This is a genomic window from Azospirillum doebereinerae (assembly GCF_003989665.1).
Classification (GTDB): Bacteria; Pseudomonadota; Alphaproteobacteria; order Azospirillales; family Azospirillaceae; genus Azospirillum; species Azospirillum doebereinerae.
This window is the reverse complement of record NZ_RZIJ01000001.1, coordinates 616,307-669,671: the sequence shown is the minus strand read 5'-3', so window position 1 is coordinate 669,671 and position 53,365 is coordinate 616,307. Positions and strand designations below refer to the sequence as shown.

Genomic DNA, 53,365 nt, shown 5'->3' with positions numbered 1-53,365 from the left:
GGCGGAGGTCGCCCGCGCCGTCGCCACGCGCAGCGGGGGGCGACAACTGCCCTGGCTCCAGGACCGGCTGGGCGGCGATCTGGTGCTGGTCCCGGCGGTGGTCGCGGCGGTCAAGCCGGTGCCGAAGGAACCGCCAAAGGAACCTCCGGCCAAGGAAGCGTCCCCTGCGCCGCCCAACGTCCCCGCCGCCCTGTCGCCCGGCCGCTACGAGGCGGTGCGCGGCGGCATGCTGTTCGAGCGCCCGGCGGTCGGGGCGCGCGGCGTGGCGCCGCTGGCGCGCGGCGACGCGGTGACGGTGATCGAGGCGGTGCCGCAGGGAAGCTGGGTGCGTGTCCGCGACGCCGCCGGCCGGATCGGCTACGTCACCGCCGGCACCCTGTCGGAGCGTTGGGGCGAGCCGCCGCCCCCGGTGGCGGCGTTGCCGCGCGGCGCGGTCGAGGCCGGGCCGTCCTCCGAACCGTCCATGGCTCCGGACGGCGTCGCCACGCTGCCGCCCTCCGGCGCTTCGGATCCGCAAGGAGCCGACGGACCGGCCGGGACGGCGGAACAGCGGGCGATGCAGGCGGTGGGCAGCGCACGGACGGCGGCGGAGCGGGCGCGCGGCGGGCGCGGCGGCCATTGGAGCTACCAGTTTCCCAACGGCGACCGTTACGAGGGGGCGTGGTCGCAGAGCGAGGGGAACGGCGGGCTCGGCCGTCCCAGCCGCGAGGGGTTCGGCGTCTACCGCTTCGCCAACGGTCAGACCTACGAGGGGGAATGGTCGCGCGACCTGATGTCGGGTTACGGCGTCATGACCTTCCTGGACGGCAGCCGCTTCGCCGGGCGGTTCCGCGACGGCCAGCCGGACGGCCCGGGGGTCTTCCGATTCGGCGACGGCAGCCGGAGCGCCGGGCTGTGGCGCGGGCCGGTCAAGCTGGACGACTGATCCACACCTCCGGAGCGGCGCCCCTTCCAAGGCTGGAAGGCGCGGCGCTCCGGCTCATCAGAATGTCTCAGCGGGGCTTCAGCGCCTCGACCACCTGGACATGGCCTTGCAGCGCGCCCAGCGTCAGGGCCGAGTTGCCGTTGGTGTCCATGCGGTACGGGTTGGCGCCACGTTCCAGCAGCAGCGCCGCCGCCCGGTCATGCCCGTTGTTGGCGGCGTACATCAGCGCCGACCAGCCGTTCGCCGTCGTCCGGTCCACCGCCACCCCACGGTGGAGCAGGGCGTTCGCCACGCCGGTGTGCCCGCGCGCCGCCGCCGCCATCAGCGCCGTCTTGCCGTCGTCGTTGGTGGCGTCGAGGTCGGCGCCGCCGTCGGCCAGCGCGGTGACCACGCTCTCGTAGCCGCCCCAGGCCGCGTACATCACGGCGGTGGCGCCGTCCGACGTGCGCAGGTCGGTTCGGGCCTTGCGGTCCAGCAGGATGCGGGTGGCGTCGGTCAGACCCTGTTCGGCGGCGACCATCAGCAGGGTCTTGCCGTTGTCCAGCCTTGTGTCGGGGGCGGTGCCGGATTGCAGGGCGCGGGTCAGCTCGGTCGGGTTGCGCAGCAGGGCCAGCACCGATTCGCGGCTGTGCAGGCCGGGCGTCGCCGTCGCCGGGGCGGAGAGCGCCGGATTGGCCAGCGAGGGCGCGGGGCCGAGGCTGCGGCGCTCGCCCGCCGCCTTGATCCGCTCGGGCAGATCGGGACTGTCGGGAGAGACCATCAGGGCGCGCTCGTAGAAGCGTCTGGCCTCGTTCCAGTCGGCGTCGCGCTCGGCCAGGGCCGCCCAGCGCCGGTAGGTGTCGGCCATCGTCGCGGTCAACTCCGCGGCTTCCGGCGCGGACGGCGCGGTCTGGCGGAGGCGCTGGACCGTCTCGTAGGCGTTGTCGCCCGGCGGTGTGGTCAGGCGTTTTCCGGCAATCTGGCGGCGGGCCTGATCGACCAGGGCGCGGGCGCGCTGCGCCAGCCCGGCGTCGCCGTCGAAGCCGAGCGGAGCCGCGAGCGGGGAGACGTGGGCCGGCTCCTCCAGCGGCGGCAGCGCCGCCGTGCCGGGGGCCGCCTCGCTGTTCGCCGGAGCTGCCGGCGGCGCGGAGGACGGCGCCGGGGGCATGGCGGGTTGCTCGGGCGCCATCGGGGCAACGGAGGTCGGGAGGGCGGCGGCCGGTGCGGCCGGCGGCAACGCGGCGGTCTGGATCGGCGCCGTCTGGGTGTGAGGGGCTTGGGCTTGCGGGCCCGGCGGCTGGACCGGTTGGGTAATGGTGGCGTGCGGCTCGACCGGCTGGGCTGGCGGCAGCACCAAAGGCGGCTGGAAGCCGCGGGTATCCGCATGGGCCGTGCGCGGGGTGCCCAGCGCCAGGGCTTCGCCGTCGTGCTCGCCGCCCAGCAGGCCGCGCAGGTTGCGCTCCACGAAGGAGCGCGTGTCGCTCCAGCCGCGCTCCACCGTCGCCGTGGCCGTCGCCGTGGCCGTCGTCAGGGCGTTGGGCGGCAGCACGCCCGGAACGCTCGTCACCACGGCGGCCCCGGCGGCGGCGAGCAGCACCAGCGTCGTCAAGGCGGCCCCGGCATAGAGCGCGGCGCGGCGCGGCGGGCGCTGCAGGGTGGGATCGGGTGCCTGCATCCCGGAGTCGCCGGGCGGACCGGGCATCACCATGGCGCCGGTCCGGACGCCCCGGTCGATCCCGTTGCCCCGGTCGATGCCGCTGTCCTGGCCCGGCCATTCGGCGTCGCCGGTCCAATCGTTGGCCGGCTGGCGGATGCGGCGCGGCGGTTCCGGCGGGGCCGGCTCGGGGGCGGCCAGGAGGGGAGCGGGCTTGACGGAGGCCGGCTTGGCGATCTGGTTGGGTTTGGGTGTCTTGGCCGGCGGCTGCTTGGCTGTCGCGGCTTCCACCGCCAGCGCCATCGGCGTGTTGGAGGGGGCGGCGCCGGGCGCCATCCGGTAGATGACCCCCAGTTCGCGCAACGCGTCGGACAGCCCGGCGCGGGCCAGCGACCGCTCCAGGTCAGGGGTGCCACACAACAGAACCTGAAGGAAGCGTCCCGCCGCCGTCTCCGACCGGGTCAGTTCGACAAGGTCGGCCAGCACCGGCGGAGCCAGCGCCCCGGCGTTCTCCACCGCCAGCAGCCCGGTGCCGGCCAGATCCAGCCGTTCCTCCAGCGCGCCGATCAGCGCGTCGAAGTCCGCCTCCGCATCCTCCTCGCCGATCCGGACGCCAGCGGCGGCCTCCAGGATCAGATCCTCGATCTCGATGCCGGGGTTTGCCGTGACCGGCAGAACCATGGCGCCGTCCGACGCGATGTGCTCGACCAGTTGCCGGTAGACGGCGGCATGTCCCGACCCGGCTTCGCCCACCAGCACCAGCAGGCGTTTGCGCGCGAGCAGGGCCAGGACGAGTCCGTCGTGGATCTCCGACGCCTGATGGTCCGGGAGGGACACGGCCGGTTGCGGAGTGTGTTTCGGGGCTGGACGGTCCATGGGCATCGCACACGCCGATCAATGAGAGGGGACGCACCCTTGACTCTAGTGACGCCGGTTCTGGGATCGGACGGTGCAAAGGGCGGTGGGGGCTTCTCTTCCGGGGTGGAGCACCTCCACCGGGTAGCGCGTTCGGGGGATGGTCGGCCGGACGGGTGGCGGTATAGGGTTGCCCCGAAGGAAGCAGTCGGACGGCCAAGACCCCATGCGAAGCGCACTCAGGCGAGTCGGACCCACGCGGGTCGGAATAGACCTCGGCGGCACCAAGATCGCCGCCATTGCGCTCGACGCCAGCGGCGCCGAGCGCGCACGCCACCGCCTGCCCACGCCGCGCGGCTACGACGAGACGCTCGCCGCGCTGGCGGCGGCGGTGGCGGCGGTCGATCCGGACGGGGAGGGCGGCGTCGGCGTCAGCCTGCCGGGCATCGTCGATCCGGCGGGGGGGCGTGTGCGGGCGGTCAATCTGCCGTGGCTCGACGGGCGGCCCTTCGCCGGGGACGCGGCGCGGGTTCTCGGACGGCCGGTGCGGATCGCCAACGACGGCAACTGCTTCGCCCTGTCCGAGGCGGTGGACGGGGCGGCGGCCGGTGCCGGGGTGGTGTTCGGCATCATTCTGGGAACGGGGGCCGGCGGCGGGATCGTGGTCGACGGCCGCATCTTGCCCGGCGCCAACGCCATGGCCGGGGAATGGGGCCACAGCCCGCTGCCGTGGCGGAGCGAGGCGGACGGCCCGCCCGTCTTCTGCGGTTGCGGCCGGATCGGCTGCGCCGAAACGCTGCTGTGCGGTGCCGGGTTGGAGCGGCTGCACGCGTGGCGGACGGGGGAGAGGGTGGCTCCCCCTATCCTTGCGGCGCGCGCGCTGGCCGGCGATCCGGCGGCGCTGGCCACGTTGGCGCGGCACGCCGACGCGCTGGCCCGCGCGTTGGCGCCGGTGCTGAACCTGCTCGACCCCGACGCCGTCGTCGTCGGCGGGGGGCTGTCCGCCCTGCCGGGGCTGTGCGAGGCGGTGCGGGAGCGCTGGGGCCGGTGGACGCTGGCCTCCGAACCGCGCACGCGGCTGGCGGTGGCGCGCCACGGGGGGGAAAGCGGCATGCGCGGGGCCGCGTGGCTGTGGCCGGTGTAAGCCTCCGGGCTTCCGTTTTCCTGGCACAAGTCTTGCCATTCCTGTCGGCGGATCGAACGGGGGCAAGCCCATGATGCGGAAGAAACAGGGAGTGCGCGGCATGGCGATCGAAGCGTCTTTGCATTTTGCAAACCGGAACGCGACGAAAGCCGGCAAAGCCGACGCTTGTTTGCATTTTGCAAACGCTCCGGAGACCGGACGCCACTTGGAGCAGGCCTGTGCCAGCCTTCAGGACGCGGCGGAGGAGTTGGAGGCTGTCTTGTCGCGGCTTCCCGGTTCGAACGGAAAAGCCGATCTCCACGAGGCCATCGGCTCCATCATGGAAACCTTGCAGTTGATCGCCTCGGCGCACGCCCGGCTTGGCCCGAGCGCCGCCATCGACTGACGGCCTTCGACGGAAGGACGGCGTCTTCCCAAAACGCGAAAGGGCGGCCCGAGGCTCGGGGCCGCCCTTTCGCGTTTCACGATCCCGGTCGGGACCGGAAGCGTGTCAGTCGGTGATGGTCTGCCAGAAGAAGAACAGGGCGGCCAGAACCATGATGGCGATGTCCATGGAAAAACTCCTGATTAGGATGGAGGCTTGACCGCTTCTATACGACAGTTCGCGCAGCGGGGGCAGGGGGTTCCGTGCGCGTCGGGTCCTTTTTTCGAGCTGTACGGGCCGGATGGAACCGTTCACGTAAATTTTTTTACGGTTCGATCCGCGTAAAATCTCGGGCGTGTGAGGACGGTCGTCAGACGCATGCTTCGCACAGCATCCGGTCGTTCCGTTGATGGGCTTCAAAAAAATGTCAGTGTAACAATGGTTTGCCGTTCGACCAAGCCCCCGTTGGCTCCGCTTTGGGACCAGGACCGGCCTGAAAGGCTGGGAGGCGGTCGGACAACCTGCACCGTTCGGGGGGCGGACAGGAAGCCGCTATGACTTTTGTCAGGGGTTGCCTTTCCCCTGGGCTTTCTGGCAGAAAAAAGGCCGCTGAACACAGCGGCCTTGAGTTTAGGGAGGAAACGCCCAAGAAGGGCGAAGCAGCAATCGCTTGCTGCACTGCAAAAATAACAAAAAGACGGGGACCCGCAACCCCCAAAGCAACGGCCCCTCCGCGGGGCCGAAGTTTTTGGAGGATCTCTGTTGCCGATCCGCCACAGCCATGGATGGCGGATGTCCGGGGAAGATGGTGCGACCGCTCCTTTCGTGACCGGCCGATGGACCTTTCGGTCGTTCCAGGCGTTTCGCAGATGCGGCATTCTCTGCCCGCCGCACGGCCCGCCTTTCCGGCAACGGCACGAGGACGATCCTTTGTACGCTTCCACGCCTTCCGCGCCCCCCTCCGCCCTGGCGGATTTCGATGCTCTCGCCGCGACGATGGGCGATCGCCGACCGGCCCTGTTCCTCGATTACGACGGCACCCTGGCGCCCATTGCGGCAAGCCCCGAGCTGGCCGTGCTGGACGAGTCCGCGCGCGCGGCGGTGCGTCGGCTGGCGGCGCTGTGCACGGTCGCCTTCGTCAGCGGGCGCGACCTGGACGACCTCACCGCGATGGTCGGGCTGGAAGGCCTGATCTACGCCGGCAGCCATGGGTTCGACATGCGCGGCCCCGGCCTGCGCACCCAGATCGGGCTGGAGTATCTGTCCGATCTGGAGATGGCCGACGGAGACCTGCGCACCCAGTTGGCCGATCTGGGCGGCGCGGCGCGGGGCGTTCTGGTGGAGCGCAAGCGCTTCGCCATCGCCATCCACACCCGACAGGCCTCCCCCGCGATCAAGCCGGCGGTGACCGACATGGTGCGGGCGCTGGCCGCCAGCCAGCCACGTCTGCGCGCCACCGGCGGCAAGGAATTGCTGGAGCTGCGCCCCAACATGCCCTGGGACAAGGGGCAAGCGGTCCTGGCTCTGCTCGACGCGCTGGGCCTGGACGAGGCCGGCACGCTGCCCTTCTATCTCGGCGACGACGAGACCGACGAGGACGCCTTCCAGGCGCTGGTCGGGCGCGGGATCGGGATTCGCGTGATGGAGCGCCCCGAACCCACCGCCGCGACCTGGAGACTGCGCGATCCGGCGGAGGCGGTTGTCTTCCTGAACCGGCTCGCCGATTGGCTGGCGGATCGCTGAGCCCGCCCGGACGATCCGGTCTTCAGGAAGAATTCACGAAGGCGGCGTAGGCTTGGGCCACGCTTCCGCCCCGAAAGCCGATCCAACACCGATCTTAGGGGCCGATCTTAGGAAACGCCGCCATGGCCATCGGTTCCGCAACCTCCTCCTCGCTCTACGCGCCGCAGGCGACCGCGCTCGATGGCTTGCAGAACGCGCAAGGGAGGGTGGCGGACGCGTCGGAGCAGCTGGCGGCGGGCAACCTCGACCCGGCGGTGATCGTCGACGTGACCTCGGCGCAGATCGATTTCGCGGCCAACGCCAAGGTCCTGGAAGCTTCTCAGGAAAACACCAAGCGCCTGCTCGACATGTTTGCCTGAGTCGGTCCGAAGCTCCGCCTTCACAGAGCCAGATAAGCCCGCCGCGCCGCCTCGTCGGCCATCAGATCGGCCATGGCGCCGGTCCAGCGGACTTGGCCCTTCTCGATGACGCTCGCGCGGTCGGCGACGACGGCGGCGAAGGACAGGTTCTGCTCCGACACCAGCACCGACAGCCCTTCCGCCTTCAGGCGCCGCACGGCGTCGGCCATCTGGCGCACGATGATCGGGGCCAGCCCCTCCGACGGCTCGTCGAGCAACAGCAGCGACGGGTTGCCCATCAGCGTGCGCGCCAGCGTCAGCATCTGCTGCTCGCCGCCGCTCATCCGGGTGCCGCGCCGGCCGCGCATTTCCGCCAGATTGGGAAACAGCGCGAACAACTTTTCCGGCGTCCAGGCCGGCGCGCCGGGGCGGGGCGGCTGGCGGCCGACCTCCAGATTCTCCTCGACCGTCAGGTCGGCGAAGATGCGCCGGTCCTCCGGGACGTAGCCGACGCCGAGCCGGGCCATCCTGTGCGGGGGCAGGGAAGAGACGTCGCGGCTGTCCAGCGCGACCCGGCCGCGCCGGGATTCGACCAGACCCATGATCGCCTTCAAGGTGGTCGTCTTGCCGGCGCCGTTGCGGCCCATCAGCGCGACGACCTCGCCCCGGCCGACGGTCAGGTCGACGCCGGTCAGGATGTGGGCGCGGCCGTACCACGCCTCCAGCGATTGGACGGAGAGAAGGGGGGCTGCGGTCACGCGTCGCCTCCGAGATAGACGGACTGCACGCGGGCGTCGGCGCGCACCGCCTCGGGGGGGCCCTCGGCGATCGTCCGGCCGCGGTCGAGCACCAGCACGCGGGTGGCGTGGCCGAACACCACGTCCATGTCATGCTCGGTGAACAGCACGGCGAGGCCGCGCTCGCGGACCAGCGCGGCGGTCAGCGCCATCAGCTCCAGCCGTTCGGTGGGGGCCATGCCGGCGGTCGGCTCGTCCATCAGCAGGATCTTCGGGTCGCTCGCCAGCGCCATCGCCAATTCCACCCGCTTCAGGTCGCCATAGGCCAGCACGCCGCAGGGGCGCTCGGCCTGGGAGGCCATGCCGACGCGGTCGAGCAGGGCCAGCGCCTCCTCCCGGAAGCACGCCGCCGCCGGACGCCACAGGCCGAACAGGCGGCGCGCCCGCGACAGGAAGACCATCTGCACGTTCTCCGCCACCGTCATCGAGGCGAAGGTCGCGGTGATCTGGAAGGTGCGGCCGACACCCAGCGCCCAGACGCGGCGCGGCGGCAGCCCGACCAGCTCGGCGCCGTCGAGGCGGACCGATCCCCGGTCGGGGCGGAGCTGGCCGTTCAGCAGGTTGAAGCAGGTGCTCTTCCCGGCGCCGTTGGGGCCGATCAGGGCCAGCAGGTCGCCGGACTCCAGCGTGAAGGACACGCCGCGCACCGCCTGCACCCCGCCGAAGGCGCGGTGCAGGTCGCGGACTTCCAGGCGGCTCCCGGGGCGGCTCATCCCCGCCTCCGCAGATCTGCGAGAAACCCGACGATGCCCTTGGGGAACAGCAGCACCAGCGCGACGATGACGAGGCCCAGCGCCAGCCGCCACCAGTCGGTGACCCGCATCACCTCGGCCTCCAGCAGATGGAACGCCGCCGCCCCGGCCAGCGGGCCGGACACGGTCTGGAGGCCGCCCATCAGCACCATCACCAGCGCGTCGACCGAGGCCGGCACCGCCATCAGGGTGGGGAATACGCTGCCCTTGGAAAAGGCGTAGAGGCCGCCGGCCAACCCCGCCGCCGAACCGGCCAGCGCGAAGGCGAACCATTGGTGGCGCCGCACGTCGATGCCCACCGACTCGGCGCGCAGGGCCGAATCGCGCCCGGCCCGCAGGGCGTAGCCGAAGGGCGCGAAGGCGGCGCGGCGCAGCAGGGCGAGCGCCCCGGCGCAGAGCGCCAGCGTCAGCCAGTAATAGACCGCTTTCCCGGCGGCCCAGGGCGGCGGCCAAACCCCGACGATGCCGTTGTCGCCCCCGGTGAAACCGTACCATTGGAAGGTCACCGACCAGACGATCTGCGCGAAGGCCAGGGTCAGCATGGCGAAATACAGCCCCGACCGCCGCACGCAGAACCAGCCGGCGACCAGCGCGCCCACCCCCGCGACCAGCGGCGCCGCCGCCAGCGCCAGCGGCATCGGCGCGCCCAGATGCTTGACCAGCAGCGCCGCGCCATAGGCGCCCAGCCCGAACCACGCCGCGTGGCCGAAGGAGACCAGCCCGCCCAGCCCGATCAGCAGATGCAGGCTCGCTGCCATCAGGGCGAGAATGATCATCTCGGTCAGCACGATCAGCGCGTAGTCGCCAGCCGCCAGCGGCGCCAGCGCCAACCCGGCCAGCAGCAGCGCCGCCCAAAGCCCGACGCCGGCCCCGGCGCTCAGCGGCGGCGCCAGCGAGGCCGCGGTGGTCGGCGGAATCTCCTCCGCCCGTCCCATCAGGCCGTGCGGGCGCAGCACCAGCACCACCGCCATGAACAGGAAGACCAGCACCAGCGTGATCTGTGGGAAGATCAGGATGCCGAAGGCCTGCAACTGCCCGATCAGCAGCGAGGCGAGGAACGCCCCGGTCAGGCTGCCCATGCCGCCGACCACGACGACGACGAAGGCCTCGACCACGATGGCCATGTCCATGTGCAGGTTGACCGCCTCGCGCGGGACCTGGAGCGCGCCGCCCAGCCCGGCCAGCGCCGATCCCAGGAACAGCACCCCGGTGAACAGCCGCGCCGGATCGACGCCCAGCGCCGCCGTCATGCCCCGGTCCTGGGTGGCGGCGCGGACCAGCGTGCCCCAGCGCGTGCGGTTGAACAGCAGCCAGAGCATCCCCAGCACCAGCGGCCCCAGCCCGATCAGCATCAGGTCGTAGAGCGGGAAGGGCTGTCCCAGGATGTCCACCGAGCCCTTCAGCCCCGGCGCCCGCCGGCCCAGCAGATCCTCCGCTCCCCAGATCCAGGAGGTCACGTCCTGGAGGACCAGCACGACGCCGAAGGTGCCCAGCAGTTGGAACAGCTCCGGCGAGCGGTAGAGCCGGCGCAGCAGCCCGGCCTCCATCGCCGCGCCCAGCGCGCCGGCCCCCAGCGCGGCCGCCGCGACGCTTCCCCAGAACCCGGCGGGGGTCGTCCCGAACCGCTCGATCAGCGACCAGCCGAGATAGGCGCCGAGCATGTAGAAGGACCCGTGCGCGAAGTTGACGATCCGCGTCACGCCGAAGACGATGGTCAGCCCCGACGACACCAGGAACAGGGTCGCCGCCGTGGCGAGGCCGCTCAGGGCCTGGACGAGCAGGAAGGACATGAGGGCTCGCTGGGGGTCTCGCTGGGGGCCGCGCCGGGATGGCCCGCCGGTCAGTTCGCCGGTCGCAGCGCGCGCACCGCCTCGTCGCTCGGCAGATAGGCGGCGCCGTCGGCGTAGCGCCAGTCCTTCATCGCGCCGCGCCCGTCCTTCACCGTGGTGGTGCCGACATAGGCGCCCATCGTCGCCTGATGGTCGGAGGCGCGGAAGACGACCGGCCCGAAGGGGCTGGAAATCGACAGGCCGCTCAGCGCTTCCACCAGCTTTTCCGGATCGGTCGAGCCGGCCTTCTCCACGGCGGCGGCGATGGCGGTCAGCGTGGCGTAGCCGACCACCGAGCCCTGGCGCGGCGCCTCCTTGAAGCGCGCGGTGTAGGCGTCGCGGAACGCCTTGTGCTCGGGGGTGTCGATCTGCTCCTGCGGGTAGCCGGTGACGATCCAGCCCTCCGGCGCCTCGTCCTTCATCGGGTCGAGGTATTCCGGTTCGCCGGTCAGCAGGCTGACCACGCTGCGGTTCTTGAACAACCCGCGCCCCTCGCCCTCGCGCACCAGCTTGGCGAGGTCGGCGCCGAAGGTGACGTTGAAGATCGCGTCGGGGCTGGACGCCGCCAGCGCCTGCACGGTCGGCCCGGCCTCCAGCTTGCCCTGCGCCGGCCATTGCTCGGCGACGAACTCCACGTCGGGACGCTTTTCCTTGAGCAGCTGCTTGAACCACGTCACCGCCGACTGGCCGTATTCGTAGTTGGGGGACACCGTCGCCCAGCGCTTGGCCGGCAGCTTCGCCGCCTCCTCCACCAGCATCGACGCCTGCATGTAGGTGCTGGGGCGCAGGCGGAAGGTGTAGCGGTTGCCCTTGGACCAGGTGATGGCGTCGGTCAGCGGCTCGGCGGCGACGAAGGGGATCTTGTTGCGCGCGGCGAAATCGGCCACCGCCAGCCCGATGTGCGAGAAGTAGGTGCCCGCCAGCAGCTCGACCTTCTCGTTGCTCAACAGTTCCTGCGCGACGCGCACGGCGTCGTCGGGCTTGCCGGCGTCGTCGCGCGAGATCACCTCCAGCTTGCGCCCGCCGAGCAATCCGCCCTTGGCGTTGACCTGCTCGACCGCGAGCTGCCAGCCCTGGCGGTAGGGGATCGTGAAGGCGGGCAGGCCGGTGTAGCTGTTGATCTCGCCGACGCGGATCGGGCCGGTTTGCGCCGGAGCGGTTTGGGCCAGAGCAGGCACGGCTGCGGCCAGCGGGGCGGCGAGCGCGGCGGCGCCCAGCAGCGAAAGGGTCTGACGGCGGTTCATCATGCTGCGGGCGTTCCGGCGTTGGGGGTGGACAGAACTGGACGGCGCGTCCGTCCGTTTCCGTCCGTCCGCCCCGCGTTCATAGCAAACCCCGCGCAAAAGTCATCGCTCCAAAGGCGCCGGCCGCCGGAAAGCCGCCCGAAAGCCCTGCGCGCCCGTCCTCACATCAGCTTGGCGAGCAGCCCCAGGAAGACCGTCCGCTCGTCCATCGACAGGGGTTCGAGCGTGCGGTCGTGAACGGCGGCGGCGTCGTGGATCCGGTCGACGACCATGGCTTGCCCGACGCGGGTCAGCCGCACGCTGGTGCGCCGCCGGTCCTGCGGATCGGGCTGGCGTTCCACCAGACCGCGCTCCACCAGCCGCAGGATGACGCCCTGGGTGGTCGCCGGGTCCATGTAGGTCAGGCGGCCGAGCTGGTTCTGCGACAGCGGGCCCTCACCGTGCAGGGTGGCGAGCGCCGCCCATTGGGTGGGGGTCAGCTGGGTGTCGCCGATGGTGTCGAGGAAGATGGCCGACGCGCGCTGGTGGGCGCGGCGAAGGCGGTGATGCACCTGGACGGCCAGCTGGTAGTCGTCGGGAGGCGGTCGGCCGAAGTCGTCCATGGGGCACACGCGAGTCGGTTCACGCCCGCCTTCGATCCGGGCGAAGGCGGTGCGGGTCCGGAGCGCGGCTCCCGGCGGCGAAGACGCGGGGTCTTCTAAGCGAACCCGTCGCGTCGTTCAGTGCGTTCCGTGGAGTCGGAGGTTAGGAAGGCAACAATCGCGGAGCAACCTTCGCGGATGCGGCATAGGGACACAGTCGCGGCGCCTACTCCTTTCGATAACCGAAAGAAAACCGAGGCGGGAAAATGTTCGCGCGGACGGTGCCGCCGGCCCCGGACATCTTCGGCGGGGCAACGGCGGGCCGGCTGGTCAGGGCTTCTGTTTGGGCGGATAGGTGTCGGGCGGCGCGGTCCCTTCGGCGGGGGTGGGCGGGGCTTCGCCTTCGGGCGGGGGAACGGCGCCCGGCGTGTAGCCCGGCATCTGGTCGTCCGCTGGACGCTGGGGTGACTTGGGCGGCGGCGGGGTGTCGAGTCGTTGGGGCATGACGGCGGCTCCGGTGATCGAGGGGGTGTCCGATCAACGGCGGCCGGTCCCGCCGGGTTCCAAGTCCATCTCCGACTCGGCACTCCGTCTCGATTGGTTTTCGTATGTCTTTGGTCTTAGCGCGCCGTAGCCTTTCCCTGCCCAAATTCCGATGAAGGCGCGTGGTTTCTTTCGAACCGAGTCGTCTCTTGTTGCGCCGACACCACAGGTCGCCCCAAAAACAGCCACGCCCCGGCTTCACTGTTGCGCTGGAAGCACGCAGTGTTGTGTCTTGTTGGGGCGACGTCGCATCCACGAGGACGCGGCGCCCGCCACGAGAGCCGGCCCTCCGCCCGGCGCCCCCGTGATCCTCGCGGATCGCCGGGCGACCGCCGACGGAGCAGGCGGGCCGTTTCGAGCCGACCGATTCCAGCCAAGCGCGGTGACTCCATGAAGATCAGCACCCTGTCCGTTCTCGCCCTGGCGCTCGCCTCGACCGGGTTGACCTCGCTTCCCGCCGTCGCCCAGGACGATCTCCAGCGTGGCGAGACCGTGCTGGAGCGCCGCCGCCCGGAGTTGGAGCAGCTTGGCATCCGTGCCGGGTCGTTCCGCTTCCTGCCGCGCCTGGAAGCCGGCGCGATCTATGACACCAACGTCTTCGCGTCCGACGCCAACAAGCAGGACGACATCATCTGGACGGTGCAGCCGCGACTCGACATCCGGTCCGACTTCTCCGCCCATGCCCTGAACTTCTCGGCCTCGGCCAACGCCGGCCGGTACCAGGATTACTCCAGCGAGAACTACACCGACTACGCGTTCCAGGCCGACGGCCGCTACGACGTGAGCAAGAGCGGGGCGGCCGACGCCACGCTCTACCACCGCCGCAACCATGAGGGACGCGGCGACATCGACAGCTTGTCGGGCTACGTCGAGCCGGTGACCTACACCCAGAGCGGCGGCGAGGTCGGCTACACCCAGCGCTTCAACCGTCTGCGCGCCCGCCTGTCCGGCACGGCGCAGTATTCCGAATACGACGATGTCGGGATACGCAGCGGCGGCATCGCCCGTCAAGGCGACCGCGACCGCTGGGAATACGCCGGCACCGGCCGCGTCGGCTACGAGTTCATCGAGGGCTACGAGACCTTCGTCCAAGGCACTTATTCCTGGACGCGCCACCGCCGCGACCGCGACTTCAACAACGTCAACCGCGACTCGGACGGCTACGAGATCGTCGGCGGCGTGACCGGCGAGCTGACCGGGCTGATCACCGGCGAGCTTTATGCCGGCTATCTCGCCCGCAACTACGAAGATTCGCGGTTGAAGGATTTCGGCGGCTTGGCGCTCGGCGGCCGGGTGAACTGGTCGGTGACGCAGCTGACCACCATCACCGGCTCGCTCAGCCGGCAGATCCGCGAGACGAGCAGCAGCCTGGGCCTCGGCACGGCGTCGAGCTACGAGCGCACGATCGTCGCGGTCGGCGTCGACCACGAGCTTCTGCGCACCCTGCTACTGAACGCCCGCGCCCAGTACCGCCGCGACGATTTCAACGGCAACAGCCGCAAGGACGACATCTACACGGCCGGCGCAGGCGCGACCTACCAGTTCAGCCGCAACCTGTTCCTGACCGGCGGCTACACCTACGAGAAGCGCAATTCCGACGTCACCAACATCGGCTACACCGACAACCTCGTGTATCTGCGCCTCGGCGCGCAGATGTAGGCCTGAGCTTTACCTGGGCTCGGCCTTAGGGCCATTTCGGCGAAAGGGCGTCCGTCTTACGACGGGCGCCTTTTTGCGTGGGGGATTACCCCTAAGGAGCCGCGGATTTTGGCCCGAAGGCGGTAATTCCTCTCCACTTTTTCCCAAGCGCTTGCGAGTTGATAGGCTGATCACGAGTTCAGGAGAGCGTGACCATAGGACGCCGGACCGTGCCCACCGAAAGCGGAGGGACCGTTCCCGGCCTCCGCGAGCCAGGGAAGGGGTTTAGGGATGAATCGACGTCATGTGTTCCGCGTGCTCGGTCGGGGTGTGGGGTTGGCCGCGCTTGCCGTTGCCATGGCGGGCTGTGCCGGCATGGACGCCCCGATGGAGACGGCCAGCGCCGCCCAGGTGACGGACTACCGTCTGGGATCGGGCGACGCGCTGCGGGTGATCGTGTTCGGCGAGGAGCAGCTGTCCGGCGAATTCCGCGTCGACGGCGCCGGCAAGGTCGCCATGCCGCTGATCGGCGACGTGGCGGCCAAGGACCGCACCACGCGCGAGGTGGAGAAGGAGATCGCCACCAAGCTGTCTCAGGGCTACGTGCGGGACGCCAAGGTCAACGTCGAGGTGATGAACCACCGCCCGTTCTTCATCCTGGGCGAGGTGCGCAACCCCGGCCAGTACCAGTTCCAGAACGGCATGACCGCCCTGTCGGCGGTCGCCATGGCCGGCGGCTACACCTACCGCGCCAAGGAGGACTACATCTTCATCACGCGCGGCAGCGACCCGAAGAAGGAGCTTCGCAAGGCGCCGATCACCACCACGGTGATGCCCGACGACGTGGTCCGCGTGCCGGAGCGTTACTTCTGATCGGCAGGACGACCGGCGCGGCGTTTCGCCGCGCCCGCAGATCTCGCCCTCAGGTCTCGAACGTGTTTCCGCCCTTCTTCTGACCCGGCGGGGTGCGCTGGTCCTCCGGGACCACCGCGTCCCGCGCGTCGAAGAGGGGCGGCGTCGTTCCGGCCGCCTCGTCGTCGGTCCCCAGCGGCGCCGCCGCCGGATCGGAGGCCGGCACCTTGTCGCCGGTCAGCCCGCGGTCGATCGCGTCGCGCAGGCGGTTCGTTTCGGCGGTGGAAGGGGCAGGGGGAGAGTGCTTGGAATCGGTCATCGGTGTTCAACCTCGCGTCGGCATGGATCGGACGGCACGGCCATGTCGAGACCGCTTACGTCCAACCGTCAGGGAAGTGTTGGGTTCCCCGATTCGCGAGGCTTTGCCTGAAGATGCCCTACCGAAGGCGAGGGGGAGCTGGTGCCGGATACAGGATTTGAACCCGTGACCTTCGGTTTACAAAACCGCTGCACTACCGCTGTGCTAATCCGGCCCGCTCGTCGCCGGCCCGTTGATGGCCGGCGGGCGCCACAGTAGCGTCCCGCCGCCTCCGGAACAAGCCTTACACGCGCAGGCGCGCCACCTCGTACAGCGCCACCGCCGCCGCGTTGGAGACGTTCAGGCTGCCGACCGGGCCGCCGGTCGGCAGTCGGGCGATCCCGTCGCAGCGCTCCATCGTCAGCCGCCGCAGCCCGCTGCCTTCGGCGCCCATCACCAGCGCCGTCTTGCCGGTCAGGTCGAACTGGGCCAGCGTGCCCTTCCCCGATTCGGCCAGCCCGACGCTCCAGAAGCCCGCCTGTTGCAGCTCCTCCAGCGCGCGGGCGAGGTTGGTCACCCGCACCAGCGGAACCACCTCCAGCGCGCCGGACGCGCTCTTGGCGAGCACGCCGGTGGTCTCCGGGGCGTGGCGTTCGGTGACCACCACCGCCTTGGCGCCGAAGGCGGCGGCCGAGCGCAGGATGGCGCCGACGTTGTGCGGGTCGGTGACCTGGTCGAGCACGACGATGACGGCGTGCGACTCGGCGGCCAGCTCGTTGCAGAGGTCGTCGATGCCGACCTCGGGCAGGGGGGCGGCGTCCACCGCCACGCCTTGGTGCACGGCGCCGGCCGGCATCATGCGGTCGAGCTCCGCCTTCTCCACCACCATGACGCCCGGCCGGGTCAGGCCGGCGGCGCGCCCCTGCGTCAGCACGCCGTCGAGCGACGCGCGGCCGGCTTCCGTGACGACCAGCCGATGGATGCGCCGCTCCGGGTTGGTCCAGGCGGCGGCGACCGGGTGCAGGCCGTAGAGCCAGACGCCCTGCGCGCCCTTGGACGCGGAGAGCTTGGCGGCCCCGGCCTGGGGCTTGGCCGTGGGGCGGCCGGCGTGCGAAGCGGGGGAGGGGGATTTGGAACGTGTCATGCTACCCGCAAGGAGGAGGGAGGAGGCGCCGGAACGGCGTATCGAATTTTTTCTGGTGTGGACTGCTTAAGCCTTGTTGACAAGGCCCGAAAAATGGGGATAGTGCCGAACTCCGCGACGGGCCCAGCCTGGAGCGGAACGGAAGGGTGGCCGAGTGGTTAAAGGCAGCAGACTGTAAATCTGCCCGCGTAAGCGTACACTGGTTCAAATCCAGTCCCTTCCACCATTTACTTTCCACGGCTTGTCCGTGATCGAGTTGCCCCGGACGGTCGCGCCGGCGGGATGGCGTGGCGGGTGTAGCTCAATGGTAGAGCAGAAGCCTTCCAAGCTTACGACGGGGGTTCGATTCCCCTCACCCGCTCCAACCCGCGCGCGCCACGGATGACCGATCCCGGCCGGGCCATGTTGTGCGTCCGGAACGTCGGGAACGAAAGACCAAAGCGATGGCGAAGGCAAAGTTTGAGCGGAACAAGCCGCACTGCAACGTTGGCACGATCGGCCACGTCGACCACGGCAAGACGTCGCTGACGGCGGCGATCACGAAGGTGCTGGCGGAGTCGGGCGGGGCGACGTTCACCGCCTACGACCAGATCGACAAGGCGCCGGAGGAGAAGGCGCGCGGCATCACGATCTCGACGGCCCACGTCGAGTACGAGACGGCCAACCGTCACTACGCCCACGTCGACTGCCCCGGCCACGCCGATTATGTGAAGAACATGATCACCGGCGCCGCGCAGATGGACGGCGCGATCCTGGTCGTGTCGGCCGCCGACGGCCCGATGCCGCAGACCCGCGAGCACATCCTGCTGGCCCGCCAGGTCGGCGTGCCGGCGCTGGTGGTGTTCATGAACAAGGTCGACATGGTCGACGACGAGGAGCTGCTGGAGCTGGTCGAGCTGGAAGTGCGCGAGCTGCTCTCGTCCTACCAGTTCCCGGGCGACGACATTCCGATCACCAAGGGTTCGGCGCTGTGCGCGCTGGAGGACCGTTCGCCGGAGATCGGCCGTGACGCCGTTCTCGCCCTGATGAAGACGGTGGACGAGTACATCCCGCAGCCGGAGCGCCCGGTCGACCGTCCGTTCCTGATGCCGATCGAGGACGTGTTCTCGATCTCGGGCCGTGGCACGGTGGTGACCGGCCGCGTCGAGCGTGGCATCGTGAAGGTCGGCGAGGAAGTCGAGATCGTCGGCCTGAAGGCGACGGTGAAGACGACGGTGACCGGCGTCGAGATGTTCCGCAAGCTGCTGGACTCCGGGCAAGCCGGCGACAACATCGGCGCGCTGCTGCGCGGCACGAAGCGTGAGGACGTGGAGCGCGGCCAGGTTCTGGCCAAGCCCGGCTCGATCACGCCGCACACCAAGTTCAAGGCCGAGGCGTACATCCTGACGAAGGAAGAGGGTGGCCGTCACACGCCGTTCTTCACCAACTATCGTCCGCAGTTCTACTTCCGCACGACCGACGTGACGGGCATGGTCTCGCTGCCGGAAGGCGTGGAGATGGTGATGCCGGGCGACAACGTGGCGATGGACGTCGAGCTGATCGCCCCGATCGCTATGGACGAGGGTCTGCGTTTCGCCATCCGCGAAGGCGGTCGCACCGTCGGCGCCGGCGTTGTTGCCAAGATCGTTCAGTGATGCTATAAGCCTGCCTCCCCCGCCGGACGGAAGCCCGGCGGGGGTCGGTTCAAAGGGCAGGTTGTTGCGTTAGCGCTTCCGGTACAAAGCCTTGGCTCCCTCGGGAGCTTCGGCCGGACGGCGATAGGAGTGTAGCTCAATTGGTAGAGCACCGGTCTCCAAAACCGGGGGTTGCGGGTTCGAGCCCCTCCACTCCTGCCATCCCGTCTTGATAATGAATTGGGTAGAAGCGGCGCCCTTCCAGTCGCTCCGGAGCTCGCACGGTTCGCACGATGGCTAAAGTCAATCCCGCAGAATTCGCGCGCGAGGTCCGCCGCGAGGTTGCCAGGGTCACCTGGCCGACCCGCAAGGAAACCGGCATCACCACCGCCATGGTCTTCGTCATGGTCGTGCTGGCCGCCCTGTTCTTCCTCGTCGTCGATCAGGTGCTGGCGGTTGCCGTTCGCTTGATCCTTGGACTGGGGGCTTAAGACATGGCTGCGCGCTGGTACGTGGTGCACGTGTATTCGGGTTTCGAGAAGAAGGTCTCCCAGGCGATCCGCGAAAAGGCGGCGCAGAAGGGCCTTGAGGACAAGTTCGAGGAAATCCTGGTCCCGACCGAGGAAGTGGTCGAAGTGCGCCGGGGTTCCAAGATCAACACCGAACGCAAGTTCTTCCCCGGCTACGTCCTCGTCAAGATGGACCTGACCGACGAATCCTGGTCGCTGGTGAAGAACACGCCGAAGGTCACGGACTTCCTGGGCGGTGGCGGCAAGCCGCAGCCGATTTCCCAGCGCGAGGCCGAACGGATCATCCATCAGGTGCAGGAAGGCTTTGAGCGCCCCAAGCCCTCGATCACCTTCGAGGTGGGCGAGCAGGTGCGTGTGAGCGACGGCCCCTTCACCTCCTTCAACGGCACCGTCGAGGAAGTCGACGAAGAGAAGTCCCGCCTCAAGGTGGCGGTGTCGATCTTCGGCCGCTCCACGCCGGTCGAACTGGAATACACCCAGGTCGAAAAGGTCTGAGTGTAAGGTTTCCATGTGTTTTCCCGAAGCTGCCGACGCCTTTCGCGTCGGTGGCTTCTTCTGCTGCGGAAGGCTTGCCATAGCCGGACCGCGGAACCCCGCGACGCCAAGCAGTCTGGCGCGGCGTCGTCTTTGGAGGTTGTGACATGGCAAAGAAGATCGTCGGTTACATCAAGCTGCAGGTCCCGGCCGGCAAGGCGAATCCGTCGCCGCCCATCGGCCCGGCGCTCGGTCAGCGCGGCCTGAACATCATGGAGTTCTGCAAGGCGTTCAACGCCAAGACGGCGGACCTGGAAGTCGGCATGCCGATTCCCGTGGTCATCACCGCCTTCGGCGACCGCACCTTCACCTTCGTGACCAAGACCCCGCCCGTCAGCTACTTCCTCAAGAAGGCGTCGGGCAAGGACAAGGGTTCGACGACCCCCGGCAAGGGCGGTTTCGTCGGCTCGGTCACGACCTCGCAGATCCGCGAGATCGCCCAGAAGAAGATGGTCGATCTGAACGCGCACGACGTCGACGCCGCCGCGACCATGATCGCCGGCTCCGCCCGCTCGATGGGCCTCGAAGTGGTGGAGGGCTGATCCATGGCCAAGCTGGGCAAGCGTCTGACCGACGCCTACAAGAACGTCAACCGTGACAGCTTCTACGACCTGACGGCCGCCGTCGGTCTGCTGAAGAGCGGGTCGAAGACCAAGTTCGACGAGACCATCGAGATCGCGATGAACCTCGGCATCGATCCGCGCCACGCCGACCAGATGGTCCGCGGCGTCGTGAACCTGCCGAACGGCACCGGCAAGACCGTGCGCGTCGCCGTCTTCGCCCGCGGCCCCAAGGTGGACGAGGCTCTGGCCGCCGGCGCCGACGTGGTCGGCGGCGACGATCTGGCCGAGAAGATCCTGGCCGGCAACATCGACTTCGACCGCTGCATCGCGTCCCCGGACATGATGGGCGTCGTCGGCAAGCTCGGTAAGGTTCTGGGCCCGCGCGGCCTGATGCCGAACCCGAAGCTGGGCACGGTGACCATGGACGTGGCCGGCGCCGTCAAGGCCGCCAAGGCCGGCGCCGTCGAGTTCCGCGCCGAGAAGACCGGCATCGTGCACGCCGGCGTGGGCAAGGCCAGCTTCTCGGAAGAGGCGCTGGTCCAGAACATCCGCGCCTTCGTCGACGCGATCACCCGCGCCAAGCCGACCGGCGCCAAGGGCCAGTACATCGAGAAGGTCTCGCTGTCCTCGACCATGGGCCCCGGCCTGAAGCTGGACCTCGCCACCGTGTCGGCCCCGGCCGGCGCCTCGGCGTAAGGTTTTCGAATTTCGCGCCTGGCCCCTCGGGGCCGGGCGCGATCGGGTGGTTCGCCTCCGGGCGGCCGCCCACCCTGTCCGAGACCGCAGGTGCCCGACCGTCCGCAAGGCATGGGAAGGCTTAAAATTCACCGGCGCAGACAGGAGTTGAACCGTTGACCATTCCGGCTTTCCAGGCGACTGGGCGAATCGGAGCAGGAACGGCTTGAACTTCTGGGACAGGTTCGCCGGAGCCAAGACCCCCTCGGGGGTTCCGGCTCCATGTACACCTCTGTGCAAGGAGGCGATCCGTGGATCGTACACAAAAAGAAGCGACGATCGCGGCTCTGCAATCGAAGCTCCAGGACACGGGCCTGGTGGTGGTCACCCACCATCTGGGCCTGACGGTGAAGGAAGTCACCGACCTGCGTGCGAAGGTTCGGGCTGCTGGCGCCGGCTTCAAAGTGACGAAGAACCGGCTCGCCCGTCGCTCCCTTCAGGGCACGCAGTTCGAAGGTCTGGACGGTCTCTTCAAGGGACCGACGGCGATCGCCTACTCGAAGGATCCCGTTGCGGCCGCCAAGGTGGTGGCCGACTACGCGAAGACCAACGAGAAGCTGAAGATCGTCGGCGCCAGCCTCGGCACCCAGATTCTGGACGCGGAGGGGGTCAAGGCCCTCGCCTCGCTCCCGTCGCTGGACGAACTGCGCGGCCGTCTCGTGGGCATGATCCAGACCCCGGCGACTCGCATCGCTGGTGTCCTCCAGGCTCCGGGTGGCCAGGTCGCCCGCGTGCTGGCGGCCTACGCGAAGAAGGACGACGAGGCGGCGGCCTAAGCCGGCCCTCAAAGCCAGCTTTCGTCACTCGTTTTTTACATCCCCAGAACTCAAGTCGTTTGGAGTAGTAACATGGCTGATCTGCAGAAGCTCGTCGACGATCTGTCGGCCCTGACCGTCCTGGAAGCCGCCGAGCTCTCGAAGCTCCTCGAAGAGAAGTGGGGCGTCTCCGCCGCCGCTCCGGTGGCCGTCGCCGCCGCCGGCCCGGCCGCTGCCGCCGCCCCGGTCGAAGAGCAGACCGAGTTCAACGTGATCCTCGCCGACGCCGGCGACAAGAAGATCAACGTGATTAAGGAAGTCCGCGCCATCACCGGCCTGGGCCTCAAGGAAGCCAAGGACCTGGTCGAAGGCGCTCCGAAGTCGGTCAAGGAAGGCGCGACGAAGGACGAGGCCGCCAAGATCAAGAAGCAGCTTGAAGAGGCCGGCGCCAAGGTCGATATTAAGTAAGACCTTGTTGCGTTACGGATCATACAGTTCCACGCCGGACAGCGGTCGATCCTCCTGGGATCGGCCGCTGCACGGCGTTTTCTGCCTTTCGCCGTACCGGGCTCGTCCCGGTGCGGTTCTTTCCGTCCCGGTTTCCGGGATGGCCCGCGCGGTGACCCGCCGGGGTATCCCTTGGGCTTAGCCCCCTAGGGAACGGTTGACGGTCGGTTGAGCGCATCACGTAGCAGACGTTTGGGGACATCCATGGCCAAATCCTTTACGGGTCGTAAACGTGTTCGGAAGAGCTTCGGGCGCATCCCGGAAGTCACCCAGATGCCAAACCTCATCGAGGTGCAGCGCAGCTCCTACGACCACTTCCTGCAGATGGACATCGCCCCGGAAAAGCGGGCGAACCTCGGCCTCCAGGAAGTGTTCAAGTCGGTGTTCCCGATCAAGGACTTCTCCGACCGCGCCGTGCTCGACTTCGTGAAGTATGAGCTCGAACAGCCCAAGTATGACGTCGAGGAGTGCCAGCAACGCGGCATGACCTTCGCCGCCCCGCTGAAAGTGACGCTGCGCCTGTCCGTCTTCGACGTCGAGGAAGACACCGGGCTGCGCTCCATCCGCGACATCAAGGAGCAGGACGTCTACATGGGCGACATGCCCCTGATGACGGCCAACGGCACCTTCGTCATCAACGGCACCGAGCGCGTCATCGTCTCGCAGATGCACCGCTCGCCGGGCGTCTTCTTCGACCATGACAAGGGCAAGACCCATTCGTCGGGCAAGTATCTGTTCGCCGCCCGCGTGATCCCCTACCGCGGCTCCTGGCTGGACTTCGAGTTCGACGCCAAGGATCTTGTCTACGTCCGCATCGACCGCCGCCGCAAGCTGCCGGCCACGACCCTGCTCTTCGCGCTGGACGGCGCGGACACCGAGGCGCTGCGCGCCGAGCGCAAGGCCAACCGCAAGGACCTGCTGCCCTACGAGGCGCAGGGCATGGCCAAGGAAGAGATCCTCAACTACTTCTACGAGACGATCACCTACTCGCGCTCGGCCGGCGGTTGGAAGACCCCGTTCAACGTCGACCGCATGAAGGGCGTGAAGCTCGTCTCCGATCTGGTCGACGCCGCCACCGGCGCCATCGTGTCCGAGGCCGGCACCAAGATGACGCCGCGCGTCATCAAGAAGCTGGTCGAGGCCGGGCTGACCGAGCAGCAGGTTTCCACCGAGGAGCTGACCGGCCGCTATCTGGCCGTCGACATCATCAACGAGCGCACCGGCGAGGTGCTGTTCGAGGCGGGTGACGAGTTGTCGGCCAGCGATCTCGACAAGCTGGAGAAGACCGGCGTCGACGAGCTGCCGGTGCTGGCGATCGACCACCTGAACGTCGGCGCCTACATCCGCAACACGATGAACGCGGACCGTAACGCCAGCCGCGAAGACGCGCTGATCGACATCTACCGCGTCATGCGTCCGGGCGAGCCGCCGACCCTCGAGTCGGCCGAGGCGCTGTTCAACGGCCTGTTCTTCGACAGCGAGCGCTACGACCTCTCGGCCGTCGGCCGCGTGAAGATGAACGCGCGCCTGAACTTCAAGACCGACGACCAGATGCGCGTTCTCCGCAAGGAGGACATCCTGGAGATCCTGAAGGTTCTGGTGAACCTGAAGGACGGCCGGGGCGAGATCGACGACATCGACCATCTCGGCAACCGCCGCGTCCGCTCGGTCGGCGAGCTGATGGAGAACCAGTACCGCGTCGGCCTGCTGCGCATGGAGCGCGCGATCCGCGAGCGCATGAGCTCGGTCGAGATCGACACGGTCATGCCGCACGACCTGATCAACGCCAAGCCGGCGGCCGCCGCCGTGCGCGAGTTCTTCGGATCGTCGCAGCTCTCGCAGTTCATGGACCAGACCAACCCGCTGTCCGAGATCACGCACAAGCGTCGTCTCTCGGCGCTGGGGCCGGGCGGTCTGACCCGCGAGCGCGCCGGCTTCGAAGTCCGCGACGTGCACCCGACCCACTACGGCCGCATCTGCCCGATTGAGACGCCGGAAGGCCCGAACATCGGTCTGATCAACTCGCTGGCGACCTACGCCCGCGTGAACCAGTACGGCTTCATCGAGAGCCCCTACCGCAAGGTCATCGACAGCCGCGTCACCAACGAGGTGGTGTATCTGTCGGCGATGGAGGAGGGCCGCTACGTCGTCGCCCAGGCCAACGCCGAGTTGACTCCGGACAACAGCTTCGCCAGCGACCTTGTGTCGTGCCGCCAGGGCGGCGAATACCTGATGTTCCGGCCGGAAGCGATCGACCTGATCGACGTGTCGCCCAAGCAGCTGGTCTCCGTCGCCGCCGCGCTGATCCCGTTCCTGGAGAACGACGACGCGAACCGCGCGCTGATGGGCTCGAACATGCAGCGTCAGGCGGTGCCGTTGGTGAAGGCCGACGCTCCGCTGGTCGGCACCGGCATGGAGGCGACCGTCGCCCGCGACAGCGGCGTGACCATCGTCGCCAAGCGCTCGGGCATCATCGACCAGATCGACGCGACCCGCATCGTCGTCCGCGCCACCGACAGCTCGGACAGCACGGCGCCGGGCGTCGACATCTACAACCTGCTCAAGTTCCAACGCTCGAACCAGAACACCTGCATCACCCAGCGTCCGCTGGTGAAGGTCGGTGACCGGGTGAAGGCGGGCGACATCGTCGCCGACGGTCCCTCGACCGACCTGGGCGAGCTGGCGCTCGGCCGCAACGTGCTCGTCGCGTTCATGCCGTGGAACGGCTACAACTTCGAGGATTCGATCCTCATCAACGAGCGCATCGTCAAGGACGACGTCTTCACCTCGATCCACATCGAGGAGTTCGAGGTCATGGCCCGCGACACCAAGCTGGGCCAGGAGGAAATCACCCGCGACATTCCGAACGTCGGTGAGGAAGCCCTCAAGAACCTCGACGAGGCCGGCATCGTCTACATCGGCGCCGAGGTCCGTCCGGGCGACATCCTGGTCGGCAAGGTGACGCCGAAGGGCGAAAGCCCGATGACGCCGGAAGAGAAGCTGCTGCGCGCCATCTTCGGCGAGAAGGCCTCCGACGTCCGCGACACTTCGCTGCGCCTGCCGCCGGGCGTCGTCGGCACCATCGTCGAGGTCCGCGTGTTCAGCCGCCGTGGCGTCGACAAAGACGAGCGCGCGCTCGCCATCGAACGCGCCGAGATCGAGAAGCTGGCCAAGGACCGCGACGACGAGCGCGTTATCCTGGAGCGCAGCTTCTACACCCGCCTCAAGGAAGTGCTGATCGGCCAGACCGCGCAGTCGGGCCCGAAGGGCATGAAGGGCGGCACCGTCCTGACCGACGAGGTGCTGGGCGGCCTGTCGAAGGGTCTGTGGCGCCAGATCTCCATCGCCGACGAGACGGTGATGGAGAACGTCGAGAACCTCGCCAAGGTGTTCGACGACTCGATCAAGGCCCTGCAGGACCGCTTCGAGAACAAGGTCGACAAGCTCCAGCGCGGCGACGAGCTGCCGCCCGGCGTGATGAAGATGGTCAAGGTCTTCGTCGCGGTGAAGCGCAAGCTGCAGCCGGGCGACAAGATGGCCGGCCGTCACGGCAACAAGGGCGTCGTGTCGCGCATCATTCCGCAGGAGGACATGCCCTATCTGGAGGACGGCACCCCCGTCGATCTCGTGCTGAACCCGCTGGGCGTGCCCTCGCGCATGAACGTCGGTCAGATCCTCGAGACGCATCTGGGCTGGGCCGCCTCGGGTCTGGGCAAGCAGATCGGCCGCGCGGTCGACCAGTACCGCCTCGCCATCCGCCAGAAGGCGGACGGGGCGACGCAGCTGGAGGCCCTGCGCGGGACGCTGAAGAACTCCTACGGCGAGGTCACCTACGCCGAGGACATCGCCGACATGACCGACGGCGAGATCCTGGAGCTGTCGGGCAACCTGCGCAAGGGCGTGCCCTTCGCGACGCCGGTCTTCGACGGCGCCCGCGAGGAGGACATCTGCGTCCATCTGGAGCGCGCCGGTTTCGACCGGTCGGGCCAGAGCACGCTGACCGACGGGCGCACCGGCGAGACCTTCGACCGCAAGGTCACGGTCGGCTACATCTACATGCTGAAGCTGCACCACCTCGTGGACGACAAGATCCACGCGCGGTCGATCGGCCCCTACTCGCTGGTCACGCAGCAGCCGCTGGGCGGCAAGGCCCAGTTCGGCGGTCAGCGCTTCGGTGAGATGGAGGTCTGGGCGCTGGAAGCCTACGGCGCCGCCTACACGCTGCAGGAAATGCTGACGGTGAAGTCGGACGACGTGTCCGGCCGCACCAAGGTCTACGAGGCCATCGTCCGTGGCGACGACAACTTCGAGGCCGGCATTCCGGAGTCGTTCAACGTGCTGGTCAAGGAGCTGCGCTCCCTCGGCCTGAACGTCGAGCTGAACCAGCGGGACTACTAAAGTCCGTTTGACGTGACCAAAGCCCCGGAGCGGCCGACCGCCGCTCCGGGGTTACGCACTGCCCTTAACCGACAACGCGGCGCTGCCAGCGGGAGACGGTCATGAACGAGTTGATGAATATTTTCGGCCAGGTCCAAGGCCCCCAGAGCTTCGACCAGATCCGCATCCAGATCGCCAGCCCCGAGCGCATCCGCTCCTGGTCGTTCGGCGAGATCAAGAAGCCGGAAACCATCAACTACCGCACCTTCAAGCCGGAGCGCGACGGTCTCTTCTGCGCGCGGATCTTCGGCCCGATCAAGGATTACGAGTGCTTGTGCGGCAAGTACAAGCGCATGAAGTACCGCGGCATCATCTGCGAGAAGTGCGGCGTCGAGGTCACGCTGTCGAAGGTCCGGCGCGAGCGCATGGGCCACATCGAGCTGGCCTCGCCGGTCGCGCACATCTGGTTCCTGAAGTCGCTGCCGAGCCGCATCGGCCTGCTGCTCGACATGACGCTCAAGGATCTGGAGCGCATCCTCTATTTCGAGAACTACGTCGTCATCGAGCCGGGCCTGACCCCGCTGAAGCTGCACTCGCTGCTCAGCGAGGAAGACTTCATGAACGCGCAGGACGAGTACGGCGAGGACGCCTTCACGGCGGCCATCGGCGCCGAGGCGCTGCGCATCATGCTGTCCGCGCTGGATCTCGAGGAAGAGAAGAAGACCTGCCGCGAGGAGCTGCGCGACACCAACTCCGAAGCCAAGCGCAAGAAGCTGGTCAAGCGCCTCAAGCTGATCGACGCCTTCATGGCCTCGCAGTCGCGGCCCGAGTGGATGATCCTGGAAGTCGTTCCGGTGATCCCGCCCGAGCTGCGTCCGCTGGTCCCGCTCGACGGCGGCCGCTTCGCGACCTCGGATCTGAACGACCTGTACCGCCGCGTCATCAACCGCAACAACCGCCTGAAGCGGCTGATCGAACTGAAGGCGCCGGACATCATCGTCCGCAACGAGAAGCGCATGCTGCAGGAGGCCGTCGACGCGCTGTTCGACAACGGCCGCCGTGGCCGCGTCATCACCGGCGCCAACAAGCGTCCGCTGAAGTCGCTGTCCGACATGCTCAAGGGCAAGCAGGGCCGTTTCCGTCAGAACCTGCTCGGCAAGCGCGTCGACTACTCGGGCCGTTCGGTCATCGTGGTAGGTCCGGAGCTGAAGCTGCACCAGTGCGGCCTGCCCAAGAAGATGGCGCTGGAGCTGTTCAAGCCCTTCATCTACGCCAAGCTGGAGCTGTACGGCCTGGCCTCGACCATCAAGGCCGCCAAGCGCATGGTGGAGAAGGAGCGTCCCGAGGTCTGGGACATCCTGGAAGAGGTCATCCGCGAGCATCCGGTGATGCTGAACCGCGCGCCGACGCTGCACCGCCTGGGCATCCAGGCCTTCGAGCCGACGCTGATCGAGGGCAAGGCGATCCAGCTGCACCCGCTGGTCTGCACCGCCTTCAACGCCGATTTCGACGGCGATCAGATGGCCGTCCACGTCCCGCTGTCGCTGGAAGCGCAGTTGGAAGCGCGCGTCCTGATGATGTCGACCAACAACATCCTGTCGCCCGCCAACGGCAAGCCGATCATCGTGCCGTCGCAGGACATCGTGCTCGGCATCTACTACATCTCGATGGACCGGCCCGGTGAAGCGGGCGAGGGCATGGTGTTCTCGAACACCTCGGAGATCGAGCAGGCGCTGAACGCCAAGGTCCTGTCGATCCACGCCAAGATCAAGGCGCGTTACGTCGGTGTGGACGACGACGGCGAGACCAAGATCTCGATCGTCGAGACCACCCCCGGCCGCATGCTGCTGTCGGAGATCCTGCCGCGTCACCCGAACGTGCCGTTCTCGCTGATCAACCGCGTGCTGACCAAGAAGGACGTCGGCAACGTTATCGACGCCGTCTACCGCCATTGCGGCCAGAAGGAGACGGTGATCTTCGCCGATCGCCTGATGAAGCTGGGCTTCGGCCACGCTTGCCGCGCCGGCATCTCGTTCGGCAAGGACGACATGGTGATCCCGGAGGCCAAGGGCCGTCTGGTCAACGAGTCGAAGGACCGGGTGAAGGAGTTCGAGCAGCAGTACCTCGACGGCCTGATCACCCAGGGCGAGAAGTACAACAAGGTCGTCGACGTCTGGTCGGAGTGCACCGAGAAGGTCGCTTCCGAGATGATGAAGGCCATCTCGACCACCGCCCCCGGCAAGCCGGTGAACTCGGTGTACATGATGGCCCATTCCGGCGCCCGTGGTTCCGCCGCGCAGATCCGCCAGCTGGCCGGCATGCGCGGCCTGATGGCCAAGCCCTCGGGCGAGATCATCGAGACGCCGATCATCTCGAACTTCAAGGAAGGCCTGTCGGTGCTGGAGTACTTCAACTCCACCCACGGCGCCCGCAAGGGTCTGGCCGACACCGCCTTGAAGACGGCGAACTCCGGGTACCTGACCCGCCGTCTGGTCGACGTGGCGCAGGACGCCATCATCGTCGAGCATGACTGCGGCACCGTAAAGGGCATCACCGTCAAGGCGGTGATCGATGGCGGCGAGGTCATCTCGCCGCTGGGCGACCGCATCCTCGGCCGCACCGCCGTCGGCGATGTGATCGACCCGCTGAACGGCGAGTTGATCATCGAGGACGGCGGCCTGATCGACGAGCCGACGGTCGACCGCGTCGAACGTTCGGGCATCGACAGCGTCTTCATCCGTTCGGTGCTGACCTGCGAGACCAAGGACGGCGTCTGCGCCAAGTGCTACGGCCGCGATCTGGCGCGCGGCACGCTGGTAAACACCGGCGAGGCGGTCGGCGTCATCGCGGCGCAGTCGATCGGCGAGCCCGGCACGCAGCTGACGATGCGCACCTTCCACATCGGCGGCGCCGCCCAGCGCGGCGCCGAGCAGAGCCAGGTCGAGGCGGTGTTCGACGGCACCGTGCGGATCAACAACCGCAACGTCGTCATCAACTCGTCGGGCATCCCGGTCGTGATGGGCCGCAGCACCGAGGTGATCCTGCTCGACGACCAGGGCCGCGAGCGGGCGCGTCACCGCGTGCCCTACGGCGCCAAGCTGCTGGCCGACGACGACGTCAAGGTCGAGCGCGGCCAGAAGCTGGCCGAGTGGGACCCCTACACCCTGCCGATCATCACCGAGCGCGCCGGTACCGCCCGCTACCTCGACCTGGTGGAAGGCATCTCGGTCCGCGAAGTCATGGACGAGGCCACTGGCATCTCGTCCAAGGTGGTGGTGGACTGGCGGCAGCAGCCGCGCGGCGCCGATCTGAAGCCGCGCATCGCGCTGCTCGACGACCGGGGCGAGATCATCACGCTCGGCAACGGGCTCGAGGCGCGCTACTTCATGTCGGTGGACGCCATTCTCTCGGTCGAGAACGGCGCCGAGGTCCGGGCCGGCGACGTGCTGGCGCGCATCCCGCGCGAGTCGTCGAAGACCCGCGACATCACGGGCGGTCTGCCGCGCGTGGCCGAGCTGTTCGAGGCGCGCCGTCCCAAGGACTTCGCGATCATCTCGGAGATGAGCGGCCGCGTCGAATTCGGCAAGGACTACAAGACCAAGCGCCGCATCGTCGTCCGCAACGACGAGTCGGGGGACGAGAAGGAATACCTGATCCCGAAGGGCAAGCACATCTCGGTGCAGGAAGGCGACTACGTCGAGCGCGGCGACCTGCTGATGGACGGCAACCCGGTGCCGCACGACATCCTGGCGGTGATGGGTGTGGAGGCCTTGGCCAACTACCTGATCAACGAGATCCAGGACGTCTACCGGCTCCAAGGCGTGAAGATCAATGACAAGCACATCGAGGTGATCGTCCGCCAGATGCTGCAGAAGGTCGAGATCACCGACGCCGGCGAGACCACCTTCCTGGTGGGCGAACAGGTCGACCGTCAGGAGTTCGACGAGGAGAACGAGAAGACCGCCGGCGAGGGCTTGCAGATCGCCGCCGGGCATCCCGTGCTCCAGGGCATCACCAAGGCTAGCCTGCAGACGCGCTCCTTCATCTCGGCCGCGTCGTTCCAGGAAACCACCCGCGTCCTCACCGAGGCGGCGGTCGGCGGCAAGGTCGACAACCTGGAGGGCCTCAAGGAGAACGTCATCGTCGGCCGCCTGATCCCGGCCGGCACGGGCTCCGTGGTCAACCGCCTGAAGCTCATCGCGGCCGAGCGCGACCGCGAGGCCGAGCTGGCGAGCGCCAGGCCGGAGGAGACTCCGGCCCTGCCGCAGCCGGGCGAGGAAAGCACGGCGGCGTAAGGTTGCCGGTCATAGGGTAGGGGAGGGGGCGCGTTCCGCAGGGGACGCGCCCTTTCTCTTTTGGCTGTGCAGAGCTAGGCTTGGGCCGTCCATCGCCAGGGAAACCCGCCATGACCGACCGTCCTCCCCGCTTCGGCCTGTTGCTGTTCCCCAACATCACCCAGCTCGACCTGACCGGCCCTTACGAGGTGCTGGCGCGGGTGCCGGGCGCCGAGATGCATCTGCTCTGGAAGGACACCGATCCGGTTCGTTCCGACACCGGGCTTCGGATCCTGCCCACCACGGCGTTGGCGGATTGCCCCGACCTCGATCTTCTGCTGGTTCCCGGCGGTTCCGGTGTTCAGGAGCTTCTGGCCGACGAGACAGTGCTGGCCTTTTTGCGGTCGCAGGCCCGCACCGTGCGCTATCTGGTCGGGGTCTGCACCGGCTCGCTGGTGCTGGGCGCCGCCGGACTCTTGAAGGGCCGGCGGGCTGGAACACACTGGGCGTCTCGGCAATTTCTGGCGGCGTTCGGGGCCGTGCCGACCGATAGCCGGGTGGTGGTCGATGGGACCCTGTTCACCGGTGGCGGGGTGACGGCGGGCATCGACGTGGCCCTCGCCATCGTCGCCGAACTGTTCGGCGAGGACCACGCAAAGCTCATTCAACTCTCCATCGAATACGATCCCCAGCCGCCGTTCAACGCCGGATCCCCGGTGGGAGCGGGGGAGGACCTGACCGCGCGCCTGCTGGAACGGATGGGACCGATGCTGGCCGCGCGCTCGGCGGCGGTGCGGGCGGCGGCAGCCCGGCTGAACGCGGCGCAGGATTGACTTTCGCGGCGCCGACGCAAGGAATGCAAGCAAGCGGTGCCATGATTTGCGCGCTTGACGCTCTCCGGCCGCTTCCCTATAGTCCGCGAACTTCAAAGGGACCCTGGGGTGGAGTGTATCCAGCCTGGGCCGTTCGCTTGAACCCAACGACATAGCCGTTCGAAGCAATTTGATCGGCGCTTGCTCATTCGGCCCGCTCGAAGCGGCAATGCTTCGCAGGCGGGCTTTTGCATCGTCCGGCTCCGCCGGGCGAATGGCCTTGAAGGGATAAAGGGCAGATATGCCGACGATCAACCAGTTGATCCGTAAGCCGCGCGAGCCGTTGGCCGCGCGCAACAAGGTGCCCGCGATGGAGGCCTGCCCGCAGAAGCGCGGCGTGTGCACCCGCGTGTACACCACCACCCCGAAGAAGCCCAACTCGGCGCTCCGTAAGGTCGCTCGCGTTCGTCTGACGAACGGCTTCGAGGTGACGAGCTACATTCCTGGCGAGGGCCACAACCTCCAGGAACACTCGGTGGTCATGATCCGCGGCGGTCGTGTGAAGGATCTTCCCGGCGTGCGCTATCACATCATTCGCGGCACGCTGGATACCCAGGGCGTCAAAGATCGTAAGCAGCGCCGGTCGAAGTACGGCGCGAAGCGTCCGAAGTAAGGAGAACACACGATGTCCCGTCGTCATCGCGCCGAGAAGCGTGAAGTCCTGCCGGACGCCAAGTACGGCGACCGCGTTCTGACCAAGTTCATGAACTGCCTCATGTACGACGGCAAGAAGTCGTCGGCTGAGACGATCGTCTATGGCGCGCTGGGCCGCATCGAGGTCAAGACCAAGAACGATCCCGTTCAGGTCTTCCACGACGCCCTCGCGAACGTCAAGCCGCACCTGGAAGTCCGGTCCCGCCGCGTCGGCGGTGCGACCTACCAGGTTCCGGTCGAGGTCCGTTCGGACCGCGCCCAGGCTCTGGCGATCCGTTGGCTGATCAGCGCCGCCCGCGCCCGTTCGGAAAACACCATGACGGAGCGCCTGTCGGGCGAGCTCCTCGACGCGGCCAGCCAGCGTGGCACCGCCGTCAAGAAGCGCGAAGACACGCACCGCATGGCGGAAGCCAACAAGGCGTTCTCGCACTACCGCTGGTAAGGCCTTCAACGCCTCCCCGAGTGATCGTACATGCCCCGTTCGCACGCTCTCGACCGTTACCGCAACATCGGCATCATGGCCCACATCGATGCCGGCAAGACGACGACGACCGAGCGCATCCTGTTCTACACCGGCAAATCCTATCGGATGGGCGAGGTCAATGACGGCACCGCCGTCATGGACTGGATGGAGCAGGAGCAGGAACGGGGGATCACGATCACCTCGGCGGCGACGACCTGCTTCTGGCGCGATCATCGCATCAACATCATCGACACGCCCGGCCACGTCGACTTCACCATTGAAGTCGAACGGTCGCTGCGCGTGCTCGATGGTGCTGTTGCCATTTTCGATTCGGTGGCGGGCGTCGAACCGCAGACGGAAACGGTGTGGCGGCAGGCCGACAAGTACGGCGTGCCGCGCATCGCCTTCGTCAACAAGATGGACCGCGTCGGCGCCGATTTCGCCGCCTGCGTCGCCATGATGAAGGACCGGCTCGGCGTCGCGCCGCTGGTCCTGCAATTGCCCATCGGGTCCGAGGCCGCGTTTGCCGGCGTCGTCGATCTGGTGGCGATGCGCGCCACCGTCTGGAAAGCCGAGACGCTGGGCGCCGAGTTCCACCACACCGAAATTCCCGAGGGTTTGAAGGACGCCGCCGTCGCCGCGCGCCAAGCGCTGCTGGACGCCGTCCTCGACCTCGACGAGGCGGCGACCTCCGCCTATCTGGAAAGCGGCACGGAGCCGTCGCCCGAGGCGCTGCGCGCGTGCATCCGCAAGGGAACCATCGCCGGCTCCTTCGTGCCGGTGCTGTGCGGCTCCGCCTTCCGCAACAAGGGCATCCAGCCGATGCTGGACGCCGTCGTCGATTACCTGCCGGCCCCGGTCGACATCGGCGCCGTCACCGGCCACCGGGTCGGCGCCGTCGAGACCGAGGAGCGCGCGGCCAACGACGACGCGCCCTTCGCCGGCCTGGCCTTCAAGGTGATGAACGACCCCTATGTCGGGCCGTTGACCTTCTTCCGCGTCTATTCCGGCACGCTCAGCGTCGGCGACACCGTGTTCAACCCGGTGAAGGGCGAGCGCGAGAAGATCGGCCGCATGCTGCTGATGCACGCCAACAGCCGCGAGGACATCGAGCGGGCGCACACCGGCGACATCGTCGCCTTCTCCGGGCTGGAGCACACCGGCACCGGCGACACGCTGTGCGACCCGCACAAGCCCATCGTGCTGGAGCGCATGGACGTTCCCGAGCCCGTCATCGAGGTGGTGGTCGAGCCGCGCACCGATGCCGACCACGACCGGATGAGCGCCGCGCTCGGCAAGCTCATGCAGGAGGACCCGTCGCTCAGCGTGTCGCTCGACCGCGAGAGCGGCCAGACCGTCATCCGCGGCATGGGCGAGCTGCATCTGGAGATCGTCGTCGACCGCATGAAGCGCGAGTTCCGCGTCGACGCGGCGGTCGGCGCCCCCAAGGTGGCCTACCGCGAGACCGTCACCCGCAAGGCCGAGATCGACCACACCCACCGCCGGCAGACCGGCGACCGCGCGCAGTTCGCGCGTGTCGTCCTGGCCTTCGAGCCGCTGGCGCCGGGATCGGGCTTCGTGTTCGAGAACCGCGCCGCCGCGACCGCCGTGCCGAAGGAGTTCGCGGCCGGTGTGCAGAAGGGGCTGGAGGCGGTCAAGGACAGCGGCGTGGTCGCCGGCTTCCCGACGGTGGACGTCAAGGCGACGCTGACCGACGGCGCCTTCCATGACGTCGACTCCTCGGCGCTCGCCTTCGAGCTGGCCACCCGCGCGGCGTTCCGCGAGGGCGTGACGAAAGCCGCGCCCGTGCTGTTGGAACCGCTGATGCGGGTCGAAATCATCACGCCGGACGATTATATGGGCGATGTCATCGGCGACCTGAACGGTCGCCGGGGTCAGATCACCGGCATGGATCAGCGCGGCAACGCCCGAGTCGTCACGGGACTGGTTCCCTTGGCGTCCATGTTCGGCTATGTGAATTCCCTGCGCTCCATGAGTCAGGGCCGCGCGCAGTACAGCATGCAGTTCGACCATTACGAGCCGGTGCCACAGGCCATCGCGGACGGCGTCCGTGCCAAGGTGGCCTGAAAACCGCTGGAACGATTGAGAAACGGAGAGACCACCCCATGGCTAAGGCAAAGTTCGAGCGGAACAAGCCGCACTGCAACGTCGGCACGATCGGCCACGTCGACCACGGCAAGACGTCGCTGACGGCGGCGATCACGAAGGTGCTGGCGGAGTCGGGCGGGGCGACGTTCACCGCCTACGACCAGATCGACAAGGCGCCGGAGGAGAAGGCGCGCGGCATCACGATCTCGACGGCCCACGTCGAGTACGAGACGGCCAACCGTCACTACGCCCACGTCGACTGCCCCGGCCACGCCGATTATGTGAAGAACATGATCACCGGCGCCGCGCAGATGGACGGCGCGATCCTGGTCGTGTCGGCCGCCGACGGCCCGATGCCGCAGACCCGCGAGCACATCCTGCTGGCCCGCCAGGTCGGCGTGCCGGCGCTGGTGGTGTTCATGAACAAGGTCGACATGGTCGACGACGAGGAGCTGCTGGAGCTGGTCGAGCTGGAAGTGCGCGAGCTGCTCTCGTCCTACCAGTTCCCGGGCGACGACATTCCGATCACCAAGGGTTCGGCGCTGTGCGCGCTGGAGGACCGTTCGCCGGAGATCGGCCGTGACGCCGTTCTCGCCCTGATGAAGACGGTGGACGAGTACATCCCGCAGCCGGAGCGCCCGGTCGACCGTCCGTTCCTGATGCCGATCGAGGACGTGTTCTCGATCTCGGGCCGTGGCACGGTGGTGACCGGCCGCGTCGAGCGTGGCATCGTGAAGGTCGGCGAGGAAGTCGAGATCGTCGGCCTGAAGGCGACGGTGAAGACGACGGTGACCGGCGTCGAGATGTTCCGCAAGCTGCTGGACTCCGGGCAAGCCGGCGACAACATCGGCGCGCTGCTGCGCGGCACGAAGCGTGAGGACGTGGAGCGCGGCCAGGTTCTGGCCAAGCCCGGCTCGATCACGCCGCACACCAAGTTCAAGGCCGAGGCGTACATCCTGACGAAGGAAGAGGGTGGCCGTCACACGCCGTTCTTCACCAACTATCGTCCGCAGTTCTACTTCCGCACGACCGACGTGACGGGCATGGTCTCGCTGCCGGAAGGCGTGGAGATGGTGATGCCGGGCGACAACGTGGCGATGGACGTCGAGCTGATCGCCCCGATCGCTATGGACGAGGGTCTGCGTTTCGCCATCCGCGAAGGCGGTCGCACCGTCGGCGCCGGCGTTGTTGCCAAGATCGTTCAGTAAGTCTTCTGTCGTTTCGGTTCGGACGGTCCGGTTCGCCGGTTCCGTCCGTTCCGCAGGGTTCTAGCCATCGGGCGTGAGTTCTTCGCACCGCCCCCGTGCCGATCCGGTCTTCTTCCCCTCAGGGGAGAATCAGGATTGACACGGGGGCGGTGTCGTCATAGAGATTACGCCCTCTGGATTTTGGGTTGGTGGTAGGCAGGTTCGGCCTAGACGCAGCCTGATGACGAACGGCACGGCACGCTCCAAGCGAAAATTTGGGGCGTGGATATGCTGACCGGAACATCCCTTCCGCACCTTCGGGCGCGGGGGATGTTCTTTTCGTATCGGCCCCGTCGCACTGGTTGGACAGCCCCCCGTCGCCCGCTTCCGCGGACCGGCGCGCGGCGTCTTGTCGCTTGGTGGTTCGTGGAGGTTGTTTGTGGGGTTCCGGTGGCGCGTCCGCGTCATCGTTACGAGGTGCAAGGGACGTTTGGAATGGACAGCCAGAACATCCGCATCCGCCTGAAGGCGTTCGATCATCGCGTGCTCGACCAGTCGACCAGCGAGATCGTCAACACTGCCAAGCGGACCGGCGCGCGCGTGCGGGGCCCGATCCCGCTGCCGACGCAGATCGAGAAGTTTACCGTGAACCGTTCGCCGCACATCGACAAGAAGTCGCGCGAGCAGTTCGAGATCCGCACCCACAAGCGTCTGCTCGACATCGTCGATCCGACGCCGCAGACGGTGGACGCGCTGATGAAGCTCGACCTCGCCGCCGGCGTGGATGTCGAGATCAAGCTCTGATTTTGGTTTGGTGAGGGACCTCTCCCATCGCGGATGTCCCTGGTCAGGAGATAAAGAACAATGCGATCCGGTTTGATCGCGCAGAAGCTGGGCATGACCCGCGTCTTCACCGACGATGGTCAACATGTTCCGGTGACTGTGCTGAAAGTCGACAGCTGCCAGGTCGTCGCCGTTCGCACCGAAGAGACGGACGGCTACACCGCCGTCCAGCTCGGCGCGGGCGCCATCAAAGTCAAGAACGTCACGAAGCCTGAGCGCGGGCATTTCGCCAAGGCGCGCGTGGAACCGAAGCGCAAGCTCGCCGAGTTCCGCGTCGATGCCGATGCCCTGATCGAAGTCGGCGCCGAGATCTCGGTGGCCCATTTCGTCGCCGGCCAGTTCGTCGACGTCACCGGCACCTCCATCGGCAAGGGCTTTGCCGGTGCGATGAAGCGGTGGAACTTCGGTGGTCTGCGCGCCACGCACGGCGTGTCGGTGTCGCACCGCTCGCACGGTTCGACGGGCAACCGTCAGGATCCCGGCAAGGTCTTCAAGAACAAGAAGATGGCCGGCCATCTCGGTGACGAGAAGGTCACGGTCCTGAACCTCCAGGTCGTCTCGGTCGACGAGGCTCGCGGCCTGATCCTGGTCAAGGGCGCCGTCCCCGGTGCCGAGGGCGGTTGGCTGCGCGTCCGTGACGCCGTCAAGAAGAAGGCGCCGGAAGGCCTGCCCTTCCCGGCGGCCGTCAAGTCGGCTCCGGCGGCGGAAGCCCCGGCCGAGACGCAGGAGTGAGCGCCATGAAGGCCACGATCAAAAACCTGAGCAACGAAACGGTCGGAGAGATCGAGCTGTCGGAGGCCGTGTTCGGTCTTCCGGTTCGCACCGACATCCTGGCTCGGATGGTGAACTGGCAGCTGGCCAAGCGCCGCTCCGGCAACCACAAGACCAAGACGATCAGCGAGATCCGCGGCACCACCAAGAAGCCCTATGGGCAGAAGGGCACCGGCCGCGCTCGTCAGGGTTCCATCCGGAACGCGCAGTTCCGCGGCGGCGCCACCATCTTCGGCCCGGTCGTCCGCTCGCACGAGCACGACCTGACCAAGAAGGTCCGCAAGCTGGCCCTGAAGACCGCCCTGTCGTCCAAGGCCGCCGAAGGCAAGCTTGTCGTCCTCGACGCCGCTGCCGCCGCCAGCCACAAGACCAAGGATCTGGCGGCTCTGCTGTCGGCCCTCGGCCTGACCTCGGCGCTGTTCATCGACGGCTCGAACCTGGACGAGAACTTCGCCAAGGCGTCGCGCAACATCCCGTTGATCGACGTGCTGCCGGAGCAGGGCGCCAACGTCTACGACATTCTCCGCCGCGACACGCTGGTCCTGACCCGCAACGCGGTCGAGCAACTGGAGGCTCGCCTGAAATGAGCAATCGGTCGAAACCTTCGGTTAGCCAGGAGCGGATGTACGACCTGATCCTCGCTCCGGTCATCACCGAGAAGTCGACGCTGGTGTCGGAGCACAACCAGGTCACGTTCCGCGTGCCCCTCACGGCCACCAAGCCGGAGATCAAAGCCGCCGTTGAAGGTCTCTTCAACGTCAAGGTGACCGCCGTCAACACCCTGATCTCCAAGGGAAAGACCAAGCGGTTCCGCGGCATCATGGGCCGTCGTTCGGACTTCAAGAAGGCCGTCGTTACCCTCGCCGAGGGTAACAAGATCGACGTGACCACGGGCATCTGAGCGGGAGTGTGATCCGATGGCTCTGAAGCAATACCGCCCGATTACTCCGTCGCTCCGCCAGCTGGTCATCGTCGACCGCTCGGAGCTGTGGAAGGGCAAGCCGGTCAAGTCCCTCACCGAGGGCCTGACCAAGTCCGGCGGCCGCAACAACACCGGCCGCATCACCGCGCGCCGGATTGGTGGCGGTCACAAGCGCGTCTACCGTCTGGTGGACTTCAAGCGTCGCAAGTTCGACGTTCCGGCCACCGTCGAGCGGCTGGAATACGACCCGAACCGCACCGCTTTCATCGCGCTGATCAAGTACCAGGACGGGACTCTGTCCTACATCCTGGCGCCGCAGCGCCTGAAGGTCGGCGACACGGTCATCTCCGGCGAGAAGGTCGACGTGAAGCCCGGCAACGCGATGCCCCTCAAGAGCATCCCGGTCGGCTCCATCGTCCACAACGTCGAGCTGAAGGCCGGCAAGGGTGGTCAGGTCGCGCGCTCCGCGGGCACCTACCTCCAGCTGGTCGGCCGCGACGGCGGCTACGCCCAGCTGAAGCTGCCCTCGGGCGAGCTTCGCGTGGTGCGTGGCGAGTGCATGGCGACTCTGGGCGCGGTGTCGAACCCCGACCAGATGAACACCAACCTGGGCAAGGCCGGCCGCAAGCGCTGGCTGGGTGTGCGTCCGTCGGTTCGTGGCGTCGCCATGAACCCGATCGACCACCCGCACGGTGGTGGTGAGGGTCGCACCTCGGGCGGCCGTCATCCGGTCACGCCGTGGGGCAAGCCGACCAAGGGCAAGAAGACGCGTCACAACAAGAAGACGGATGGCCTGATCCTGCGCCGCCGTCATTCGAAGTAAGGAGGTCGAACGATGGCACGCTCCGTTTGGAAAGGCCCGTTCGTCGACGGCTATCTGCTCAAGAAGGCGGACAAGAGCCGGGCTTCGGGTCGCAACGAGATCATCAAGATCTGGTCGCGTCGCTCGACCATCCTGCCGCAATTCGTGGGTCTGACGTTCGGCGTCTACAACGGCCACAAGTTCCTGCCGGTTAACGTCACCGAGCACATGATCGGTCACAAGTTCGGCGAATTCGCTCCGACGCGGACCTTCTACGGTCACGCGGCGGACAAGAAGGCGAAGAGGAAGTAACCCATGGGCAAGTCTGCCAATCCCAGCCGGGTCGAGGAGAACGAGGCTCTGGCCCGCAATCCGATGATCCGCACCAGCCCGCGGAAGCTCAACCTCGTCGCCCAGCTGATCCGCAACATGGATGCCAGCCGCGCCGTGGCCGAGTTGACCTTCTCCAAGCGCCGCATCGCCGGCGAGGTGAAGAAGGTCCTCCAGGCCGCGATCGCGAACGCCGAGAACAACCACCAGCTCGACGTCGACCGTCTCTACGTGTCGTCGGCGACGGTCGGTCGCGCTCTGGTGATGAAGCGTTTCCATGCCCGTGCCCGCGGTCGCGGCGCCCGGGTGGAGAAGCTGTTCAGCAACCTGACGATCATCGTCCGCGAGCGTGACGCTGCCGTTGCCGAAGGGGCCGAGTAATGGGTCAGAAAATCAATCCGATCGGGTTGCGCGTCGGCATCAACCGCACCTGGGACAGCCGGTGGTTCGCCAAGCGCGACTACTCGAACCTGCTGCACCAGGACCTGAAGCTGCGCGGCTACCTCCAGGGCCGCCTGCAGCAGGCCGGCGTGTCCCGCGTGGTCATCGAGCGTCCCGCCAAGAAGGCCCGCATCACCATCCACTCGGCCCGTCCGGGCGTGGTGATCGGCAAGAAGGGCGCGGACATCGAGAAGCTGCGTCTCGAGCTGTCGAAGATGACCGGCAGCGAGGTGAGCCTGAACATCGTCGAGATCCGCAAGCCGGAAATCGACGCCCGCCTCATCGCCGAGAACATCGCCAGCCAGCTCGAGCGACGCGTCGCCTTCCGTCGCGCCATGAAGCGCGCCGTGCAGTCGGCCATGCGTCTGGGCGCCCAGGGCATCCGGATCAATTGCTCCGGCCGTCTGGGCGGGGCGGAGATCGCCCGCATGGAGTGGTACCGCGAGGGCCGCGTTCCGTTGCACACCCTGCGCGCCGACATCGACTACGGTGTGGGCACCGCCAAGACCACCTACGGCACCTGCGGTGTCAAGGTGTGGGTGTTCAAGGGCGAGGTGATGGCTCACGACCCGATGGCGCAGGACAAGCGCATGGGCAACGAGCTGGTGCCCACCGATGGTGAGCCGCGCCGCGATCGTCACGATCGTCGCGACCGCCGCGAGCGCTCCGAGCGCTCCGAACGCGAGTAAAGGGGCCGAGCGATGCTTTCTCCCAAGCGTACGAAATTCCGCAAGGCCCACAAGGGCCGCATCCATGGCAACGCCAAGGGTGGCACCGACCTGAACTTCGGCGCCTTCGGCCTGAAGGCCCTGGAGCCGGAGCGCATCACCGCCCGCCAGATCGAGGCGGCCCGCCGCGCGATCACCCGCGCGATGAAGCGTCAGGGCCGCGTCTGGATCCGGGTGTTCCCGGATCTGCCGGTGTCGACGAAGCCCGCCGAAGTCCGCATGGGCTCCGGCAAGGGCACGCCGGAATACTGGGCGGCGCGTGTTAAGCCGGGCCGCATTCTCTTTGAGCTGGACGGCGTGCCGGCGGATGTGGCAAAAACCGCCTTCGCTTTGGCGGCTGCGAAGCTGCCGATCAAGGTCAAGCTGGTGACCCGCCTCGGCGGTGTCGAGGAGGGCGCGGCATGAAGGCCGTAGACATTCGGACGAAGAGCGCGGACGAGCTGAAGGACCAGCTCATCCAGCTCAAGAAGGAACAGTTCAACCTGCGTTTCCAGAAGGCCTCCGGCCAACTGGAGAACACGGCGCGGGTGAACGTGGTGCGTCGCGACATCGCTCGCATCAAGACCATCATCGGCGAGCGTGCCCGCTCCGCCGACGCCGGCAAGTAAGGGGATAATTTTCATGCCTCGCCGCGTTATGCAGGGCACGGTGGTCAGCGACAAGGGCGACAAGACCGTTACGGTTCTCGTCGAACGCCGCGTCATGCACCCCGTGTACAAGAAGTTCATTCGCCAGTCGAAGAAGTACGCCGCCCACGACGAGAACAATCAGTTCAAGGTCGGCGATGCCGTTTCGATCATCGAATGCCGTCCGATCTCCAAGCGCAAGTGTTGGACGGTCGTGACCGAGGCGGTCGCCGACAACGGCGCCGCGTGATAACGAAAGGTCATAAACCATGATCCAGATGCAAACCAACCTGGAAGTCGCCGACAACAGCGGGGCGCGCCGGGTGCAGTGCATCAAGGTGCTTGGCGGGTCCAAGCGGAAGGTTGCGACCGTAGGCGACGTGATCGTCGTCTCGGTCAAGGAAGCCATTCCGAAGGGCCGCGTCAAGAAGGGCGACGTGCATCGCGCCGTCATCGTCCGCACCGCGAAGGAACTGCGCCGGGAGGACGGGTCGGCGATCCGTTTCGACCGGAACGCCGCCGTGCTCATCAACAAGCAGGGCGAACCGATCGGCACCCGTATCTTCGGGCCGGTCACTCGTGAACTCCGCGGCAAGAAGTTCATGAAGATCATCTCGCTGGCGCCGGAGGTGCTGTGATGGCGGCGAAGATCAGGACCAAGGACAAGGTCGTCGTTCTGACCGGCCGTGACAAGGGCAAGACCGGCGAAGTCATCAAGGTCCTCCCCAAGGAGGGCCGGGTGGTCGTGCAGGGTGTGAACCTGGTGAAGAAGCACCAGCGCCCCAGCGCGAAGGCCCAGGGTGGCATCGTCGAGTTCGAAGCGCCGATCCAGGCCTCGAACCTCGCTCACATCGATCCGAAGGACGGGAAGCCGACGCGCGTCGGTTTCAAGGTTCTGGAGGATGGCCGCAAGGTGCGTGTCGCCAAGCGGTCCGGCGAAGTCATCGACCTGTGAGGGCCGGACAATGAGCGCACGTCTCAAGGACGTTTACGACTCCACGATCCGCGCGAAGATGAAGTCCGAGTTCAATTACACGAACGACTTCGAAGTTCCGCGCATCGAGAAGATCGTCATCAACATGGGAGTCGGCGAGGCTGTCGCCGACTCCAAGAAGATCCAGCTGGCCGTCGCCGAGCTGACCGCGATCGCCGGTCAGAAGCCGGTGGTGACCAAGTCGCGCAAGTCGATCGCCCAGTTCAAGCTGCGCGAAGGCATGGCGATCGGCTGCAAGGTCACGCTCCGCCGCGACCGCATGTACGAGTTCCTCGACCGCCTGGTGACGATCGCGTTGCCGCGTGTCCGCGATTTCCGCGGCATCAGCGGCAACAGCTTCGACGGCCGTGGCAACTATGCCATGGGCGTCAAGGAGCAGATCATTTTCCCGGAAATCGATTACGACAAGATCGATCAGATCCGGGGAATGGACATCATCATCGTCACCTCGGCGAAGACCGACAAGGAAGCCAAGGCTCTCCTGAAGGCCTTCGACATGCCGTTCGTGAGCTGAGGACCGCACCATGGCCAAGACCAGTTCCGTTGAAAAGAACAAGCGTCGCGCCAAGCTGGCGAAGCAGTACGCCCCCAAGCGTGCCCGCCTCAAGGCTATCGCGAACGACCAGAGCCTCCCGCCGGAAGAGCAATTCGCCGCCCGCCTCAAGCTGGCCGAACTGCCGCGCAACTCCTCGAAGACGCGCATCCGTAACCGTTGCGAACTGACCGGCCGTCCGCGGGCGTTCTATCGCAAGTTCAAGCTGTCCCGCGTCGCGCTCCGCGATCTGGCCTCGACTGGTCAGATCCCGGGCATGACGAAGTCAAGCTGGTAAGGGGGGCCGACGATGTCTTTGAGCGATCCGCTCGGCGATATGCTGACCCGCATCCGCAACGGTCAGCATGCTCGCATGTCCGTTGTGGTTAGCCCGGCGTCCAAGCTGCGCACCAATGTTCTCGAAGTGCTCAAGCGCGAGGGGTTCATCCGCGGTTTCTCGGAAGAGACGCTGCGCCCCGGCGTGAAGAACCTGAAGATCGAGCTGAAGTATCACGAAGGCGAGCCTGTCATTAAGCAGATCGCCCGCGTGTCGAAGCCCGGCCGCCGCGTTTATTCGAAGATCGCCGACCTGCCCCGCGTGTTCAACGGGCTCGGTCTGTCGATCCTGTCGACTCCGCGTGGCGTGATGTCGGACAACGAGGCCCGCGCTGCCAACGTCGGCGGCGAAGTCCTCTGCCGCGTGTTCTAAGGGGGATTCGCGATGTCGCGCATTGGCAAGCATCCTGTGGCGGTCCCGGCCGGCGTTGACGTGAACGTCAACGGCCAGCTGGTGACGGCCAAGGGCAAGCTGGGTTCGCTCAGCCTGACCCTGATCGACGACATCTCGGCCTCGCTGGAAGACGGCAAGGTCGTGGTGAAGCCGGCAAACGACAGCAAGCGGGCCCGCACCATGTGGGCCACCTCGCGCACGCTGATCAACAACATGGTCACGGGCGTGAGCCAGGGCTACACGATCAACCTCGAGATCAACGGCGTCGGTTACCGCGCGGCCGTGCAGGGCAAGGAGCTGGTGATGCAGCTCGGCTTCTCGCACGACGTGAAGTACCCGATCCCGGAAGGCATCGCCATCAAGTGCGACAAGCCGACCGCGATCTCGGTGTCGGGTTACGACAAGCACAAGGTCGGTCAGGTGGCCGCGGAAATCCGCGGGTGGAAGAAGCCGGAGCCCTACAAGGGCAAGGGCATCAAGTACACCACCGAAACCGTCCTGCGCAAGGAAGGCAAGAAGAAGTAACCGCCATGCTGAAGCCAAAGCAACTCAACGAGCGCCGCAAGCAGCGCGTTCGCACGCAGATTGCCAAGAAGGCCGGCGGGCGCGTTCGCCTCTCGGTCTTCCGGTCGAATCTGCACATCTACGCCCAGCTGATCGACGACACGAGCGGCAAGACGCTCGCGTCGGCCTCCTCGCTCGAGAAGGACCTTCGGGAACAGCTCAAGCACGGCGGCAACGTCGAGGCGGCCAAGCGCATCGGCGTTCTGATCGCCGAGCGTGGCAAGGCGGCGGGCGTCTCCGAGGTCGTGTTCGACCGCGGCGGCTACATCTACCATGGCCGGGTCAAAGCCCTGGCCGACGCCGCCCGCGAGGGCGGGCTGTCGTTCTAAGGAGCCCCGGATATGGCACGTGAACAAGGCGGTCGGGACAACCGCGATCGTCAGCCGCGCGATCGGGAAGAGAGCGAGCTGATCGAAAAGCTCGTCGGGATCAACCGCGTCGCCAAGGTGGTGAAGGGTGGTCGTCGCTTCGGCTTCGCCGCTCTGGTCGTGGTTGGTGACGGCAAGGGCCGCGTCGGCGTCGGATCGGGCAAGGCCCGTGAAGTGCCGGAAGCGATCCGCAAGGCGACCGACCAGGCGAAGCGCGGCATGATCCGCGTTCCGCTGCGCGAGGGCCGCACCCTGCATCACGACTCCAACGGCCACTTCGGTGCCGGCAAGGTCGTGCTGCGCGCCGCCCCGGCGGGTACCGGCATCATCGCCGGCGGTCCGATGCGCGCGATCTTCGAGGCTCTCGGCGTCCAGGACGTCGTGACCAAGTCGATCGGCACGTCGAACCCGCACAACATGATCAAGGCGACCTTCGACGCCCTGACCCAGGCCACCAGCCCGCGTTCCGTCGCGGCGCGTCGCGGTCGTCGCGTGAGCGACATCCTCGGCCGTCGCGAGGCCGGCGCCGGTCAGGAGGCCTGATCATGGCTGACAAGAAGACCGTCGTCGTCACCCAGACCGGCAGCCCGATCGGGCGCAAGCACGACCAGCGCGAAACGCTGGTTGGCCTGGGTCTCAACAAGCTGCACCGGACCCGCGAGCTGGAGGACACTCCGGCCGTGCGGGGCATGATCGCCAAGGTCGCGCACCTGGTCCGCGTCGAGAACGAGGGCTGATGTCATGACCAAGCTCAACGATCTGCGTGACAACGCCGGTGCCCGCAAGGCGCGCATGCGCGTCGGTCGCGGTATCGGCTCCGGCAAGGGCAAGACCGCGGGCCGCGGCGTGAAGGGTCAGACCTCGCGCACCGGCGTCGCGATCAACGGCTTCGAAGGCGGGCAGATGCCTCTGCACCGCCGTCTGCCCAAGCGCGGCTTCCGCAATATCTTCGCCAAGGAATACTCGGTGGTCAATCTGGGTCACATCCAGAAGGCCATCGACTCCGGCAAGCTCAACGCCGGTGAGACCATCGACGCGGCGGCCCTTCAGGCCGCCGGCGTCACCGGTCGGGTGAAGAAGGACGGTGTTCGTCTGCTTGGCAAGGGCGAGCTGACCGCGAAGGTGAACTTCTCGGTCGCCGGTGCGTCCAAGTCGGCCATCGAAGCGGTCGAGAAGGCGGGCGGCAGCGTCACGCTGCCCGCCGCCGAAGCCGAAGCCGCCGAGTGACAGTGACCTGACAGCGGTTCCCGTGCTTGCGCGGGGACCGTTTTCGGCACTACAAGAAGCGAAGTCGCGAGGGGGCGGCCTGCATCACGCAGGACCGCCCCCTTCGCACTTATGGGCTCCGCATTTACGGGACAGGGATCGAACCATGGCATCAGCGGCCGAGCAGCTTGCCGCCAACATCAATTTCGGGGCGTTCTCCAAGGCGACCGAGCTGAAAAAGCGGATTTGGTTCACCTTGGCGGCCCTGATCGTCTATCGGCTGGGCACCTACATCCCGATTCCGGGCATCGACCCCCACATTCTGCAGGATGTGTTCAAGCAGCAGGGCGGCGGCATCCTCGGCATGTTCGACATGCTGGCGGGCGGCGCGCTGCACCGCATGACCATCTTCGCGCTCAACATCATGCCCTACATCTCGGCTTCCATCATCGTCCAGCTGCTGACCGCCGTGTCGCCGCAGATGGAGGCGATGAAGAAGGAGGGCGAAGCCGGGCGCAAGAAGCTCAACCAGTACACCCGCTTCGGCACGGTGGCGCTCGCCACGGTGCAGGCCTATGGGCTGGCGGTCGGCATGGAGGCCATGCGCGGCTCATCGGGCGCGGCGGTCCTCGATCCCGGCCTGTTCTTCCGCGTGGCGACCGTCATCACGCTGGTCGGCGGCACCATGTTCCTGATGTGGCTGGGCGAGCAGATCACCGCGCGCGGCATCGGCAACGGCATCTCGCTGATCATCTTCGCCGGCATCGTCGCGGAACTGCCGCGCGCGCTGGTGAACACGCTGGAACTCGGGCGCCAGGGCGCGCTGTCCACCATCTTCATCATCCTCATGCTGCTGATGTCCGTGGGCGTGGTGTTCTTCATCGTCTTCATGGAGCGTGCCCAGCGCCGCCTGCTGGTCCAGTATCCCAAGCGCCAAGTCGGCAACCGGGTGTTCGGCGGCGAGGCCTCGCATCTGCCCCTCAAGCTCAACACGGCCGGCGTCATCCCCCCGATCTTCGCGTCGTCGCTGCTGCTGCTTCCCCTGACGGCGGTCGGCTTCGCTGGTGGCGAGGGGCCGGAATGGCTCCAGGCGGTGTCGCGCTATCTGGCGCACGGCACGCCGCTGTACATGCTGATGTACGCGGCGATGATCGTGTTCTTCTGCTTCTTCTACACCGCCATCGTCTTCAACCCCGGCGAGACGGCCGACAACCTGCGCAAGTACGGTGGGTTCATCCCCGGCATCCGTCCCGGCAAGAACACCGCCGATCACATCGACTACGTGCTGACCCGCCTGACGGTGATCGGGTCGGGCTATCTTGTCGCGGTCTGCCTCCTCCCCGAAATCTTGATTTCCCAGCATTCGGTTCCGTTCTATTTTGGCGGCACCAGCCTGCTCATCGTGGTCACGGTCACGATGGACACGGTTGCGCAGATCCACTCCCATTTGCTGGCGCACCAGTATGAGGGGTTGATCAAGAAATCAAAGCTTCGGGGGAGAAGGTAATGAACCTCATACTGCTCGGTCCGCCGGGCGCCGGGAAGGGGACCCAGGCGCGCCGTCTGGAAGACACGCGCGGGCTGATCCAGTTGTCGACCGGCGACATGCTCCGCGCGATGGTCGCGGAGGGTGGGCCGCTCGGCCAGCAGGCCAAGGAGATCATGTCGGCCGGCAAGCTGATGCCGGACGACCTGATGGTCCGCATGATCGGCGAGCGCATCTCCAAGCCCGACGTGGTCAACGGCTTCATCCTCGACGGCTTCCCGCGCACGGTGGCGCAGGCCGAGGCGCTCGACGCCATGCTGGCCGAGAAGGGGCTGAAGCTCGACCACGTGATCGAGATGCGCGTGGTCGACGACGTGCTGGTGGAGCGCATCACCGGCCGCTACACCTGCGCCAAATGCGGCAAGGGCTACCACGACGTCTTCGAGAAGCCGAAGGTCGCGGGCGTCTGCGATTGCTGCGGCGGCACCGAGTTCAAGCGCCGGGCGGACGACAACGCCGAGACGGTCACCACCCGGCTGGCCCAGTACCACCAGCAGACGGCGCCGATCCTGCCCTATTACCAGGAGCGCGGCGTGCTGAAGACGGTGGACGGCATGGCCGACATCGACGAGGTGACCACCGAGATCGGCGCCATCCTCGCGTCGTAGGACGCGGAGCGGGCACCAACGACAAAGGCCGCCGTCCTTGGGGACGGCGGCCTTTCGTTTTGGGGTGGGCGCTTGCTCGGGGACGGGTGCCGGATCAGTCGTCGCCGGGCGCGGCGGGAGGCAGCGGGGCGCCGCTCATCGCGTGGTAGCGCGCGAGAACCCAGCCGAGATGGGCGGTGACAGCGGCGGCGGCGGCCTCCGGGTCGCGCTTCGCGATGGCCTCATGGATGGCGCGGTGATGGTCGATCATCAGCGCCTCATGGTTTTCCATGTAGGGTTCGGTGTGGTTCATCTCCACCATGTTGCCGAGGATGTCCCGGATGGTGGAGAGCAGGTGCAGGTAGACCGGGCTGCCCGAGGCCTGGGCGACGGCGAGGTGGAAGTCCATGTCGTCGGCACCCCGCCCGCCGTCGCGCCCCGTCTGGGTCATCGCGTTGAGGATGCGGCCGATGGTGGCGATCTGCTCGTCCGTGGCGTGCAGCGCGGCGCGGCGCGCGGCCCAGCCTTCCAGCGCCATGCGGATCTCGACGAGGTCGCACAGGTTGTCGTGCTTGCTGCGCACCATGGTGGTCAGCGCGCCGTCCATCACCCCGGTGGAGGAGACGACGCGGGTTCCGCCGCCCTGGACGGCGGTCAGGAAGCCCTGAGTCTTCAGCTTTTGCAACGCCGCGCGCACCGAGACGCGGCTGACGTGGAGTTGCTCCGCCAGTTGCCGCTCGCCGGGCAGGCGCTCGCCCGGCACCAGTTCGCCGCGCGCGATGCGGTCGAGAAGCTGCTGCGCCACCCATTCCGAAATGCGTTGCGAGGAGGAGGGGACGTGAGCGCTGTCGTCGGTGGCGGGCACGGGATCGTTCCCCTTGTTCATAAGCTGTAAGTGATACCCGTAGCGGTCCGAACCGGCCGGGTCAACCGCCGAACTGGCCGCGCAATCCTGCCGCCCAGCGGCTTGGCGACGCGGCGTCAGCGGCTGCCACGCCGGGCCATCAGGATGCCCACCAGGATCACCGCGGCGCCGGCCGCTTGCAAGGCCCCCAACGGCTCGCCGAGCAGCATCCAAGCGAGGACGGCGGCGGCGGCCGGCTGCAGCAGCAGACTGACCGAGGAGAAGGACGCCGGCAGATGGGCCAGCGCGTAGGCGATCAGGCTCTGGCCGCCGGCGTGGCTGAACAGCGCCAACCCCAGCAGCACGCCCCATCCGTCCAGGCTGGGCGGCGTCAGGTTTTCGCCGGAGACCAGCGCCAGCGGCAGCAGCACCAGGGCGGTGATGACGCCGCTCCAGGTCATGATGGTGGCGGTGGAGAACTCGGCGCGCAGACGACCGACCGACAGGATGTAGCCGCCGTAGAAGGCGGCGGTCAGCAGCCCCAGCGCGTCGCCGAACAGATGGTCGGCGCTGAGCCGCAGGCTCTGCCCCATCAGGATCAACGCGCCGGCCAGCGCCAGCAGCATGCCGGCGACGAAGCGGCCGGTGAAGCGCTCCTTGAACAGGAACCAAGCGACGGGGGCGACGAAGATCGGCGCGAAATTGGCGAGCAGCGTGGCGTTGGCGACCGAGGTGTAGCGGATCGACCAGTGCCAGACCGCCAGATCCCCGGCGAAGAACAGGCCGACCAGCGACAGGCTGGCGTAGTCGCGGACCGAGCTGGGCCGCCGGCTGCGGCCTCGCGGTTCGGCGGCCATCCACAGGGCCAGGACCGGGGCGGCGAAGGCGACGCGCCAGAAGGCGGTGGACACCGGGCCGACCTCCGACAGGCGGACGAAGATCGGTGCGAAGGCGATGCCGAGAGCACCGGCCAGCAGCGCGATCAGCGCGACGCGCTGGGTCCGGGCGGTGTCGGTGGCGGCGGGGATAACGCTGGCGTCGGGCATCCTGCGCTTATAACAGAGCGGCGGGACGGAGCCAGACCGACGCGCGGCATGGCTGCTTTGCGCGCCGACCCTTCCCGGAAAGGTTTATCGGCGTCAGCGCGGGCGGAGGCGCTTCAGGGAGACCGACTCGTCGTCCTCGCTGCCGTAATCGTCGTAATGGACGGGGCAGCGCCCGTCGCTGCGCAGCGGTCCCTTGACCGTCGCCGGGTACCACTCGCCCTTCGATTGCGCCTCGACCCTCATGCCTTTTTGGCAGAGCGAACGGTCATTGTCGTTCGACAGCGGCGTAGGCACCGGCGTCGACATCGGGCCGGACAGCGCGGCCCCGTTCGCGGCGCCCGGCGGAGCGGGGAGAAGGACTGGGGCGGCGGCGCCACGGGGCTTCTCGTCGCAGAAGGCGGTGCAGACCGTCTGCGCGGTCACTTGGCCGCCGCAGGCACCCCCGAAGCAATCGCGGTAATCGGCCTCGCAGCGGGCTTCACAGCCGCCCGTGCCGCACTCGAAGGTGTTCTCGAAGCTGCTCATGCTCCTCTTGATCGGCTTCTTCTCGGCCCTCTGGCGGTCCACATAGGCTTGGTACTCGTAGAAGGCGCGGTTGCGGGCGTCGTTCAGACAGGCTTGCTGGCCGATGCTGCAGCTCTGGCGGCAGATGGCGCGGTTCTGCTGGCACTGCCCGACGCAACGCCGTCCTTCGACCGAGGTCGGCGGAACCAAGCTGTATTGCGTGTCGTAGATCGGGCCGCAGGCGCCGAGCAACGCCAGCAGGCCGAGACACAGGGACAGCAGGCGGCGGCTCATCGGTCGGGCTCCGGATGGTGATTGCTGGAAACCTAACAGTTCGCCGACCGGCCTACCACCTCTGCCCGCGCTTCCGCCCCCCTTGCGGATTGGGTTAGTGTGGGGGATGGCTTCCTCGTCCCCCCCTCCCGACTCCGGGCATGGCCCCGCCGCCCATGAACGCCCGTCGCCGGGGCCGACGCCGCCCCGCGCCGCGCCTGTGCCGCCGCTGCTGGGTCCCGACGACCCGCCGGCCGTCACGGTGCTCAACCCCGAGGCGCGCGGGCCGCTGCTGCTGGTGTGCGACCACGCCTCGCGCGCCGTTCCCAAGGCGCTCGGCGATCTCGGGCTGCCGGAGGAGCAGCTGTGCCGGCACATCGCCTACGACATCGGCGCGGCGGAACTGACGCGGCGGCTGGCGGCGCATTTCGCGGCGACGGCGGTGCTGTCGGGCTTCTCGCGGCTGGTGGTCGATCCCAACCGGGATCTGGACGACCCGACCGCCATCCCCGTGGTCAGCGACGACACCGTGATCCCCGGCAACCGCGCGCTGGACGCCGAGGCGCAGGCCCGCCGGATCGAGGCGATCTTCCGGCCCTACCACGCGGCGGTGGCGGACGCCGTCGCGGCGGTCCGTGACCGTGGGCAGGTGCCGGTGATGGTGTCGGTCCACAGCTTCACGCCGGCTATGCGCGGAGTCGCCCGGCCCTGGCACATCGGGGTGCTGTGGGACCACGACCCGCGCGTCGCCGTGCCGCTGCTCGACGCGCTGCGGGCGGACGGGCGCTGGTGCGTCGGCGACAACGAGCCCTATTCCGGCCGCGACACCACCGGCGGCACGGTGGAGACCCACGCGACCCCCGCCGGCTACCCCAACGTCCTGCTGGAGGTCCGGCAGGATCTGATCGCGACCCCGGACGGCGTCGCTCTGTGGGCCGGGGTGCTGGCCGACACGCTCGGCCCCATCCTCAGCCTGCCGTCGCTGACCGCCGCCCGGCACTACCCGCGGGATTGAACGCCATGGAACCGTCCTTCACGCTGGGTCTGGAAGAAGAGTATCTGCTGGTGGACCGGCGCACCGGCGACATCGTGCCGGCCCCGCCGGAAGAGATGCTGGAAGCCTGCCAGGAGCAGGCGCCCGGCCGCATCCACCCCGAATTCCTGCGTTGCCAGATCGAGGTCGGCACCCCGGTCTGCAGCACGCTGGCGGAGGCGCGGTCCGAACTGGCGGCTCTGCGCGGCACGGTGGCGGGGGTTGCCGACCGCCACGGGCTGGCGCCGATCGCCGCCTCCACCCACCCCTTCGCCGCGTGGGAGCCGCAGAAGCACACCAACCGCGACCGCTACAACATGCTGGCGCGCGACCTCGGCGCCCCGGCGCGGCGGCTGATGATCTGCGGGATGCACGTCCATATCGGCATCGAGGACGACGACCTGCGCATCGACCTGATGAACCAGGTGCGCTACTTCCTGCCGCATCTGCTGGCGCTGTCGACCTCCTCGCCCTTCTGGCGCGGGCGCGACATGGAGCGGCGGTCCTACCGGCTGTCGGTGTGGCATGAGCTGCCGCGCACCGGCATGCCCGCCGGCTTCCAGAGCTACGGCGAGTACCAGAGCCACGTCGCCGCCCTGGTCGACGCCGGGGTGATCGAGGACGCGACCAAGCTGTGGTGGGACATCCGCCCGTCCTTCCGCTTCCCCACGCTGGAGATGCGGATCACCGACATCTGCACCCGGCTGGACGACGCGGTGACGGTGGCGGCGCTCTTCCGCTGCCTGCTGCGCATGCTGTGGCGGCTGAAGCTGCGCAATGTGACGTGGCGGCCCTACAAGAACATGCTGATCGAGGAGAACCGCTGGCGCGCCCAGCGCTACGGGCTGGACAGCGGGCTGGTCGATTTCGGGCAGGGGCGCATCGTGCCGTACCCCGACCTGCTGGAGGAGATCATCGAGCTGACCCGCGAGGACGCCGCGCATTTCGGCTGCACCGCCGAGGTCGAGCGGGCGCGCGACATCCTGGCGCGCGGGACCAGCGCCCACCGTCAAGTGGACATCCACCGCGCCGCGCTGGAGGCGGGCGCCAGCGAGGACGAGGCGCTGCGCAAGGTGGTGGATTGGCTGGTCGAGGAGACGATGGTGGGGGTCGCCGACCAAAGCGCGCCCGGTTGACGCAAGTCCTTCTTCCGTCAGCCGGTGGCATGCGGTTTCAAGTCGTTGACGCTCCCGCTTGACGCGCGCGTCATGTCTCCCATACCCTCCCGCCCCGTCAGCACCGTCCAAAACGGGTTGAACAGGGCAGGCAAAAAAGAAGAGGGCCGCTCATTGCAAGCGGCCCTTATTTTTTGCGCCCACACCATGGAAGGGGAGGGGGCAAGAGCATGGCCGACGCCAAGTTCCTGAAATTCGACACGCAGAGCCTGCACGCCGGTCAACGGCCCGATCCGGCCACGGGGGCGCGGGCGGTGCCGATCCACCTGACCACCTCCTACGTCTTCCCGGACACCGACCACGCGGCGGCGCTGTTCAACCTGGAGCGGCCCGGCCACATCTATTCCCGCATCTCCAACCCCACCGTCGCGGTGCTGGAGGAGCGGCTGGCCACGCTGGAGGGCGGCGTCGGCGCCGTCTGCACGGCCAGCGGACAGGCGGCGATGACGCTCGCCATCCTGACGCTGATGGACGCGGGCGGGCACATCGTCGCCTCGTCGTCGATCTACGGGGGCAGCCGCAACCTGCTCGCCTACACGCTGCCGCGCTTCGGCATCACCACGACCTTCGTCAACCCGCGCGACCACGACGCGATCCGCGCGGCGATCCGCCCGGAAACCCGGCTGCTCTTCGGCGAGGTCCTGGGC

Annotated in this window: 60 protein-coding genes and 4 tRNA genes (2 of these 64 cut by a window edge); 50 read left to right on the top strand and 14 right to left on the bottom strand. The window is 67.6% G+C overall.

The window, feature by feature from the left end; all coding sequences use genetic code 11:
* Positions 1–925: the 3' portion of a caspase family protein gene (locus EJ913_RS03145; RefSeq protein ID WP_244939217.1), read on the top strand. It extends 650 nt beyond the left edge of the window; the window shows 925 of its 1,575 coding nt (coding positions 651–1,575); the start codon falls outside the window, past its left edge; its stop codon occupies positions 923–925.
* A 67-nt stretch (positions 926–992) separates the two neighbouring features.
* On the opposite strand, the gene EJ913_RS03140 is transcribed toward EJ913_RS03145, so the two are convergent.
* Complete coding sequence (locus EJ913_RS03140; RefSeq protein WP_244939216.1) at positions 993–3,395, bottom strand: ankyrin repeat domain-containing protein; 2,403 nt, start codon at positions 3,393–3,395, stop codon at positions 993–995.
* Between the two features lie 244 nt (positions 3,396–3,639).
* Here EJ913_RS03140 and EJ913_RS03135 point away from each other — a divergent pair, with 244 nt between their 5' ends.
* Both EJ913_RS03135 and EJ913_RS03130 read left to right on the top strand, forming a co-directional pair.
* Positions 3,640–4,557: an ROK family protein gene (locus tag EJ913_RS03135; RefSeq protein ID WP_126994642.1), complete on the top strand. Its 918-nt coding sequence runs from the start codon at positions 3,640–3,642 to the stop codon at positions 4,555–4,557.
* Positions 4,558–4,657: 100 nt separating this feature from the next.
* Positions 4,658–4,942 carry a hypothetical protein gene (locus EJ913_RS03130; protein WP_238521960.1) on the top strand — a complete coding sequence of 95 codons (285 nt, stop codon included), beginning with the start codon at positions 4,658–4,660 and terminating at the stop codon, positions 4,940–4,942.
* Between the two features lie 105 nt (positions 4,943–5,047).
* On the opposite strand, the gene EJ913_RS31425 is transcribed toward EJ913_RS03130, so the two are convergent.
* Positions 5,048–5,236: a hypothetical protein gene (locus EJ913_RS31425; RefSeq protein ID WP_148125246.1), complete on the bottom strand. Its 189-nt coding sequence runs from the start codon at positions 5,234–5,236 to the stop codon at positions 5,048–5,050.
* Between the two features lie 615 nt (positions 5,237–5,851).
* Between EJ913_RS31425 and otsB the strand changes: the two genes are divergently transcribed.
* On the top strand, positions 5,852–6,664 hold the full coding sequence (gene otsB / locus EJ913_RS03120; protein ID WP_244939215.1) for a trehalose-phosphatase: 813 nt from the start codon (positions 5,852–5,854) through the stop codon (positions 6,662–6,664).
* A 122-nt stretch (positions 6,665–6,786) separates the two neighbouring features.
* Complete coding sequence (locus tag EJ913_RS03115) at positions 6,787–7,023, top strand: hypothetical protein (protein ID WP_126994637.1); 237 nt, start codon at positions 6,787–6,789, stop codon at positions 7,021–7,023.
* 20 nt (positions 7,024–7,043) lie between these two features.
* Here EJ913_RS03115 and EJ913_RS03110 read toward each other — a convergent pair whose 3' ends face one another.
* The 6 genes from EJ913_RS03110 to EJ913_RS31500 all read right to left on the bottom strand — a co-directional run bounded on the left by EJ913_RS03110 (position 7,044) and on the right by EJ913_RS31500 (position 12,709).
* Positions 7,044–7,760, bottom strand: a complete 717-nt coding sequence (locus EJ913_RS03110; RefSeq protein ID WP_126994635.1) for an ABC transporter ATP-binding protein — start codon at positions 7,758–7,760, stop codon at positions 7,044–7,046.
* Positions 7,757–8,512 (bottom strand): ABC transporter ATP-binding protein, encoded by a 756-nt coding sequence (locus EJ913_RS03105; RefSeq protein ID WP_126994633.1) that lies wholly within the window; start codon positions 8,510–8,512, stop codon positions 7,757–7,759. The genes EJ913_RS03110 and EJ913_RS03105 overlap by 4 nt, the downstream gene beginning before the upstream one ends.
* On the bottom strand, positions 8,509–10,341 hold the full coding sequence (locus EJ913_RS03100) for an ABC transporter permease (protein ID WP_126994631.1): 1,833 nt from the start codon (positions 10,339–10,341) through the stop codon (positions 8,509–8,511). The genes EJ913_RS03105 and EJ913_RS03100 overlap by 4 nt, the downstream gene beginning before the upstream one ends.
* A gap of 50 nt (positions 10,342–10,391) precedes the next feature.
* Complete coding sequence (locus EJ913_RS03095; RefSeq protein ID WP_342353703.1) at positions 10,392–11,627, bottom strand: ABC transporter substrate-binding protein; 1,236 nt, start codon at positions 11,625–11,627, stop codon at positions 10,392–10,394.
* Positions 11,628–11,785: 158 nt separating this feature from the next.
* Positions 11,786–12,226 carry a MarR family winged helix-turn-helix transcriptional regulator gene (locus EJ913_RS03090; RefSeq protein WP_126994629.1) on the bottom strand — a complete coding sequence of 147 codons (441 nt, stop codon included), beginning with the start codon at positions 12,224–12,226 and terminating at the stop codon, positions 11,786–11,788.
* 309 nt (positions 12,227–12,535) lie between these two features.
* A complete protein-coding gene (locus EJ913_RS31500) occupies positions 12,536–12,709 on the bottom strand; it encodes a hypothetical protein (RefSeq protein WP_185909663.1) in 174 nt (57 codons plus the stop codon).
* A gap of 429 nt (positions 12,710–13,138) precedes the next feature.
* Between EJ913_RS31500 and EJ913_RS03085 the strand changes: the two genes are divergently transcribed.
* Both EJ913_RS03085 and EJ913_RS03080 read left to right on the top strand, forming a co-directional pair.
* Entirely contained in the window at positions 13,139–14,407 is a 1,269-nt protein-coding gene (locus EJ913_RS03085) for an outer membrane beta-barrel protein (protein WP_126994627.1), read from the top strand.
* Positions 14,408–14,677: 270 nt separating this feature from the next.
* Positions 14,678–15,259 carry a polysaccharide biosynthesis/export family protein gene (locus tag EJ913_RS03080; protein WP_126994625.1) on the top strand — a complete coding sequence of 194 codons (582 nt, stop codon included), beginning with the start codon at positions 14,678–14,680 and terminating at the stop codon, positions 15,257–15,259.
* A gap of 49 nt (positions 15,260–15,308) precedes the next feature.
* On the opposite strand, the gene EJ913_RS03075 is transcribed toward EJ913_RS03080, so the two are convergent.
* From EJ913_RS03075 to rlmB, 3 genes are all read right to left on the bottom strand, one after another.
* On the bottom strand, positions 15,309–15,557 hold the full coding sequence (locus tag EJ913_RS03075; protein ID WP_185909662.1) for a hypothetical protein: 249 nt from the start codon (positions 15,555–15,557) through the stop codon (positions 15,309–15,311).
* A gap of 139 nt (positions 15,558–15,696) precedes the next feature.
* Positions 15,697–15,771, bottom strand: a tRNA-Thr gene (locus EJ913_RS03070).
* Between the two features lie 69 nt (positions 15,772–15,840).
* Positions 15,841–16,680 carry a 23S rRNA (guanosine(2251)-2'-O)-methyltransferase RlmB gene (rlmB, locus tag EJ913_RS03065; RefSeq protein WP_126994623.1) on the bottom strand — a complete coding sequence of 280 codons (840 nt, stop codon included), beginning with the start codon at positions 16,678–16,680 and terminating at the stop codon, positions 15,841–15,843.
* Positions 16,681–16,820: 140 nt separating this feature from the next.
* Between rlmB and EJ913_RS03060 the strand changes: the two genes are divergently transcribed.
* From EJ913_RS03060 to EJ913_RS02865, 40 genes are all read left to right on the top strand, one after another.
* Positions 16,821–16,906 (top strand) — tRNA-Tyr (locus EJ913_RS03060).
* Between the two features lie 64 nt (positions 16,907–16,970).
* Positions 16,971–17,044: transfer RNA gene (locus tag EJ913_RS03055), tRNA-Gly, on the top strand.
* Positions 17,045–17,123: 79 nt separating this feature from the next.
* Positions 17,124–18,314: an elongation factor Tu gene (tuf, locus tag EJ913_RS03050; protein ID WP_126994601.1), complete on the top strand. Its 1,191-nt coding sequence runs from the start codon at positions 17,124–17,126 to the stop codon at positions 18,312–18,314.
* 125 nt (positions 18,315–18,439) lie between these two features.
* A tRNA-Trp gene (locus EJ913_RS03045) sits at positions 18,440–18,515 on the top strand.
* A gap of 71 nt (positions 18,516–18,586) precedes the next feature.
* A complete protein-coding gene (gene secE, locus EJ913_RS03040; RefSeq protein ID WP_126994621.1) occupies positions 18,587–18,784 on the top strand; it encodes a preprotein translocase subunit SecE in 198 nt (65 codons plus the stop codon).
* Positions 18,785–18,787: 3 nt separating this feature from the next.
* Positions 18,788–19,318 (top strand): transcription termination/antitermination protein NusG, encoded by a 531-nt coding sequence (nusG, locus tag EJ913_RS03035; RefSeq protein ID WP_126611539.1) that lies wholly within the window; start codon positions 18,788–18,790, stop codon positions 19,316–19,318.
* Between the two features lie 146 nt (positions 19,319–19,464).
* Positions 19,465–19,899, top strand: coding sequence for a 50S ribosomal protein L11 (gene rplK, locus EJ913_RS03030; protein WP_126994619.1), 435 nt, complete (start codon positions 19,465–19,467; stop codon positions 19,897–19,899).
* 3 nt (positions 19,900–19,902) lie between these two features.
* Complete coding sequence (gene rplA, locus EJ913_RS03025; RefSeq protein WP_126994617.1) at positions 19,903–20,616, top strand: 50S ribosomal protein L1; 714 nt, start codon at positions 19,903–19,905, stop codon at positions 20,614–20,616.
* 290 nt (positions 20,617–20,906) lie between these two features.
* Positions 20,907–21,431, top strand: a complete 525-nt coding sequence (gene rplJ / locus EJ913_RS03020) for a 50S ribosomal protein L10 (protein WP_126994615.1) — start codon at positions 20,907–20,909, stop codon at positions 21,429–21,431.
* 72 nt (positions 21,432–21,503) lie between these two features.
* Positions 21,504–21,878, top strand: coding sequence for a 50S ribosomal protein L7/L12 (gene rplL / locus EJ913_RS03015; RefSeq protein ID WP_126994613.1), 375 nt, complete (start codon positions 21,504–21,506; stop codon positions 21,876–21,878).
* Positions 21,879–22,121: 243 nt separating this feature from the next.
* Positions 22,122–26,315, top strand: coding sequence for a DNA-directed RNA polymerase subunit beta (rpoB, locus tag EJ913_RS03010; protein ID WP_126994611.1), 4,194 nt, complete (start codon positions 22,122–22,124; stop codon positions 26,313–26,315).
* 101 nt (positions 26,316–26,416) lie between these two features.
* Positions 26,417–30,589 (top strand): DNA-directed RNA polymerase subunit beta', encoded by a 4,173-nt coding sequence (gene rpoC / locus EJ913_RS03005; RefSeq protein WP_126994609.1) that lies wholly within the window; start codon positions 26,417–26,419, stop codon positions 30,587–30,589.
* A 110-nt stretch (positions 30,590–30,699) separates the two neighbouring features.
* On the top strand, positions 30,700–31,401 hold the full coding sequence (locus EJ913_RS03000) for a DJ-1/PfpI family protein (RefSeq protein WP_126994607.1): 702 nt from the start codon (positions 30,700–30,702) through the stop codon (positions 31,399–31,401).
* A gap of 280 nt (positions 31,402–31,681) precedes the next feature.
* A complete protein-coding gene (gene rpsL, locus EJ913_RS02995) occupies positions 31,682–32,053 on the top strand; it encodes a 30S ribosomal protein S12 (protein ID WP_012973201.1) in 372 nt (123 codons plus the stop codon).
* A 12-nt stretch (positions 32,054–32,065) separates the two neighbouring features.
* Positions 32,066–32,536 (top strand): 30S ribosomal protein S7, encoded by a 471-nt coding sequence (gene rpsG / locus EJ913_RS02990; protein ID WP_126994605.1) that lies wholly within the window; start codon positions 32,066–32,068, stop codon positions 32,534–32,536.
* 30 nt (positions 32,537–32,566) lie between these two features.
* Positions 32,567–34,645, top strand: a complete 2,079-nt coding sequence (gene fusA / locus EJ913_RS02985) for an elongation factor G (RefSeq protein ID WP_126994603.1) — start codon at positions 32,567–32,569, stop codon at positions 34,643–34,645.
* 38 nt (positions 34,646–34,683) lie between these two features.
* Positions 34,684–35,874, top strand: coding sequence for an elongation factor Tu (gene tuf / locus EJ913_RS02980; RefSeq protein ID WP_126994601.1), 1,191 nt, complete (start codon positions 34,684–34,686; stop codon positions 35,872–35,874).
* A gap of 474 nt (positions 35,875–36,348) precedes the next feature.
* Positions 36,349–36,657, top strand: a complete 309-nt coding sequence (gene rpsJ / locus EJ913_RS02975; RefSeq protein WP_085555136.1) for a 30S ribosomal protein S10 — start codon at positions 36,349–36,351, stop codon at positions 36,655–36,657.
* A 60-nt stretch (positions 36,658–36,717) separates the two neighbouring features.
* On the top strand, positions 36,718–37,428 hold the full coding sequence (gene rplC / locus EJ913_RS02970) for a 50S ribosomal protein L3 (protein ID WP_126994599.1): 711 nt from the start codon (positions 36,718–36,720) through the stop codon (positions 37,426–37,428).
* A gap of 5 nt (positions 37,429–37,433) precedes the next feature.
* Positions 37,434–38,054, top strand: a complete 621-nt coding sequence (gene rplD, locus EJ913_RS02965) for a 50S ribosomal protein L4 (protein ID WP_126994597.1) — start codon at positions 37,434–37,436, stop codon at positions 38,052–38,054.
* A complete protein-coding gene (locus EJ913_RS02960; RefSeq protein WP_126994596.1) occupies positions 38,051–38,368 on the top strand; it encodes a 50S ribosomal protein L23 in 318 nt (105 codons plus the stop codon). The genes rplD and EJ913_RS02960 overlap by 4 nt, the downstream gene beginning before the upstream one ends.
* A 16-nt stretch (positions 38,369–38,384) precedes the next feature.
* Entirely contained in the window at positions 38,385–39,212 is an 828-nt protein-coding gene (gene rplB / locus EJ913_RS02955; protein ID WP_126994594.1) for a 50S ribosomal protein L2, read from the top strand.
* Positions 39,213–39,224: 12 nt separating this feature from the next.
* Positions 39,225–39,503, top strand: a complete 279-nt coding sequence (rpsS, locus tag EJ913_RS02950) for a 30S ribosomal protein S19 (protein WP_126994592.1) — start codon at positions 39,225–39,227, stop codon at positions 39,501–39,503.
* Between the two features lie 3 nt (positions 39,504–39,506).
* Complete coding sequence (gene rplV, locus EJ913_RS02945; RefSeq protein WP_085555131.1) at positions 39,507–39,902, top strand: 50S ribosomal protein L22; 396 nt, start codon at positions 39,507–39,509, stop codon at positions 39,900–39,902.
* Positions 39,902–40,651 carry a 30S ribosomal protein S3 gene (gene rpsC, locus EJ913_RS02940; protein ID WP_126994590.1) on the top strand — a complete coding sequence of 250 codons (750 nt, stop codon included), beginning with the start codon at positions 39,902–39,904 and terminating at the stop codon, positions 40,649–40,651. The genes rplV and rpsC overlap by 1 nt, the downstream gene beginning before the upstream one ends.
* A gap of 12 nt (positions 40,652–40,663) precedes the next feature.
* The gene (rplP, locus tag EJ913_RS02935; protein WP_126994588.1) at positions 40,664–41,095 is read left to right on the top strand and encodes a 50S ribosomal protein L16; all 432 of its coding nucleotides are present in this window, start codon (positions 40,664–40,666) and stop codon (positions 41,093–41,095) included.
* Positions 41,092–41,298: a 50S ribosomal protein L29 gene (gene rpmC / locus EJ913_RS02930; protein WP_126994586.1), complete on the top strand. Its 207-nt coding sequence runs from the start codon at positions 41,092–41,094 to the stop codon at positions 41,296–41,298. The genes rplP and rpmC overlap by 4 nt, the downstream gene beginning before the upstream one ends.
* 13 nt (positions 41,299–41,311) lie before the next feature.
* Positions 41,312–41,566 carry a 30S ribosomal protein S17 gene (rpsQ, locus tag EJ913_RS02925; protein ID WP_126994584.1) on the top strand — a complete coding sequence of 85 codons (255 nt, stop codon included), beginning with the start codon at positions 41,312–41,314 and terminating at the stop codon, positions 41,564–41,566.
* A gap of 19 nt (positions 41,567–41,585) precedes the next feature.
* Positions 41,586–41,954, top strand: a complete 369-nt coding sequence (gene rplN / locus EJ913_RS02920; protein WP_012973215.1) for a 50S ribosomal protein L14 — start codon at positions 41,586–41,588, stop codon at positions 41,952–41,954.
* Positions 41,954–42,271 carry a 50S ribosomal protein L24 gene (rplX, locus tag EJ913_RS02915; protein WP_126994582.1) on the top strand — a complete coding sequence of 106 codons (318 nt, stop codon included), beginning with the start codon at positions 41,954–41,956 and terminating at the stop codon, positions 42,269–42,271. The genes rplN and rplX overlap by 1 nt, the downstream gene beginning before the upstream one ends.
* A 10-nt stretch (positions 42,272–42,281) precedes the next feature.
* Positions 42,282–42,824, top strand: a complete 543-nt coding sequence (gene rplE / locus EJ913_RS02910) for a 50S ribosomal protein L5 (RefSeq protein ID WP_126994580.1) — start codon at positions 42,282–42,284, stop codon at positions 42,822–42,824.
* A gap of 10 nt (positions 42,825–42,834) precedes the next feature.
* On the top strand, positions 42,835–43,140 hold the full coding sequence (gene rpsN, locus EJ913_RS02905; protein WP_126994578.1) for a 30S ribosomal protein S14: 306 nt from the start codon (positions 42,835–42,837) through the stop codon (positions 43,138–43,140).
* Between the two features lie 12 nt (positions 43,141–43,152).
* Complete coding sequence (gene rpsH / locus EJ913_RS02900; RefSeq protein WP_126994576.1) at positions 43,153–43,551, top strand: 30S ribosomal protein S8; 399 nt, start codon at positions 43,153–43,155, stop codon at positions 43,549–43,551.
* Between the two features lie 12 nt (positions 43,552–43,563).
* Positions 43,564–44,097: a 50S ribosomal protein L6 gene (gene rplF / locus EJ913_RS02895; RefSeq protein WP_126994574.1), complete on the top strand. Its 534-nt coding sequence runs from the start codon at positions 43,564–43,566 to the stop codon at positions 44,095–44,097.
* A 5-nt stretch (positions 44,098–44,102) separates the two neighbouring features.
* On the top strand, positions 44,103–44,465 hold the full coding sequence (rplR, locus tag EJ913_RS02890) for a 50S ribosomal protein L18 (protein ID WP_126994572.1): 363 nt from the start codon (positions 44,103–44,105) through the stop codon (positions 44,463–44,465).
* Positions 44,466–44,477: 12 nt separating this feature from the next.
* Positions 44,478–45,047 (top strand): 30S ribosomal protein S5, encoded by a 570-nt coding sequence (gene rpsE, locus EJ913_RS02885; RefSeq protein ID WP_126994570.1) that lies wholly within the window; start codon positions 44,478–44,480, stop codon positions 45,045–45,047.
* Positions 45,048–45,049: 2 nt separating this feature from the next.
* Positions 45,050–45,241: a 50S ribosomal protein L30 gene (gene rpmD / locus EJ913_RS02880; protein WP_126994568.1), complete on the top strand. Its 192-nt coding sequence runs from the start codon at positions 45,050–45,052 to the stop codon at positions 45,239–45,241.
* 4 nt (positions 45,242–45,245) lie between these two features.
* Entirely contained in the window at positions 45,246–45,731 is a 486-nt protein-coding gene (rplO, locus tag EJ913_RS02875) for a 50S ribosomal protein L15 (protein ID WP_126994566.1), read from the top strand.
* A gap of 145 nt (positions 45,732–45,876) precedes the next feature.
* The gene (secY, locus tag EJ913_RS02870) at positions 45,877–47,217 is read left to right on the top strand and encodes a preprotein translocase subunit SecY (RefSeq protein ID WP_126994564.1); all 1,341 of its coding nucleotides are present in this window, start codon (positions 45,877–45,879) and stop codon (positions 47,215–47,217) included.
* Positions 47,217–47,864, top strand: a complete 648-nt coding sequence (locus tag EJ913_RS02865) for an adenylate kinase (RefSeq protein ID WP_126994562.1) — start codon at positions 47,217–47,219, stop codon at positions 47,862–47,864. Before secY ends, EJ913_RS02865 begins: the two co-directional genes overlap by 1 nt.
* 94 nt (positions 47,865–47,958) lie before the next feature.
* Here the strand turns inward: EJ913_RS02865 and EJ913_RS02860 are convergent, their stop codons facing one another.
* From EJ913_RS02860 to EJ913_RS02850, 3 genes are all read right to left on the bottom strand, one after another.
* Positions 47,959–48,708 (bottom strand): FadR/GntR family transcriptional regulator, encoded by a 750-nt coding sequence (locus tag EJ913_RS02860; RefSeq protein ID WP_126994560.1) that lies wholly within the window; start codon positions 48,706–48,708, stop codon positions 47,959–47,961.
* A 116-nt stretch (positions 48,709–48,824) separates the two neighbouring features.
* Complete coding sequence (locus EJ913_RS02855) at positions 48,825–49,733, bottom strand: DMT family transporter (RefSeq protein ID WP_126994558.1); 909 nt, start codon at positions 49,731–49,733, stop codon at positions 48,825–48,827.
* 93 nt (positions 49,734–49,826) lie between these two features.
* Positions 49,827–50,531: an Aq_678 family protein gene (locus EJ913_RS02850; RefSeq protein ID WP_126994556.1), complete on the bottom strand. Its 705-nt coding sequence runs from the start codon at positions 50,529–50,531 to the stop codon at positions 49,827–49,829.
* 106 nt (positions 50,532–50,637) lie between these two features.
* On the opposite strand from EJ913_RS02850, the gene EJ913_RS02845 reads away from it, so the two are divergent.
* The 3 genes from EJ913_RS02845 to EJ913_RS02835 form a co-directional block, all read left to right on the top strand.
* Positions 50,638–51,525 (top strand): N-formylglutamate amidohydrolase, encoded by an 888-nt coding sequence (locus tag EJ913_RS02845; protein WP_126994554.1) that lies wholly within the window; start codon positions 50,638–50,640, stop codon positions 51,523–51,525.
* A gap of 5 nt (positions 51,526–51,530) precedes the next feature.
* Positions 51,531–52,679, top strand: a complete 1,149-nt coding sequence (locus EJ913_RS02840) for a carboxylate-amine ligase (RefSeq protein ID WP_126994552.1) — start codon at positions 51,531–51,533, stop codon at positions 52,677–52,679.
* A gap of 209 nt (positions 52,680–52,888) precedes the next feature.
* On the top strand, positions 52,889–53,365 hold the beginning of the coding sequence (locus tag EJ913_RS02835) for an O-acetylhomoserine aminocarboxypropyltransferase (protein WP_126994550.1). The gene runs 834 nt beyond the window's last position; 477 of the gene's 1,311 nt are visible here — the first part of the coding sequence; its start codon is at positions 52,889–52,891; its stop codon lies beyond the right edge, outside the window.

What these genes read in the sequence shown, in the direction of transcription:
- EJ913_RS03135 (WP_126994642.1), top strand. Translation starts at nt 3,640, where the DNA reads ATGCGAAGCGCACTCAGGCGAGTCGGACCCACGCGGGTCGGAATAGAC.
- EJ913_RS03130 (WP_238521960.1), top strand. Translation starts at nt 4,658, where the DNA reads ATGGCGATCGAAGCGTCTTTGCATTTTGCAAACCGGAACGCGACGAAA.
- EJ913_RS03115 (WP_126994637.1), top strand. Translation starts at nt 6,787, where the DNA reads ATGGCCATCGGTTCCGCAACCTCCTCCTCGCTCTACGCGCCGCAGGCG.
- EJ913_RS03105 (WP_126994633.1), bottom strand. Translation starts at nt 8,512, where the DNA reads ATGAGCCGCCCCGGGAGCCGCCTGGAAGTCCGCGACCTGCACCGCGCC.
- EJ913_RS03100 (WP_126994631.1), bottom strand. Translation starts at nt 10,341, where the DNA reads ATGTCCTTCCTGCTCGTCCAGGCCCTGAGCGGCCTCGCCACGGCGGCG.
- EJ913_RS03095 (WP_342353703.1), bottom strand. Translation starts at nt 11,627, where the DNA reads ATGATGAACCGCCGTCAGACCCTTTCGCTGCTGGGCGCCGCCGCGCTC.
- EJ913_RS03090 (WP_126994629.1), bottom strand. Translation starts at nt 12,226, where the DNA reads ATGGACGACTTCGGCCGACCGCCTCCCGACGACTACCAGCTGGCCGTC.
- EJ913_RS31500 (WP_185909663.1), bottom strand. Translation starts at nt 12,709, where the DNA reads ATGCCCCAACGACTCGACACCCCGCCGCCGCCCAAGTCACCCCAGCGT.
- EJ913_RS03085 (WP_126994627.1), top strand. Translation starts at nt 13,139, where the DNA reads ATGAAGATCAGCACCCTGTCCGTTCTCGCCCTGGCGCTCGCCTCGACC.
- EJ913_RS03080 (WP_126994625.1), top strand. Translation starts at nt 14,678, where the DNA reads ATGAATCGACGTCATGTGTTCCGCGTGCTCGGTCGGGGTGTGGGGTTG.
- EJ913_RS03075 (WP_185909662.1), bottom strand. Translation starts at nt 15,557, where the DNA reads ATGACCGATTCCAAGCACTCTCCCCCTGCCCCTTCCACCGCCGAAACG.
- rlmB (WP_126994623.1), bottom strand. Translation starts at nt 16,680, where the DNA reads ATGACACGTTCCAAATCCCCCTCCCCCGCTTCGCACGCCGGCCGCCCC.
- tuf (WP_126994601.1), top strand. Translation starts at nt 17,124, where the DNA reads ATGGCGAAGGCAAAGTTTGAGCGGAACAAGCCGCACTGCAACGTTGGC.
- secE (WP_126994621.1), top strand. Translation starts at nt 18,587, where the DNA reads ATGGCTAAAGTCAATCCCGCAGAATTCGCGCGCGAGGTCCGCCGCGAG.
- nusG (WP_126611539.1), top strand. Translation starts at nt 18,788, where the DNA reads ATGGCTGCGCGCTGGTACGTGGTGCACGTGTATTCGGGTTTCGAGAAG.
- rplK (WP_126994619.1), top strand. Translation starts at nt 19,465, where the DNA reads ATGGCAAAGAAGATCGTCGGTTACATCAAGCTGCAGGTCCCGGCCGGC.
- rplA (WP_126994617.1), top strand. Translation starts at nt 19,903, where the DNA reads ATGGCCAAGCTGGGCAAGCGTCTGACCGACGCCTACAAGAACGTCAAC.
- rplL (WP_126994613.1), top strand. Translation starts at nt 21,504, where the DNA reads ATGGCTGATCTGCAGAAGCTCGTCGACGATCTGTCGGCCCTGACCGTC.
- rpoB (WP_126994611.1), top strand. Translation starts at nt 22,122, where the DNA reads ATGGCCAAATCCTTTACGGGTCGTAAACGTGTTCGGAAGAGCTTCGGG.
- rpoC (WP_126994609.1), top strand. Translation starts at nt 26,417, where the DNA reads ATGAACGAGTTGATGAATATTTTCGGCCAGGTCCAAGGCCCCCAGAGC.
- EJ913_RS03000 (WP_126994607.1), top strand. Translation starts at nt 30,700, where the DNA reads ATGACCGACCGTCCTCCCCGCTTCGGCCTGTTGCTGTTCCCCAACATC.
- rpsL (WP_012973201.1), top strand. Translation starts at nt 31,682, where the DNA reads ATGCCGACGATCAACCAGTTGATCCGTAAGCCGCGCGAGCCGTTGGCC.
- rpsG (WP_126994605.1), top strand. Translation starts at nt 32,066, where the DNA reads ATGTCCCGTCGTCATCGCGCCGAGAAGCGTGAAGTCCTGCCGGACGCC.
- fusA (WP_126994603.1), top strand. Translation starts at nt 32,567, where the DNA reads ATGCCCCGTTCGCACGCTCTCGACCGTTACCGCAACATCGGCATCATG.
- tuf (WP_126994601.1), top strand. Translation starts at nt 34,684, where the DNA reads ATGGCTAAGGCAAAGTTCGAGCGGAACAAGCCGCACTGCAACGTCGGC.
- rpsJ (WP_085555136.1), top strand. Translation starts at nt 36,349, where the DNA reads ATGGACAGCCAGAACATCCGCATCCGCCTGAAGGCGTTCGATCATCGC.
- rplC (WP_126994599.1), top strand. Translation starts at nt 36,718, where the DNA reads ATGCGATCCGGTTTGATCGCGCAGAAGCTGGGCATGACCCGCGTCTTC.
- rplD (WP_126994597.1), top strand. Translation starts at nt 37,434, where the DNA reads ATGAAGGCCACGATCAAAAACCTGAGCAACGAAACGGTCGGAGAGATC.
- EJ913_RS02960 (WP_126994596.1), top strand. Translation starts at nt 38,051, where the DNA reads ATGAGCAATCGGTCGAAACCTTCGGTTAGCCAGGAGCGGATGTACGAC.
- rplB (WP_126994594.1), top strand. Translation starts at nt 38,385, where the DNA reads ATGGCTCTGAAGCAATACCGCCCGATTACTCCGTCGCTCCGCCAGCTG.
- rpsS (WP_126994592.1), top strand. Translation starts at nt 39,225, where the DNA reads ATGGCACGCTCCGTTTGGAAAGGCCCGTTCGTCGACGGCTATCTGCTC.
- rplV (WP_085555131.1), top strand. Translation starts at nt 39,507, where the DNA reads ATGGGCAAGTCTGCCAATCCCAGCCGGGTCGAGGAGAACGAGGCTCTG.
- rpsC (WP_126994590.1), top strand. Translation starts at nt 39,902, where the DNA reads ATGGGTCAGAAAATCAATCCGATCGGGTTGCGCGTCGGCATCAACCGC.
- rplP (WP_126994588.1), top strand. Translation starts at nt 40,664, where the DNA reads ATGCTTTCTCCCAAGCGTACGAAATTCCGCAAGGCCCACAAGGGCCGC.
- rpmC (WP_126994586.1), top strand. Translation starts at nt 41,092, where the DNA reads ATGAAGGCCGTAGACATTCGGACGAAGAGCGCGGACGAGCTGAAGGAC.
- rpsQ (WP_126994584.1), top strand. Translation starts at nt 41,312, where the DNA reads ATGCCTCGCCGCGTTATGCAGGGCACGGTGGTCAGCGACAAGGGCGAC.
- rplN (WP_012973215.1), top strand. Translation starts at nt 41,586, where the DNA reads ATGATCCAGATGCAAACCAACCTGGAAGTCGCCGACAACAGCGGGGCG.
- rplX (WP_126994582.1), top strand. Translation starts at nt 41,954, where the DNA reads ATGGCGGCGAAGATCAGGACCAAGGACAAGGTCGTCGTTCTGACCGGC.
- rplE (WP_126994580.1), top strand. Translation starts at nt 42,282, where the DNA reads ATGAGCGCACGTCTCAAGGACGTTTACGACTCCACGATCCGCGCGAAG.
- rpsN (WP_126994578.1), top strand. Translation starts at nt 42,835, where the DNA reads ATGGCCAAGACCAGTTCCGTTGAAAAGAACAAGCGTCGCGCCAAGCTG.
- rpsH (WP_126994576.1), top strand. Translation starts at nt 43,153, where the DNA reads ATGTCTTTGAGCGATCCGCTCGGCGATATGCTGACCCGCATCCGCAAC.
- rplF (WP_126994574.1), top strand. Translation starts at nt 43,564, where the DNA reads ATGTCGCGCATTGGCAAGCATCCTGTGGCGGTCCCGGCCGGCGTTGAC.
- rplR (WP_126994572.1), top strand. Translation starts at nt 44,103, where the DNA reads ATGCTGAAGCCAAAGCAACTCAACGAGCGCCGCAAGCAGCGCGTTCGC.
- rpsE (WP_126994570.1), top strand. Translation starts at nt 44,478, where the DNA reads ATGGCACGTGAACAAGGCGGTCGGGACAACCGCGATCGTCAGCCGCGC.
- rpmD (WP_126994568.1), top strand. Translation starts at nt 45,050, where the DNA reads ATGGCTGACAAGAAGACCGTCGTCGTCACCCAGACCGGCAGCCCGATC.
- rplO (WP_126994566.1), top strand. Translation starts at nt 45,246, where the DNA reads ATGACCAAGCTCAACGATCTGCGTGACAACGCCGGTGCCCGCAAGGCG.
- secY (WP_126994564.1), top strand. Translation starts at nt 45,877, where the DNA reads ATGGCATCAGCGGCCGAGCAGCTTGCCGCCAACATCAATTTCGGGGCG.
- EJ913_RS02865 (WP_126994562.1), top strand. Translation starts at nt 47,217, where the DNA reads ATGAACCTCATACTGCTCGGTCCGCCGGGCGCCGGGAAGGGGACCCAG.
- EJ913_RS02855 (WP_126994558.1), bottom strand. Translation starts at nt 49,733, where the DNA reads ATGCCCGACGCCAGCGTTATCCCCGCCGCCACCGACACCGCCCGGACC.
- EJ913_RS02850 (WP_126994556.1), bottom strand. Translation starts at nt 50,531, where the DNA reads ATGAGCCGCCGCCTGCTGTCCCTGTGTCTCGGCCTGCTGGCGTTGCTC.
- EJ913_RS02845 (WP_126994554.1), top strand. Translation starts at nt 50,638, where the DNA reads ATGGCTTCCTCGTCCCCCCCTCCCGACTCCGGGCATGGCCCCGCCGCC.
- EJ913_RS02840 (WP_126994552.1), top strand. Translation starts at nt 51,531, where the DNA reads ATGGAACCGTCCTTCACGCTGGGTCTGGAAGAAGAGTATCTGCTGGTG.